This window comes from Pseudomonas carassii (genome assembly GCF_036324045.1).
Classification (GTDB): domain Bacteria; phylum Pseudomonadota; class Gammaproteobacteria; order Pseudomonadales; family Pseudomonadaceae; genus Aquipseudomonas; species Aquipseudomonas peradeniyensis.
Window position 1 is genome coordinate 1 of sequence record NZ_JAZDCT010000016.1, and the last position, 57,671, is coordinate 57,671.

Consider the following 57,671-nt stretch of genomic DNA (forward strand, 5'->3'; position numbering starts at 1 on the left):
TTGCGAAATCTGTAAAACACCGTTGCATCTAAGACTAAGGTCGTCTGGTTGGCGTCCAGCGGCAGCATAAAGTTGGAGTCGGGTTATCCCTACTCTGTGCTGCTAGGACAAAAACAATGAACGACAGCATTTACCAATCGATACAGAACAGTCCGCGCTTCAAGGAACTGGTCACCAAGCGCGAGCGCTTCGCCTGGATTCTCTCGGCGATCATGCTCGGCCTCTACTGCGCCTTCATCCTCCTCATCGCCTATGGCCCGCACGTGCTGGGCGCCAAGCTCAGCCCCGACTCGTCGATCACCTGGGGCATTCCCCTGGGCGTCGGGCTGATCGTCTCGGCCTTCGTGCTCACCGCGCTCTACGTGCGTCGCGCCAACGGCGAGTTCGATGAACTGAACAAGGCCATTCTCGAGGAGGCCAAGCAATGATCCGTCACGCCAAAACCCTGGCCGTCCTGGCCTGCGGTGCCTTTGCACCCGCCGTGTGGGCCGCCGATGCCCTGACCGGCGAGGTGCAGAAACAGCCGCTGAACGTCTCGGCGATCGCCATGTTCGTGGCCTTCGTCGCCTTCACCCTGGGCATTACCTACTGGGCCTCCAAACGCAATAAGTCGGCGGCCGACTACTACGCCGCCGGCGGCAAGATCACCGGCTTCCAGAACGGCCTGGCGATCGCCGGTGACTACATGTCGGCGGCCTCGTTCCTGGGTATTTCCGCGCTGGTGTTCACCTCGGGCTACGACGGCCTGATCTACTCCATCGGCTTCCTGGTCGGCTGGCCGATCATCCTGTTCCTGATCGCCGAGCGCCTGCGCAACCTGGGCAAGTACACCTTCGCCGACGTGGCCTCGTATCGCCTCGGGCAGAAGGAAATCCGCACCCTGTCGGCCTCGGGCTCGCTGGTGGTGGTGGCGTTCTACCTGATCGCGCAGATGGTCGGTGCCGGCAAACTCATCGAGCTGCTGTTCGGCCTGGACTACCACGTGGCGGTGATCCTGGTGGGCATCTTGATGTGCCTGTACGTGCTGTTCGGCGGCATGCTCGCCACCACCTGGGTGCAGATCATCAAGGCGGTGCTGCTGCTGTCCGGTGCCAGCTTCATGGCGCTGATGGTGATGAAGCACGTGGGCTTTGACTTCAACACCCTGTTCTCCGAGGCGATCAAGGTGCACGCCAAGGGCGAGGCGATCATGAGCCCGGGCGGCCTGGTCAAGGACCCGATCTCGGCGTTCTCGCTGGGCCTGGCGTTGATGTTCGGTACCGCCGGCCTGCCGCACATCCTGATGCGCTTCTTCACCGTCAGCGACGCCAAGGAAGCGCGCAAGAGCGTGCTCTACGCCACCGGTTTCATCGGCTACTTCTACATCCTGACCTTCATCATCGGCTTCGGCGCGATCCTGCTGGTCAGCACCAACCCCGACTTCAAGGACGCCGCCGGCGCCCTGATCGGCGGCAACAACATGGCGGCGGTGCACCTGGCCGATGCCGTGGGTGGCAGCGTGTTCCTCGGCTTCATCTCGGCGGTGGCCTTCGCCACCATCCTGGCGGTGGTCGCCGGCCTGACCCTGGCCGGTGCCTCGGCGGTGTCCCATGACCTGTATGCCAGCGTCTGGCGCAAGGGCAAGGCCAACGACAAGGACGAGATCCGCGTGTCGAAGATCACCACCATCGCCCTGGGCGTGCTGGCGATTGGTCTGGGCATCCTGTTCGAGAAGCAGAACATCGCCTTCATGGTCGGCCTGGCCTTCTCCATCGCCGCCAGCTGCAACTTCCCGGTGCTGCTGCTCTCGATGTACTGGAAGAAACTGACCACCCGCGGCGCCATGATCGGCGGCTGGATGGGCCTGGTCAGCGCGGTGGGCCTGATGATCCTGGGCCCGACCATCTGGGTGCAGATCCTCGGTCATGAGAAAGCCATCTATCCGTACGAGTACCCGGCGCTGTTCTCGATGATCATCGCCTTCGCCGGCATCTGGTTCTTCTCGGTCACCGACAAGTCCAAGGCCGCCGAGGACGAGCGCGCGCTGTTCTTCCCGCAGTTCGTCCGTTCGCAGACCGGCCTTGGAGCCAGCGGGGCGGTTTCCCACTGATCCAGGCTGCTGTCTGAACGACGCCCCGGCTTGCCGGGGCGTTTTCGTTCAACGGGGAGCCAGCTGCAATGGCAGGCTCATATCCGACCGAGCAGCAACAGGATCAACAACACCACCAGCACCACGCCGATGATGCCGGAAGGACCGTAGCCCCAGCTGCGCGAGTGGGGGAAGACCGGCAAGCCACCGATCAGCAGCAGGATCAGGATGATGATGAGGATCGTGGTCATGGTGGAGTCCTTGCGTGGTTGAGGGTCAAGGGCCTCGGAATGCTGGGCGCTTACTGTTCCGACTGTTGGCGGTGGGCAAAGATTCCATCGGTTGTGCCGGCCCCGGGTGGATGGATCCTCATTCAGCATTCTGATGCTGCACCGCTGTGGCCTGCGTTCTGGCTAGACTCCAGGCCAATCCCACTGTTCAAGGCAGCTGACCATGCACAACCGAATGATGATCACTGGCGCAGGCTCTGGCCTTGGCCGCGAGATCGCCCTGCGCTGGGCCCGTGATGGCTGGCGCCTGGCCTTGGCCGATGTCAATGAAGCGGGCCTGCGCGAGACCCTGGAACTGGTGCGCGGTGCTGGCGGTGAAGGCTTCATCCAGCGCTGCGACGTGCGCGACTACAGCCAGCTCACCGCCCTGGCCCAGGCCTGCGAGGAGAAGTTCGGCGGCATCGATGTGATCGTCAACAATGCCGGGGTGGCCTCGGGCGGGTTCTTCGCCGATTTGTCCCTGGAGGACTGGGACTGGCAGATCGCGGTCAACCTGATGGGCGTAGTCAAGGGCTGCAAGGCCTTCCTGCCGCTGCTCGAGCGCAGCCGCGGGCGGATCATCAACATCGCCTCCATGGCCGCCCTGATGCAGGGGCCGGGCATGAGCAACTACAACGTGGCCAAGGCCGGTGTACTGGCATTGTCCGAGAGCCTGCTGGTGGAGCTGCGCCAGGTCGAAGTGGCGGTGCACGTGGTGTGTCCTTCGTTCTTCCAGACCAACCTGCTCGACTCGTTCCGCGGGCCGGATCCGGCGATGAAGGCACAGGTGGGCAAGCTGCTGGAAGGCTCGCCGATCAATGCCGCCGATATTGCTGAGCATATCCACCAGCGGGTCGCCGCTGGCGAGTTCCTGATCCTGCCCCATGAAGCCGGGCGCCAGGCCTGGCAGCTCAAATGCCAGGCGCCTCAGCGGCTGTACGATGAAATGGCGGACATGGCGGTGAAAATGCGGGCGAAGGCACGCAAAATCGCGCATTGAGGGAAGTTTCTGTAGGTTTTTTTACCCTCGCCAGTAGGTCGCGTCTATTTATCCTGAGAAGGATTGAGTAGGCCAAAGCTGGCGGGGCAGTCTCCGATTTTCCCTTGAGCTGGAGGATCGGAACATGCTGGTAATTGGACGAGAAGTGGGCGAGGTCATCGTCATTTCCGAAAACATCAGAATCCAGGTGATGTCCGTGGAGAACGGCCAGGTCCGTTTCGGTATTTGCGCGCCGCGCGAGGTGGAGGTGCACCGGGTCGAGGTGTACAAGCGCATCAAGGCACTGGAGCTGGAGAAGCAACAAGCTTGAAGGCCTGCTACTCGAACAGCTCCTGCGGAACCTCATGCTTAGCCAGCAACTGGCACTGCTGGCTGTCCATGTCGAACAGGATGAAGGCCTGCCCCTTGGCCAGGGCCTGGCGCACCCGCAGCACGCGGGTTTCCAGCGGCGTGTCATCGCCGTTGTCGGTGCCGTCGCGGGTGACGAAGTCCTCGATCAGACGGGTCAGGGTTTCGGCTTCGAGTTGGTCGTAGGGAATCAGCATGGTCTGGGCGGTGGTTGTGGGAATGGGGGCATGCTACGTGAATTTACTATTCCCTTGTAGGAGCGGCCTTGTGCCGCGAACGGGCCGCAAAGCGGCCCCGGCGATCTTTGATCCAGGGGTCGCTACGCGACCCGTTCGCGACACAAGGCCGCTCCTACAGGGGTAGGCGTATGAGCTTAGCTTTTGTTGCCCACCAGGCTGTCCACCGCCGGCACCCGGGTGTCGCTTTCCATCTGCGCGTCGTGTTCCAGCTGGTGGCTGAAGCGCTCCAGTGAGGCATTGGCCGGCTGCGAGTCGCTGGCGAACACCGGCGGGCTGAGCAGGTAGGCGCCGAGCAGCCGGCTGAGCGCCGCCAGGCTGTCGATATGGGTGCGCTCGTAGCCATGGGTGGCATCGCAGCCGAAGGCCACCAGGGCGGTGCGGATATCGTGCCCGGCGGTCACCGCCGAATGGGCGTCGCTGAAGTAGTAGCGGAACAGGTCGCGGCGTACCGGCAAATCAGCATCGCCGGCCAGCTTCAGCAGGTGGCGCGACAGGTGATAGTCATAAGGCCCGGAGGAATCCTGCATGGCCACGCTCACCGCGTGCTCGCTGGAGGCCTGCCCCGGTGCCACCGGGGCGATGTCGATGCCGACGAATTCGCTGACGTCCCAGGGCAGGGCGGCCGCGGCGCCTGAGCCGGTTTCCTCGGTGATGGTAAACAAGGGGTGGCAGTCGATCAGTGGCTGGCGGCCGCTTTCCACCACGGCCTTGAGCGCCGCCAGCAAGGCCGCCACGCCGGCCTTGTCGTCCAGGTGGCGGGCGCTGATATGGCCGCTTTCGGTGAACTCCGGCAGCGGGTCGAAGGCGACGCAATCACCGATGGCGATCCCCAGCGCCTCGCAATCGGCGCGGGTGGCGCAGTAGGCGTCCAGGCGTACTTCCACATGTTCCCAGCTGATCGGCATCTGGTCGATGGCGGTGTTGAAGGCGTGCCCGCTGGCCATCAGCGGCAGCACGCTGCCGCGGTACACGCCGGTGTCGGTGAACACGCTGACCCGGCTGCCCTCGGCGAAGCGGCTTGACCAGCAACCCACCGGCGCCAGGGCCAGGCGACCGTTGTCCTGCAACTGGCGCACGCTGGCGCCGATGGTGTCCAGGTGCGCCGAGACGGCGCGGTCGGGTGAGCTCTGGCGGCCCTTGAGGGTGGCGCGGATGGTGCCGCGACGGGTCAGCTCGAAGGGGATGCCCAGTTCGTCCAGGCGTTCGGCGACATAGCGCACGATGGTGTCGGTGAAGCCGGTGGGGCTGGGGATGGCGAGCATTTCCAGCAGAACGCGTTTGAGGTAGTCGAGATCGGGTTCGGGGAGTCGTTCGGACATGTCCAGGTCTCCGGTCGGGGTGAAATTTCCAAACTGTGGGCAAGGCTTTTGTAGGAGCGGCCTCGTGCCGCGAAAGGCCCGCAAAGCGGGCCCGGCGATAGATGCAGCGAAGCTGAAATCCTGGGGGCGCTTCGCACCCCTTTCGCGGCACAAGGCCGCTCCTACAAAAATCGAGGGGCTGTCAGGCCAAGGGACGGCTATGCGGGAACAGCAGGTCGACGAAGCGCTCAGCCGTGGGCTGCGGTTCATGATTGGCCAGCCCCGCACGCTCGTTGGCCTCGATGATCACGTAGTCCGGATGTTCGGCATCGCGGACCATCAGATCCAGGCCCACCACCGGGATTTCCAGGGCGCGGGCGGCACGCACGGCGGCATCGGCCAGCACCGGGTGCAGGCGCGCGGTGACATCCTCCAGGGTGCCGCCGGTGTGCAGGTTGGCGGTACGGCGCACGGCCAGCCGCTGGCCGGCGGGCAGGATGTCGTCGTAGCCCAGCCCCGAGTCCTTGAGCGTGCGCTCGGTTTCTTCGTCAAGCGGGATACGGCTCTCGCCGCCCGTGGCCAGCTGGCGGCGCCGGCTCTGGGCCTCGATCAGTGCGCGCAGGCTGTGCCTGCCGTCGCCGATCACCTGGGCCGGATGGCGGATCGCCGCGGCCACCACCTCGTAGCCGATCACCACGATGCGCAGGTCGACGCCTGCATGGAAGCTCTCCAGCAGCACGCGGCTGTCGAAGGCGCGGGCTTGCTCCACGGCATGGCTCAGCGCTTCGAGGGTGGTGATATTGACCGCCACCCCCTGACCCTGCTCGCCATCCACCGGCTTGACCACTACCGCGCCATGCTCGTCGAGGAACGCCTGGTTGTCATCGACGCTCCCCGCCAGTTGCTGCGCCGGTACCTGCAGGCCAGCGTTGTGCAAGGCCTGGCGGGTCAGGCGCTTGTCCTGGCAGAGGGTCATGGTCACGGCGCTGGTCAGGTCGCTCAACGATTCGCGACAGCGGATGCGCCGTCCGCCCAGGCTCAGGGTGAACAGCCCGGCATCGGCGTCATCCACCTGGACCTCGATGCCTCGGCGCAGCGCTTCGTCGACGATGATCCGCGCATAGGGGTTGAGCCCCGCCTCGGGGCCGGGGCCGAGGAACAACGGCTGGTTGATGCCGTTCTTGCGCTTGATGGCGAAGGTCGGCAGGGTGCGGAACCCAAGCTTCTTGTACAGCCGCTTGGCCTGGCGGTTGTCGTGTAGCACCGACAGGTCGAGGCAGGCCAGGCCACGGCTCATGAAGTGCTCGATCAAGTGACGCACCAGCACTTCGCCGACGCCCGGGCGGGTGCAGTGCGGGTCCACCGCCAGGCACCACAGGCTGCAACCGTGCTCGGGGTCGTCGAAGGCCTTGCCGTGGTCCAGGCCCATGACGCTGCCGATCACCGCGTGGCTGTCTTCGTCCTCGGCCAGCCAGTACACCGGCCCGCCGAGGTGGCGTGGGGTGAGCAGCTCGGGATCGACCGGCAGCATGCCACGGGCCTGGTACAGTGCATTGATCGCCTGCCAGTCCGCCGGACCTTGCGCCCGCCGAATGCGAAAACCGCGGAACACACGCTGCGCCGGTCGGTAGTCGGTGAACCACAGGCGCAGGGTGTCCGACGGATCGAGGAACAGTTGTTGCGGCGCCTGGGCCAGTACCTGCTGCGGAGCGGCGACGTACAGGGCGATGTCGCGCTCGCCGGCCTGTTCTTGCAGCAGCGCTTCGGCCAGGCTGAGCGGGTCGGGGTAGGTATGCCCGATCAGTAGCCGCCCCCAGCCGCAATGCACGGCCCGCGGTTGGTCATGGGGTTCGCTGCCGTCGCCGGCCAGGCGTGCCTGCAGACGCTCATAGGACGGCGCCTGGCCGCGCAACAGGCGCTGCCCGTAGGCGATCTCGTGGGCTTTCATCGGTCAGATTCCTTGTTCGCTGAGCCACAGGTTCAGGGCTGCCAGCTGCCACAGCTTGGAGCCGCGCAGCGGGGTGAGCTGGCCGTGGGGATTGCTCAGCAGGCGGTCGAGCATGGCCGGTTCGAACAGCCCGCGATCCTGGCTGGGGTCGGTCAGCAGCTCGCGCACCCAGTCAAGGGTGGCGCCTTGCAGGTGCTTGAGGCCGGGCACCGGGAAGTAGCCTTTCTTGCGGTCGATCACTTCGTGGGGAATGACCCGGCGCGCCGCCTGCTTGAGCACCTGCTTGCCGCCGTCGGGCAGCTTGAAGCGCGCCGGAATGCGTGCCGACAGCTCCACCAGGCGGTAGTCGAGGAACGGCGTGCGCGCCTCCAGGCCCCAGGCCATGGTCATGTTGTCCACACGCTTGACCGGGTCGTCCACCAGCATCACCGTGCTGTCCAGGCGCAAGGCCTTGTCCACCGCGTCCGGCGCGCCGGGGCGGGCGAAGTGCTCGCGGACGAAGTCGCCGGCCGCATCGCTGTCCAGACGCCACGGCGCCTGCACGGTGTCGCGGTATTCGGCGTGGCTGCGGTCGAAGAACGCCTCGCGATAGGCCACGAAGGCATCCTCGGCGCCGTTCACCTGCGGGTACCAGTGGTAGCCGGCGAACAGCTCGTCGGCGCCCTGGCCGCTCTGCACGCCCTTGCAGTGCTTGGCCACCTCCCACGAGAGCAGGTAGAAGGCGATGCAGTCATGGCTGACCATCGGCTCGCTCATGGCGCGGAAGGCCGCCGGCAACTGCTCGATGATCTCGTGCTCGGCAATGCGCAGCTTGTGGTGGCGGGTGTGGTAGTGCTTGGCGATCAGGTCGGAATACTGGAACTCGTCACCGCGCTCGCCGCCAGCGTCCTCGAAGCCGATGGAGAAGGTCGACAGGTCGTCCACCCCGGCCTCGCGCAGCAGGCCGACCAGCAGGCTGGAGTCGACGCCGCCGGAGAGCAGCACGCCGACATCCACTGCGGCGCGCTGGCGGATCGCCACGGCGTCGCGGGTGGCGTCGAGCACGCGGCTGGTCCAGCCTTCCAGGTCGAGCTCGCGCTCGTCCGGGTTCGGGCCGTAGTGCAGTTGCCACCAGGCCTGGCGCTCGACCTCGCCATGGCGGTCGATGCGCATCCAGGTGCCGGGCTCGAGCTTTTGCACATTGGCCAGCAGGGTGCGCGGCGCCGGCACCACGGCGTGGAAATTCAGGTAGTGGTTCAGTGCCACCGGGTCGATCATCGGGTCGATATCACCGCCCTTGAGCAGCGCCGGCAAGGTCGAGGCAAAGCGCAGGCGCTCGCCGTTGCGCGACAGGTACAGGGGCTTGACGCCCAGGCGGTCGCGGGCCAGGAACAGGCGTTGGTTGTCGCGCTCCCAGATGGCCAGGGCGAACATGCCATTGAGCTTGGGCAGCAACGCCGCGCCCCAGGCGTGGTAGCCCTTGAGCAGGACCTCGGTGTCGCCGTCGGACCAGAATCTGTAGCCCAGGGCCTGCAGCTCCTCGCGCAGCTCGGGGAAGTTGTAGATGGCGCCGTTGAAGGCCAGCGCCAGGCCCAGGGTGCTGTCGACCATGGGCTGGGCCGAGCCGTCGGACAGGTCCATGATCTTCAGGCGCCGGTGGCCGAGGGCGATCGGGCCCTGGCTATGGAAGCCCCAGGCGTCGGGGCCGCGGGGCGCCAGGTGGTGGGTGATGCGCTCCACCGCGGCGAGGTCCGCCGGGCGTGGGGCTTGGTCGATGGGGGTGAAACGTAACTCTCCTGCTAATCCGCACATAAGTCCTTACCGGTTTTGCCGTTGGGGAAGGTGCCCGAAAGGGGGGCACTTAGGTAGGGACCGAGGTAGGTTGTGAGAGTTTTAGATCAATCTGTTATATATGAATGTCGGGGACTGGGACCGCTGCGCGGTCCTTTCGCGGCACAAGGCCGCTCCTACAGGGGATCGCGGTCGCCTATGTAGGAGCGGCCTTGTGCCGCGATAGGGGCGCAAAGCGCCCCCGGCGATCTGGCTATTTACCTCGAATCAACCGGCGCAGCGCGAAACGGTTGGGATGGCAGGCCTCGGCCACGGCTCTGGCCACCGGCAACGGCTCACCACTGACCCACGCCGCAATCAGCTCCCCGGACAGCGGTGCAGTAATCAAACCGCGCGAGCCATGCCCGCTGTTCACATACAGCCCCTCCAGCCACGGGCAGGTCACTTCGGGTACTTGCCGCGCATCCTTGGCCAACATGGCGTAGGCCTGGTTGAACGCCTCGGCATCGGCCAGCGGCCCGACGATGGGCAGGTAGTCGGGGCTGGTGCAACGGAACGCCGCGCGACCTTCCAGTTGCTCGACATCGAGCTTGCCGACGGCCAATCGCTCGGCCAGGTCCGTGGATATCTCGTCCAGCATTGCCAGGTTGCCCTGGTGCTCGGCTATGGTCGGTGTGGTGTCCTGGCTATGGAAGTCGAAGCTGGCGCCCAAGGTGTGCTCATCGCCACGTGGCGGCGCCACATAGCCTTCGGCGCAGACCACTGTGCACAGCTCCCGGCTGGCCACGGTGGCCGGCAAACGGGTGATCTGCCCGCGAATGCGCTTGAGCGGCAGCCCGGCGCAGGCCGGGAAGTCACGGACATCGGCAGCCCCGGCCAACACCACCAGCGGCGCGCTGGCCAGCAGGCGCTCGCCGTCCCAGGCCTGCCACAGTCCTTCGGCCTTGCGCAGTTCGATGACGTTGGCATGGCCAAGCAAGCGGATGCGCGGATGCTCCAGTTGGGCCTGGCACAACGCCGGCGGGTGCACCCAGCCACCCTCGGGGTAGAACAGGCCGCCGCTGGCCAGCGCCACGCCTGCCACGGCTTCGGCCTGCACGCGGTCGAGCTGGCGCAGCAGGCTGTTGTCGAAGGCGCTCGCCAGCTTGGCCTGGCGTTCGCCTTCCTTGTCGTCGAAGGCCAGTTGCAGCACGCCGCAGGCATCCCAGTCCTGACCGCGCTGCAGGTGTTCGAGCCAGCGACGGGTGTAGCCGAAGCCGGAAAGGATCATCTGCGACAGGGCGGTGCCGTGGGCGGACAGCTTGAGGTACAGCACGCCCTGTGGGTTGCCCGAGGCCTCCTGGGCCGGCCCGTGGTGGCGCTCCAGCACGCTGACCTGCCAACCCCGGGCCGCCAGGCTGCGCGCCGTGGCGCTGCCCGCCAGGCCGGCACCGATCACCAGCGCCTCGCGTGGCCCCGGCAAGGGCGCCGGGCGGGCGTACCAGGGCGCCGCGGGGGCGGCTGGCGCGCCGCTGTAGACGCCGTGCATCACTTCCCATTTCTTGCCGATCCCGGGCACCTTCTTCATGGTGAAGCCGGCCTCGATCAGCGAGCGGCGCACCCAGCCGGTAGTGGTGAAAGTGCCGAGGGTGGTCCCGGGGGGCGACAGGCGCGCCAGCTGGGCGAACAGTTCCGGTGTCCACATGTCAGGGTTCTTCGCCGGGGCGAAGCCGTCGAGGAACCAGGCGTCGATGCGCGCGTCCAGTTGCGGCAGTTGTTCCAGCGCATCACCGATCATCAGCGTAAGGGTGACGCGGCCGTCATCGAGGCTCAGTTGCTGGAAACCCGGATGGATCGCCACGTACTGATCGAGCAGGGGCCGGGTGAAGGCCGCCAGCGCCGGCCACAGCCGCATGGCGCGCTCCAGGTCGTCGCGGCTCAGGGGGTACTTTTCGACGCTGACGAAGTGCAGGCGCGCCTCGGCGTGGGCCAGTTCGGCGAACAGCTGCCAGGCGCAGAAGAAGTTCATGCCGGTGCCGAAGCCGGTTTCCCCGATCACCAGGCAGTCCTGCGGCGCCAGCTCGGCGAAGCGCTGGCGCAGGTGGTTCTGCTCGATGAACACGTGCAGGGTCTCGTCGATGCCTTCGTTGACGGCGAAATAGACATCGTCGTATTGCCGGGAGTGGGGGCGGCCCTGGTCGTCCCAGTCGATCTGGGCGTGCTGGGGGAGGGTGGTGTCGGACATGGTCGGCTCGGTTGCAGCGGATCACGGATTTTAAGCGATCCGCGCGGCAAGTGTCGGCCTTATCGCAAGGCGCGACAGGATCGATACGGATGGCGCAAATCCGCTAATCTTGCTTATCCATTGAAGGAGCCCTCCATGTTCGAATCCGCCGAAATCGGTCACAGCATCGACAAGGATACCTACGAAGCGGAAGTTCCCGCCCTGCGCGAGGCGCTGCTCGAAGCCCAGTACGAACTCAAGCAGCAGGCGCGCTTCCCGGTGATCGTGCTGATCAACGGCATCGAGGGCGCCGGCAAGGGCGAGACGGTCAAGCTGCTCAACGAGTGGATGGACCCGCGGCTGATCGAGGTGCGCACCTTCGACCAGCAGACCGACGAGGAACTGGCCCGGCCACCGGCCTGGCGCTACTGGCGGGCGCTGCCGCCGAAGGGGCGCATGGGCGTGTTCTTCGGCAACTGGTACAGCCAGATGCTCGAAGGCCGCGTGCATGGCCAGTTCAAGGACGCCGTGCTCGACCAGGCCATCGCCGGCGCCGAGCGCCTGGAGCAGATGCTCTGCGACGAAGGCGCGCTGATCATCAAGTTCTGGTTCCACCTGTCCAAGAAGCAGATGAAGGCGCGGCTCAAGGCGCTCAAGGAAGACCCGCTGCACAACTGGCGCATCAGCCCGCTGGACTGGCAGCAATCGGAAACCTACGACCGCTTCGTGCGTTTCGGCGAGCGGGTGCTGCGCCGTACCAGCCGTGACTACGCACCGTGGCATGTGATCGAGGGCGTCGATCCGCATTACCGCAGCCTGGCGGTGGGGCGCATCCTGCTGGAGAGCCTGCAGGCGGCCCTGGCCAACAACCCCAAGGGCAAGCATCAGGGCAACGTCGCGCCGCTGGGGCGCAGCATCGACCAGAAGAGCCTGCTCGGCGCCCTGGACATGACCCTGCGCCTGGACAAGCACGACTACCAGGAGCAACTGGTCACCGAACAGGCGCGCCTGGCCGGCCTGCTGCGCGACAAGCGCATGCGTCGTCACGCCCTGGTGGCGGTGTTCGAAGGCAACGACGCTGCCGGCAAGGGCGGGGCGATCCGTCGCGTGGCGGCGGCGCTGGACCCGCGTCAGTACCGCATCGTGCCGATTGCCGCGCCCACCGAGGAAGAGCGTGCCCAGCCTTACCTGTGGCGGTTCTGGCGGCACATTCCGGCGCGGGGCAAGTTCACCATCTTCGACCGCTCCTGGTATGGCCGGGTGCTGGTGGAGCGGGTCGAGGGCTTCTGCAGCCCGGCGGACTGGATGCGCGCCTATGGCGAGATCAACGACTTCGAGGAGCAGTTGAGCAACGCCGGGGTGGTGGTGGTCAAGTTCTGGCTGGCCATCGACCAGCAGACCCAGCTGGAGCGTTTCGAGGAGCGCGAGCAGATTCCGTTCAAGCGCTACAAGATCACCGAGGAAGACTGGCGCAACCGCGACAAGTGGGATGTCTATTCCGAAGCGGTGGGCGACATGGTCGACCGCACCAGCACCGAGATTGCGCCGTGGACCCTGGTGGAGGCCAACGACAAGCGCTGGACGCGGGTGAAGGTGTTGCGCACGATCAACCAGGCGTTGGAGGCAGCGTTCGCCAAGAGGTAGGAGCCTTGTGCCGCGAAAGGGCCGCAAGGCGGCCCCAGGATCGGCGTTTACCCATGGATTGCCGGGGCCGCTACGCGCCCCATTCGCGGCACAAGGCCGCTCCTACAGTGACGGTGTCAGCCCGGCTGGGGTAATCAGACATGCATCCAGGGAATGACCTGATGAAATCTTTTCCCGCCACATCCTCCCCGGCAAGCCTTTAGACTGCACCTTCCCCCACCAAGGCCCGACTCGAGGACACCATGCACATTTCTTCCGGACGCTGGGTCCAGGGCCTTCTGCTGGCGCTGTTGACCGCGTTGCTCTGGGGCATCCTGCCGATCAAGCTCAAGCAGGTGCTGCAGGTGATGGATCCGGTGACCGTCACCTGGTACCGCCTGAGCGTTTCCGGCAGCCTGTTGTTCGCCTGGCTCGCGGCCAATCGGCGGCTGCCGTCGTTCAGCCGTCTCGGGATGAAGGGCAAGGGCCTGGTGGCCGTCGCGGTGGCCGGCCTGGTCGGCAACTATGTGCTGTACCTGGTCGGCCTCAACTTGCTCAGCCCCGGCACCGCGCAACTGGTGGTGCAGCTGGGGCCGGTGCTGTTGCTGGTGGCCAGCGTGTTCGTGTTCAAGGAGCGTTTCAGCCTGGGGCAGGGCCTGGGCCTGCTGGTGCTGCTGATGGGCTTCGGGCTGTTCTTCAACCAGCGCCTGGAAGAGCTGCTCACTTCGCTCGGCACCTACACCACCGGCGTGTTGACCATCATCCTGGCAACCAGCATCTGGGTGTTCTATGCCCTGAGCCAGAAGCAACTGTTGACGGTGTGGAACTCGCAGCAGGTGATGATGGTGATCTACCTGTGCTGCGCGCTGCTGCTCACGCCCTGGGTACATCCGCTTGAGGCGTTGCAGCTCAGCCCGTTGCAGGGCTGGTTGCTGCTGGCCTGCTGCCTGAACACGCTGGTGGCCTATGGCGCGTTCGCCGAGGCGCTGGCGCATTGGGAGGCCTCGCGGGTCAGTGCGACCCTGGCGCTGACGCCGCTGGTGACATTCGTCGCGGTGGCGCTGGCGGCCTGGCTGTGGCCGGATTACGTGCATGCCGAGCAGATCAATGGCTTGGGGTATGTCGGGGCGGTGACGGTGGTGCTGGGGTCGGCGTTGGTGGCGTTGGGGCCGTCGCTGATCGCTGGGTGGAGGGCGAAGAGCCAGGCTCAATAGCCCGCGCGGTACCTGTAGGCGCGGCACAAGGCCGCTCCTACAAGAGCGAGGCCTAACCTTTCCCGCCAGGCGCCAGCATGTTCTCCGGCCTTACCCACTGGTCGAACTGCTCGTTGGTCAGGTACTTCAGCTCCAGCGCCGCCTCGCGCAGGGTCTTGCCTTCGCTGTAAGCCTTCTTGGCGATTTCCGCCGCCTTGTCGTAGCCGATGTGCGGGTTCAGCGCCGTCACCAGCATCAGCCCGCGCTCCAGGTGCGCGGCCATCTGCCCGGCATCCGGCTCGATGCCGGCCACGCAGTGCTGCTGGAAGTTGCGACAGCCATCGGCCAGCAGCTCGATCGACTGCAGCAGGTTGTGGATGATCACCGGCTTGAACACGTTCAACTGCAGGTGGCCCTGGCTTGCGGCAAAGCCGATCGCCGTGTCGTTGCCCAGCACCTGGCAGGCCAGCATCGACAGCGCCTCGCACTGGGTCGGGTTGACCTTGCCGGGCATGATCGAGCTGCCTGGCTCGTTGGCCGGCAGGCGTACCTCGGCAAGCCCCGCGCGCGGGCCGGAGCCCAGCAGGCGCAAGTCGTTGGCGATCTTCATCAGGGCCACGGCCAGGGTCTTCAGCGCGCCGGCCAGGCTGGTCAGCGGCTCGTGGCCGGCGAGGGCGGCGAACTTGTTCGGTGCGGTGACGAACGGCAGGCCGGACAGCGCCGCCAGCTCCGCGGCGATGGCTTCGGCGAAACCGTGCGGGGCGTTGAGGCCGGTGCCCACGGCGGTGCCGCCCTGGGCCAGCTCGCAGACCGCCGGCAGCGTCGCGCGGATGGCGCGCTGAGCGTAGTCGAGCTGGGCGACGAAGGCCGAGACCTCCTGGCCGAAGGTGATCGGCGTTGCGTCCATCATGTGCGTGCGCCCGGTCTTGACCAGGTGCGTGTGGCGCGCCGACAGCTCGGCCAGCCCCGCCGACAGCTCGGCGATCGCTGGCAGCAGCTTGTCGTGCACGGCCTGGGCCGCGGCGATGTGCATGGCGGTGGGGAAGCAGTCGTTGGAGCTCTGCGAGCGGTTGACGTGATCGTTCGGGTGCACCGGCAGCTTGCCGCCGCGGCCCTTGCCGGCCAGCTCGTTGGCGCGCCCGGCGATCACCTCGTTGACGTTCATGTTGCTCTGGGTGCCGCTGCCGGTCTGCCACACCACCAGCGGGAACTGGTCGTCGTGGTCGCCGGCGAGCACTTCGTCGGCGGCCTGCTCGATCAGCCGGGCGATGTCGGCGGGCAGGTCGCCGTTGCGGTCGTTGACCCGGGCAGCGGCTTTCTTGACCAGCGCCAGGGCGTGCAGCACCGCCAGCGGCATGCGCTCCTTGCCGATGGCGAAGTTGATCAGCGAACGCTGGGTCTGCGCACCCCAGTAGGCGTCCTCTGGAACTTCGACCGGGCCCAGGCTGTCTGTCTCGATACGGCTCATGCTGCGCTCACTCCTTTGTAGTCCGAAATCGCAGTTTAGGCCCTGATTCGACACAGCGGTTCAGTCGCTCGTCGTGCCACTTGAGCACTTCGCCATCACGGCGCAGAATGCTCTACCCTGAGGTACTCGCCTCCCTTTCTTGAAGGAAATGCAATGACCCGTCTTCGTGTCCTCTGTGCCGCCGTTGCCCTGGCCTGCGCCAGCGGCCAGGTACTCGCCGCCACCGCGAGCCACAATGCCGCCGCCGAGAAATTCCTGACCCTGGCCAATGCCGACAAGCTGGGCACCCCGGTGTACATGCAGGTCCAGCAGATGTTCGCCCAGCGTTTCGAACAGACCAAGGCGCCGGCTGCCAAGAAAACCGTGCTCGACAGCTACCAGGCCAAGGCCAACGCTGCCCTGGACAACGCCATCGGCTGGAAGAAGCTCAAGCCGAAGATGGTCGACCTGTACACCGCGACCTTCACCGAGGCCGAGCTGAACGACCTGGTCAAGTTCTACGAGTCGCCGCTGGGCAAGAAAGTCCTGCGCGAGATGCCCAAGGTCACCCAGCAGTCGGCCCAGCTGACCCAGCAGAGCCTGGAACCGGCGGTGCCGGTGGTCAACAAGCTGCTTGACGACATGACCAAGGAACTCGACCCGAGCGCCGGCAAGGCAGCCGCTCCGGCGAAGAAGTGAGCCTGACGCGATGAACATGCAGCAACGCATCGAACAGCAGCTGGCGCCGCTGGGCACCGACCACCTCGAAGTGCACAACGAAAGCCACATGCACAGCCGTGGCCAGGAAACGCACTACAAGGCGGTGCTGGTCAGCGAGCAGTTCGCCGGGCTGAACAGCGTCAAGCGCCACCAGAAGGTCTACGCCACCATGGGTGATCTGATGGGCGAGATCCACGCCCTGGCGATCCACACCTACACGCCCGAGGAATGGGCGGCGGTCGGCGCGGCGCCTGCCTCGCCGGTGTGCGCCGGCGGCGGGCACTGAATCCTTTCCGTCGTTCTGGTACAATCTCGCAAAATCCGGGGGCTGCTTTGCAGCCCTTTCGCGACACAAGGCCGCTCCTACAGGCATTCGCATTCCCCTGTAGGAGCGGCCTTGTGCCGCGAAAGGGGCGCAAGGCGCCCCCATGCTTTTTCATGTCAAACCCGGTCCGCCCCTTACGAGGGCAACCACCAGGAGTTTCAGATTCATGACCCAACCGATCGTCGTGGCGGCGCTGTACAAGTTCGTCACCCTGGAAGACTACGTCGAACTGCGCGAGCCGCTGCTCAAGGCCATGGCCGACAACGGCGTCAAAGGCACCCTGCTGCTGGCCAACGAAGGCATCAACGGCACCGTCTCGGCCACCCGTGAAGGCATCGACGCGCTGCTGGCCTGGCTGCGCAGCGATCCACGCCTGGTGGATGTCGACCATAAAGAATCGTACTGCGACGAGCAGCCGTTCTACCGCACCAAGGTCAAGCTCAAGAAAGAGATCGTCACCCTCGGCGTGCCGGGCGTGGACCCGAACAAGGCGGTCGGCACCTACGTCGATCCGAAAGACTGGAACGCGCTGATCAGCGACCCGGAAGTGCTGCTGATCGACACCCGCAACGACTACGAAGTGGCCATCGGCACCTTCAAGGGCGCCATCGACCCGAAGACCGAGACCTTCCGCGAGTTCCCCGACTACATCAAGGCCAACTTCGACCCGAGCAAGCACAAGAAGGTCGCCATGTTCTGCACCGGTGGCATCCGCTGCGAGAAGGCCTCCAGCTACATGCTCGGTGAGGGCTTCGAAGCCGTCTATCATCTTAAGGGCGGCATCCTGAAATACTTCGAGGAAGTAGCCCAGGAAGAAAGCCTCTGGGACGGCGACTGCTTCGTCTTCGACAACCGGGTCACCGTGCGTCATGACCTGAGCGAGGGCGAGTACGACCAGTGCCATGCCTGCCGCCACCCGATCGACGTGAAGGACCGGGAGTCGGAGCACTATTCGCCAGGCGTGAGCTGCCCGCATTGCTGGGACAGCCTGAGCGAGAAGACCCGGCGCAGCGCCATCGACCGCCAGAAGCAGATCGAGCTGGCCAAGGCGCGCAACCAGCCACACCCGATCGGCTACAACTACAAAGCCGAGGCCTGATGCATGTCCGCACGCCTGCTCTATGTGATGGACCCGATGTGCTCCTGGTGCTGGGGCTTCGCCCCGGTGGCCGAGGCGCTGATCGCCCAGGCCCGTGAGGCGGGTGTCGTCACCCGCCTGGTGCCCGGTGGCCTGCGCAGCGGCGGCAGCGCCCTGGATGCCTCGACCCGCAAGTACATCCTCGAGCACTGGCAGGCGGTGCATGACGTCACCGGGCAGCCGTTCCGTTTCGACGGCGCGATGCCCGACGGCTTCGTCTACGACACCGAGCCTGCGTGTCGCGCGCTGGTCGCGGCGCGCGAGCTGGACGATGAGCGGGCCTGGACGCTGCTCAAGCTGATCCAGCGCTCGTTCTACGAGCAGGGGCTGGATGTCACCCGTGCCCCGCAACTGGTGGAGCTGGCCGAACAGGCCGGTTTCGACCGCGAGTCGTTCTCGCAGCGCTTCACCAGTGCCGATACCCGCGCCGCCACCAGTGCCGACCTCGGCTGGGTGCAGGACCTGGGCATCGCCGGTTTTCCCACGCTGCTGGCCGAGCGCAATGGCCAGCTGGCGTTGCTGACCAACGGCTACCAGTCGCTGGACAGCCTGCAGCCGCTGCTCGGCCGTTGGCTGCAGCAGGCCGCCTGTGCTTGACCTGCCAGGGTCGCCAGACCCTGTGCCAGGGAAGTCCCCCGCTGTGCCCGATCGCCTGAGCTGGGCGGAAATCCGCCGCCTGGCCCTGCACCACAAGAAGGCTTTGTGGACCGCCAACCTGGTGGCCGTGCTCGCTGCCCTGTGCAGCGTGCCCATCCCCTTGCTGCTGCCGCTGCTGGTGGACGAAGTGCTGCTGGGCCATGGCGACGCCGCGCTGAAGTGGATGAACAACTTCCTGCCCGCGGGCTGGCAGGTGGCCGCGGGCTATATCGGCCTGATGCTCTGCGCGACCTTGGGCCTGCGCCTGGCGGCGCTGGCGTTCAACGTGGTCCAGGCCAAGCTGTTCGCCGGCCTGGCCAAGGACATCGTCTACCGCCTGCGCATCCGCCTGATCGAGCGGCTCAAGCGTATTTCGCTCAAGGAATACGAAAGCCTGGGCAGCGGCACGGTGACCACCCACCTGGTCACTGACCTGGACACCCTCGACAAGTTCGTCGGCGAAACCCTGAGCCGTTTCCTGGTGGCGGTGCTGACGCTGACCGGCACCGCCGCCATCCTGATCTGGATGCACTGGCAGCTGGCGCTGCTGATCCTGCTGTTCAACCCGCTGGTGATCTTCTTTACCGTGCAGTTGGGCAAGCGCGTCAAGCACCTGAAGAAACTCGAGAACGACAGCACCGCGCGCTTCACCCAGGCGCTGACCGAGACCCTCGATGCGATCCAGGAGATCCGTGCCGGCAACCGCCAGGGCTACTTCCTCGGTCGTCTGGGGCTGCGTGCCCGCGAGGTGCGCGACTACGCGGTGGCCTCGCAGTGGAAGAGCGACGCTAGTGGCCGGGCCAGCGGCCTGTTGTTCCAGTTCGGCATCGACATCTTCCGTGCCGCGGCGATGCTCACCGTGCTGTTCTCCGACCTGTCGATCGGCCAGATGCTGGCGGTGTTCAGCTACCTGTGGTTCATGATCGGCCCGGTGGAGCAGTTGCTGAACTTGCAATACGCCTACTACGCCGCGGGCGGCGCGTTGAGCCGCTTGAACGAGTTGCTGGCACGGGCCGACGAGCCGCAGTACCCGGCGGCCAGTGATCCGTTCGCTGGGCGTGACACGGTCGGCATCGAGGTGCGCGACCTGCGCTTCGCCTACGCCGACGAGCCAGTGCTCGATCAGCTGAACCTGGCCATCGCCCCGGGCGAGAAGGTGGCCATCGTCGGCGCCAGCGGCGGTGGCAAGAGCACCCTGGTGCAGTTGCTGCTGGGGCTGTACAGCGCCCAGGCCGGGACCATCCGCTTCGGCGGAGCCAGCCTGCAGGAGATCGGCCTGGAGACCCTGCGCGAGAATGTCGCGGTGGTGCTGCAGCACCCGTCGCTGTTCAACGACAGCGTGCGCGCCAACCTGACCATGGGTCGCGATTGCAGCGACGATGCCTGCTGGCAGGCGCTGCGCATCGCCCAGCTGGACGCCACCATCGCCGCGCTGCCCCAGGGCCTGGACAGCATTGTCGGGCGCTCCGGCGTGCGCCTGTCCGGCGGCCAGCGCCAGCGCCTGGCGATCGCCCGCATGGTGCTGGCCGAGCCAAAGGTGGTCATCCTCGACGAGGCCACCTCGGCGCTGGACGCCGCCACCGAGTACAACCTGCACCAGGCCCTGGCGCGGTTCCTCAGTGGCCGCACCACGCTGATCATCGCCCACCGCCTGTCGGCAGTGAAGCAGGCTGACCGCGTGCTGGTGTTCGACGGCGGCCATGTGGCCGAGGATGGCGGCCACCAGCAACTGATCGCCGAGGGCGGCCTGTACGCCAAGCTCTACGGTCACCTGCAGCAGACCTGAGCCACATACGTCCGTGTAGGAGCGGCCTTGAGCCGCGAAAGGGCCGCAGAGCGGCCCCCGGCGATCTTGTGGGGCTGCTGCGCAGCCCTTTCGCGGCACAAGGTCGCTCCTACAGGGCTTCACCACCTATTCCCTGTCATCAAAAACCACGCCACAGGCATGGCAAATGGCCTACGCTGTGCTTGTCTAGGTCGATTCGTGCCTTATCTGCCGCCATGACAGGGACTACATGAAGGGAAATCGGACTCTCGAAGCGCCAAGGCTGCTGGGTATCATCTGGCCCTTCGTCGCCGTTGTGGTTTTCCAGGTACTGCTGGGCAGTCTGAGCCTTTATGCATTGTCCGCCGTGCGCGCCTATGTGGCGGGCGAGAGCCTGTGGTCCAAGGCGCAGAAGGACGCCATCTATTACCTCAATCTCTACGCCGACGACCGCGATCCGCTGACCTATGCCCGCTACCGTCGGGCGATCCTGGTGCCCCAGGGCGATCACAACCTGCGCCTGGCCCTGGACCGACCTGAACCGGACCTGGAAGCAGCGCGCCAGGGGGTGCTGCAGGGTGGCAACCATCCCGAGGACGTCGCCCGGATCATCTGGTTCTACCGCAATTTCCGTCATATCAGCTATATGGAAACCGCCATCGATTACTGGGACATCGGAGACGATTACCTGCGCCAGCTCGACGTGCTGGCCCAGCAGATGCGCGAAGGATTCGCCAGCGGCGTGATCGACCCGCACCAGGTGGCCAACTGGAAGGCGCGCATCGTCGCCATCAATGACGGTGTGACCCCGGCCGCCAAGGCGTTCAGCGATGCCCTGGGTGAAGGCTCGCGGATGCTGCTCAAGGTGCTGATGCTCACCAACCTGGCCACCGCGCTGTTCCTGATCGCCATGGCCTGGCGGCGTTCGAGCAAGCTGCTGGCCCAGCGCCAGGCGTTCGCCAGCGCGTTGCAGGAGGAGAAGGAGCGGGCGCAGATCACCCTGGAATCGATCGGCGACGCGGTGATCACCGCCGATGTCGACGGTTGCATCAGCTACATGAACCCGGCCGCCGAGCAGTTGACCCACTGGCAGGCGGTGCAGGCCCAGGGGCTGCCGCTGGCGGCACTGTTCAGCCTGCTCGACGAGAACGCCGAGGGCGATAGCCTGACGCTGGTCGAGCAGGTGCTCAGCGGCAGCCTCAAGGGCGGCGCCGAGCATGCCCGGCTGATCCAGCGCCTGGACGGCAGCACGGTGTCGGTCAACCTGGTGGGCTCGCCCATCCTCACCGAAGGGCAGGTCAGTGGCATCGTCGTGGTGCTGCACGACATGACCCAGGAGCGCCAGTACATCGCCAACCTGTCCTGGCAGGCCACCCATGACGCCCTGACCGGGCTGGCCAACCGTCGGGAGTTCGAGTATCGCCTGGAGCAGGCGCTCAACGGCCTGGCCCGCCAGGCCGGGCGCCATTCGCTGATGTTCCTCGACCTCGACCAGTTCAAGCTGGTCAACGATACCTGCGGCCATGCCGCCGGCGACGAGTTGCTGCGGCATATCTGCGCGGTGCTGCAGTCGGGCCTGCGCGAGGGCGACACCCTGGCGCGCCTGGGTGGCGACGAGTTCGGCGTGCTTCTGGAGAACTGCCCGCCGGAGCAGGCCGAGCGGATTGCCGAGCAGTTGCGCCAGGCCGTGCAGAGCCTGCATTTCGTGTGGAAGGGGCGCCCCTTCGTGACCACGGTCAGCCTCGGCCTGGTACACATCGCCCAGGTGCCCAGCACCCTGGAGGCATCGTTGCGCGCGGCGGACATGGCCTGCTACATGGCCAAGGAGAAGGGCCGCAACCGGGTCCAGGTGTATCACGCCGACGACAGCGAGCTGTCCATGCGCTTTGGCGAAATGGCCTGGATCCAGCGACTGCACGTGGCGCTGGAGGAAAACCGCTTCTGCCTCTACGCCCAGGAGATCGCGCCCCTGCACCCCCACGAGGGTCCTGGGCATATCGAGATCCTCCTGCGCCTGCACGACGAGAGCGGGCGCACCATCCTGCCCGACAGTTTCATCCCCGCGGCGGAGCGCTATGGCCTGATGACCGCGCTCGACCGCTGGGTAGTGCGCAGCGTGTTCCAGGTGATCCGCCAGTGCCTGGATGAAGGTCGCGAGGGCCCCCTGGCGATGTGTGCCATCAATTTATCGGGCTCGAGCATCGGCGATGACAAGTTCCTCGAGTACCTGCAGCGGTTGTTCGGCGAGTTCGACATCCCGCCACGGCTGATCTGTTTTGAAATTACCGAAACCAGCGCGATCGCCAATCTGGGCAGCGCGATCCGTTTCATCAATGAATTGAAAGGATTGGGCTGCAGATTCTCCCTCGACGACTTCTGCGCCGGAATGTCGTCATTCGCCTATTTGAAGCATTTGCCTGTAGACTTCCTGAAGATCGACGGAAGTTTCGTCAAGGACATGCTCGATGACCCGATCAACCGGGCGATGGTCGAAGTGATCAATCACATCGGTCACGTCATGGGCAAGCGGACCATTGCCGAGTTCGTCGAGACGCCGCTGATCGAGCAGGCTTTGCAGGAGATCGGCGTGGACTACGCCCAGGGATACCTCATCGAACGCCCGCAGGTCTTCACCTGCGACAGCCTGCAGCGCCAACGGATTGCCGCGAGGCCCCTTCTGCACCGGGCGCCGGGGACCTTTCGCTGAACAACGCCCGGAAATCACAGGGAATCAAGGAGCTGACAGTGATCGACGCGTTCGTAAGGATCGGACCATTGATGGATCCGGCCAGTTATCCGCAGTGGGCCCAACAACTGATAGAGGATTGCCGCGAAAGCAAGCGCCGGGTGGTGGAGCATGAGTTCTACCAGCGACTGCGCGATGGCCAGCTCAAGCAGTCGACCATCCGTCAGTACCTGATCGGCGGCTGGCCGGTGGTCGAGCAGTTCTCCCTCTACATGGCCCACAACCTCACCAAGACCCGTTACGCCCGGCACCCCGGCGAAGACATGGCGCGCCGCTGGCTGATGCGCAACATCCGGGTCGAACTCAACCATGCCGACTACTGGGTGCACTGGTGCCAGGCGCACGGTATCCATTTGCATGAACTGCAGTCCCAGGAGGTGCCGCCGGAGCTCAACGGCCTCAATGACTGGTGCTGGCGGGTATGCGCCACCGAGTCGCTGGCCATCGCCATGGCGGCCACCAACTATGCCATCGAGGGTGCTACCGGTGAGTGGTCGGCGGTGGTCTGCGCCGAGGACACCTACGCCCAGGGCTTCCCCGAGGATACCCGCAAGCGCGCCATGAAGTGGCTGAAGATGCATGCGCAGTACGATGATGCGCACCCGTGGGAGGCGCTGGAGATCATCTGCACCCTGGCCGGCGAGAGCCCGACACTGGGGCTGCGCACCGAGCTGCGTCGGGCGATCTGCAAGAGCTACGACTGCATGTTCCTGTTCCTGGAGCGTTGCATGCAGCTCGAAGGGCGTCAGCAGGGGCGTATGCGTCCGGCGTTGGCGGCGGGTTGAGGATAGTTGTTGGATTTGCAGGCCTATTTGCCGGCAAACCGCACACTCAATGAACTTGCACGTCCGCTGTAGGAGCGGCCTTGTGCCGCGATAGGGCTGCACAGCAGCCCCAGCCATTACTGCTCAACGCTGAAATCCTGGGGCTGCTGCGCAGCCCTATCGCGGCACAAGGCCGCTCCTACAGTTGTCGTGCAGTATATGTGGGAGCGGCGGTTCGCCGATGCGACTTGCCTCGCGATGGTTTTTACTGCGCGTTCAGCGCCTGCCCGTTAACATCCTTGCTGTCCGGCCCCATCAGGTACAGGTACACCGGCATGATGTCCTCGGGCAGCGGGTTGTTCTGCGGGTTCTCGCTCGGGTAGGCCTGGGCGCGCATCGCCGTGCGCGTGGCACCCGGGTTGATGCTGTTCGAGCGCACCGGCGCCACGCCTTCCAGCTCGTCGGCGAGGGTCTGCATCAGTCCCTCGGTGGCGAACTTCGACACCCCGTAGGCGCCCCAGTAGGCCCGGCCCTTGCGCCCGACGCTGCTGGAGGTGAACACCACCGAGGCGTCCTCGGACAGTTTCAGCAGCGGCAGCAGGGTGCTGGTCAGCATGAAGGTGGCGTCGACGTTGATGTGCATCACGCGCATGAAGTTGTCGCCCGACAGCTGCTCCAGCGGCGTGCGCGGGCCGATGATCGAAGCGTTGTTGAGCAGGCCGTCGAGACGGCCGAACTGCTCCTCGATCATCACCGCCAGTTCGTCGTACTGGTGCGGCAGGGCGGTTTCCAGGTTGAACGGGATCACCACTGGCTGCGGGTGGCCGGCCGCTTCGATCTGGTCGTAGACCTCGTTGAGGTTGGCCTCGGTCTTGCCCAGCAGCAGCACGGTGGCGCCCAGGGCGGCGTAGGCCTTGGCGGCGGCGGCGCCGATGCCGCGGCCGGCGCCGGTGACCAGGATGATCCGGCCCTGAAGCAGGTTGGGGCGGGCGGTGTAGTCGAACATTTCCAGTTCCCTGTAGTTGTGGGCGATATGCTCGTGGGAGCGGCGCACCGCCGCTCCCACGGTGCCCGATTACTGTTGGTCCATCAGCAGCCGCACAGCGCGCTGTCGATCACCTTGCGCAGTTCCAGCGGGTGGTCCACCACCACGTCGGCGCCCCAGTTGTTGGGGTTGTCCTCTGGATGAATATAGCCATAGCGCACCGCTGCGGTGCGGGTGCCAGCGTCGCGGCCGGATTCGATATCGCGCAGGTCGTCGCCGACGAACAGCACGCTGGCCGGGTCCAGGTCCAGGGTCTTGCACGCCAGGATCAGCGGCTCGGGGTCGGGCTTGCTGTTTTTCACGTGGTCAGGGCAGATCAGCAGGGCCGAGCGCTCGGCCAGGCCCAGGCGTTGCATGATCGGCTCGGCGAAGCGCACCGGTTTGTTGGTGACCACGCCCCACAGCAGGTTGCCTTTCTCGATGTCGGCCAGCAGCTCCGGCATGCCGTCGAACAGCTTGCTGTGCACCGCGCAGTCGCGCTGGTAGCGCTCGAGGAATTCCAGGCGCAGGGCCTCGAAGCCGTCGGCTTCTGGGTCCATGGCGAAGGTCGCGGCGACCATGGCGCGGGCGCCGCCGGAGATCACATCGCGGATGCGCGCGTCGTCGATGGCCGGCAGGCCGCGGTCAGCGAGCATCGCCTGGCAGATGGCGATGAAATCCGGCGCCGTGTCCAGCAGGGTGCCGTCCATGTCGAAGAGTACTGCTCGCAGGCGCATGCTCATTCCTCGCGCAGGGTCTGGATCATGTAGTTGACGTCGACGTCGTTGTTCAGCTTGTAGTGCTTGGTCAGCGGGTTGTAGGTCAGGCCGATGATGTCCTTGACCTCGAGGCCTGCGGCGCGGCTCCAGGCACCCAGTTCGGAGGGACGGATGAATTTCTTGAAGTCATGGGTGCCGCGCGGCAGCATTTTGAGGATGTACTCGGCGCCGATGATCGCCAGCAGGTAAGCCTTGGGGTTGCGGTTGATGGTCGAGAAGAACACCTGGCCGCCCGGCTTCACCATGCGGTAGCAAGCGCGGATCACCGACGAAGGATCGGGTACGTGCTCGAGCATCTCCAGGCAGGTGACCACGTCGAACTGCTCGGGCATCTCCTCGGCCAGGGCCTCGGCGGTGATCTGCCGGTATTCCACTGCCACGCCGGACTCCAGTTGGTGCAGCTGGGCCACCGCCAGCGGTGCCTCGCCCATGTCGATACCGGTTACGGTGGCGCCGCGCTGGGCCATCGCCTCGCTGAGGATGCCGCCGCCGCAGCCGACGTCCAGCACCTTCTTGCCGGCAAGGGCGACGCGCTCGTCGATCCAGTTGACCCGCAGCGGGTTGATGTCGTGCAGTGGCTTGAATTCGCTCTCGCGGTCCCACCAGCGATGGGCCAGGGCTTCGAACTTGGCGATTTCGGCGTGGTCGACGTTGCTCATCTGAACAGTCCTCTGAAGCTTCTATGAAAGTGTCACGGGGCGCCAGCCGTGGCTGGCACCCGGTTATTCGTTGCGCCCGCCGATGCGGGCTCCCCAGGCGCGAGCATTGGCGGCCAGGGCCTGCTCGTCCATCCGCGTCAGGCGGCGGTCCAGCACCAGGGCGTGGCCGGCGACCCAGACGTCCTTCACGCAATCGCGGCCGGTGGCGTAGATCAGTTGCGAGACCGGGTCGTGCACCGGCTGCTGCGCCAGCCCCGACAGGTCGAAGGCAACCAGGTCGGCGGCCTTGCCCACCTCGAGCGAGCCGGTCGTCGCCTCCAGGCCGAGTGCCCGGGCGCCGTTGAGCGTGGCCATGCGCAGCGCCCGGTGGGCGTCCAGGGCGGTGGCCGAGCCGGCGACGGCCTTGGCTAGCAGCGCGGCGGTACGGGTTTCGCCGAGCAGGTCGAGGTCGTTGTTGCTGGCGGCGCCGTCGGTGCCTACTGCCACGTTCACCCCGGCCTGCCACAGGCGCTCCACCGGGCAGAAGCCGCTGGCCAGCTTGAGGTTGGATTCGGGGCAGTGGACCACGCTGGTGTTGCTTTCTACCAGCAGGGCCAGATCCTCGTCGCTGACCTGGGTCATGTGCACCGCCTGCAGGTTCGGCCCCAGCAGGCCCAGGCGGGCGAGGCGGGCAAGCGGGCGCTCGCCGTTGTCCTTGAGCGCCTGCTCGACTTCGCCGGCGGTCTCGTGGATATGCATGTGCAGCGGCGCGTCGAGCTGGTCGGCGATCACCCGGATCTTCTCCAGGTTCGCATCGCTGACCGTGTACGGCGCGTGCGGGCCGAGGGCGACGGTAATGCGTGGGTGGTGGCGCAGCTCGCCAAACAGCTCGATGGCCAGGTGCAGGGCCTCGTCCGGGCTGCGCGCGCCGGGGATCGGGAAGTCCAGCAGCGGCACGGCGATCTGCGCGCGGATGCCGCTGTGGTGCACGCGGTCGCAGGCCTCGCGGGGGAAGAAGTACATGTCGGCGAAGCAGGTGATGCCGCCCTTGAGCTGCTCGGCGATGGCAAGGTCGGTGCCGTCGCGCACGAAGGCCTCGTCCACCCAGCGGCCCTCGGCCGGCCAGATGTGCTCCTGCAGCCAGGTCATCAGCGGCAGGTCGTCGGCCAGGCCGCGGAACAGGGCCATGGCGGCGTGGCCGTGGGCGTTGACCAGCCCGGGTGTCAGCACGCAGTCGGGCAGTTCGCGCACCTCCCGGGCCCTGGGCGCCCGCTCGCGGGGGCCGAGCCAGGCGATCCGACCGTCCAGCACGCCCAGCGCATGGCCTTCGAGCACCACGCCGGCCGGCTCCACGGGGACCAGCCAGTCCGGCACAAGCAGCAGGTCGAGGAGGGGAGTGGCGGTGGGCATGCGCGGCATATACCTGGGTCGGTTCGACTAAACGCGCAGTATACCCGAGCGTCCGCGGCTGAGGGTCGCTATAATCGCCGGCTTTTGATGCCAGGGCGACGGGGAGAGGCGATGCGCGAGCAACTGATGGCGGCGGAGACGGTGACGGGCATCGAATGGCGCGACGGCGTGCTGTATCTGCTCGACCAGCGCCTGCTGCCGCTGGAGCAGTGCTGGCTGGCTTGCACCGAGGCGGCCGAGGTGGCCGAGGCGATCAGTGACATGGCCGTGCGCGGCGCCCCGGCGATCGGCATTTGCGCGGCCTATGGCCTGGTGCTGGCGTTGCGCCAACGTCTGGCTGAGGGCGACGGCTGGGAGGAATCCCTCGAGGAGGACTTCATGCTGCTGGGCGAGGCGCGTCCGACCCCGGCCAACCTGTTCTGGGCGCTCAACCGCATGCGCGAACGCCTGCAGCGCCTGCGTCCCGGCGAGGACGTGCTGGCGGTGATGGAGGCCGAGGCGGTGGCGATCCACGAAAGCGATCGCGAGGCCAACCTGACCATGGCCCAGTTCGGCGTCGAGCAGATCCGCCGCCACCAGGGCAGCGAGCAGGCTCTGCTCACCCATGGCAATGCCGGCGCCCTGGCCACCGGCGGCTTCGGCACCGCTCTGGGGGTGATCCGCGCCGCCACCCTGGAGGGCATGGTCGAGCAGGTCTACGCCTGTGAGTCGCGGCCCTGGCTGCAGGGCTCGCGCCTGACTGCCTGGGAGCTGGCCGCCGACGGCGTGCCGGTGACCGTGGTCGCCGACGCGGCCATGGGTCATCTGATGAAGACCAAGGGCATCACCTGGGTGGTGGTCGGCGCTGACTGTATCGCCGCCAATGGCGACGTGGCGGCGAAGATCGGCACCTATCAGATGGCGGTGACCGCCATGCACCACGGCCTGCGCTTCATGGTGGTGGCGCCGAGCACCAGCATCGACCTGAACCTGGCCACCGGCGAGGACATCCCGCTGGAAACCCGTGGCGAAGAAGAGTTGTTGGAAGTGGCGGGCATCCAGGTGACGGCCGACGTCGAGGCCTACAACCCGGTGGTCGATGTCACCCCGGCGGACCTGATCGACGTGATCGTTACCGAGAAGGGCGTGGTCGAGCGCCCGGACACGGCGAAAATCGCCCAGTTGATGTGCCGCAAACGCCTCCATTGAGGCGTTTTTTCACCCGTTTGGATGGCGCTGCAAGGCAACCTGCCACATCTCCCATGCGTCCCGTGTTTGTGATACCATCCGGCAGTTTCCAAGGCCGCTCTTTGCGGCGGCCTTCATTGCGCAGATCCATGGCACAACTCATTGATTTGTCGTAAGTCGTCGCACCCCTATGCGCTGCGGCGGCGAGCTTCGTTCGTCCTTCGAGGGATCAGGCGAAGTTTCACCAGAAAAAGGAATCAGGCTTCTCATGGGCGAACTGGCCAAAGAAATCCTCCCGGTCAATATCGAAGACGAACTGAGACAGTCTTACCTCGACTACGCGATGAGCGTTATTGTCGGGCGAGCGCTGCCCGATGCGCGTGACGGCTTGAAGCCCGTGCATCGCCGCGTTCTGTATGCGATGAGCGAACTGGGCAACGACTGGAACAAGCCGTACAAGAAATCCGCCCGTGTGGTCGGTGACGTGATCGGTAAGTACCACCCGCACGGCGACACTGCCGTGTACGACACCATCGTGCGCATGGCCCAGCCTTTCTCGCTGCGCTACCTGCTGGTCGATGGCCAGGGCAACTTCGGTTCGGTGGACGGCGACAACGCCGCGGCCATGCGATACACCGAAGTGCGCATGGCCAAGCTGGCCCACGAGCTGCTGGCCGACCTGCACAAGGAAACCGTCGACTGGGTGCCCAACTACGACGGCACCGAGCAGATCCCGGCGGTCATGCCGACCAAGATCCCCAACCTGCTGGTCAACGGCTCCAGCGGTATCGCCGTGGGCATGGCCACCAACATCCCGCCGCACAACCTCGGCGAAGTGATCGATGGCTGCCTGGCGCTGATCGACAACTCCGACATCACGGTCGATGAGCTGATGCAGTTCATCCCGGGTCCGGACTTCCCTACCGCCGGCCTGATCAACGGTCGCCAGGGCATCATCGAGGCCTATCGCACCGGCCGTGGCCGCATCTATATGCGCGCCCGCTCCGAGATCGAGGACATCGACAAGGTCGGTGGCCGCCAGCAGATCGTCGTCACCGAGCTGCCGTACCAGCTGAACAAGGCGCGGCTGATCGAGAAGATCGCCGAGCTGGTCAAAGAGAAGAAGATCGAAGGCATCACCGAGCTGCGCGACGAGTCCGACAAGGACGGCATGCGCATCGTCATCGAGCTGCGTCGCGGCGAGGTGCCGGAGGTGGTGCTCAACAACCTCTACCAGCAGACCCAGCTGCAGAGCGTGTTCGGTATCAACATCGTTGCGCTGATCGACGGTCGCCCGCGCCTGCTGAACCTCAAGGACCTGCTCGAGGCGTTCGTTCGCCACCGTCGCGAAGTGGTTACCCGCCGCACCGTGTTCGAGCTGCGCAAGGCCCGCGAGCGTGGTCACATCCTTGAAGGCCAGGCGGTCGCGCTGTCCAACATCGACCCGGTCATCGCCCTGATCAAGGCCTCGCCGACTCCGTCCGAGGCCAAGGAAGCGCTGATCAGCACCGCTTGGGAATCCAGCGCGGTGCAAGTCATGGTCGAGCGCGCCGGTGCCGAGTCCTGCCGTCCGGAAGACCTGCCGGAGCAGTACGGCCTGCGTGAAGGCAAGTACTACCTGTCGCCGGAGCAGGCCCAGGCCATCCTCGAGCTGCGCCTGCACCGCCTGACCGGCCTGGAACACGAGAAGCTGCTGGCCGAGTACCAGGAGATCCTCGAGCAGATCGGCGAGCTGATCCGCATCCTCAGCAGCGCCGAGCGCCTGATGGAAGTGATCCGCGAAGAACTTGAAGCGATCCGTGCCGAGTACGGCGATGCCCGCCGCACCGAGATCCTCAACGCCAGCCACGACCTCAACTACGGCGACATGATCCCGGAAGAAGAGCGCGTGGTGACCATCTCCCACGGTGGTTACGCCAAGACCCAGCCATTGTCCGCCTACCAGGCCCAGCGCCGCGGCGGCAAGGGCAAGTCGGCCACCGGCGTCAAGGACGAGGACTACATCGAGCACCTGCTGGTCGCCAACAGCCACGCCACCCTGCTGCTGTTCTCCAGCAAGGGCAAGGTGTACTGGAAGAAAACCTACGAAATCCCCGAGGCCTCCCGCGCCGCCCGCGGTCGTCCGCTGGTCAACCTGCTGCCGCTGGAGGAGGGTGAGCGCATCACCGCCATGCTGCAGGTCGACCTGGAAGCGTTGCAACAGCACGCAGATCCCGACGAGGAGCTGGAAGACAGCGACGACAGCGTGATCGAAGGCGAGCTGGTGGAAGTCGAAGAGATCGACGAGGAAGATGGCGACACCCCGGAATGGGTCGCCGAACCGACTGGCGCCTACATCTTCATGGCCACCGCCTCCGGCACCGTGAAGAAGACCCCGCTGGTGCAATTCGCCCGTCCGCGCTCCAACGGCCTGATCGCCCTGAAGCTCAAGGAAGGTGACACCTTGATCGCCGCGGCCATCACCGACGGCGCCAAGGAAGTCATGATGTTCTCCGACGCCGGCAAGGTGATCCGCTTCGCCGAGAGCGTGGTGCGCGAAATGGGTCGTACCGCCCGTGGCGTGCGCGGCATGAAGCTTGGCAAGGGCCAGCAGATCATCTCCATGCTGATTCCCGAGTCCGGCGCGCAGATCCTCACCGCCTCCGAGCGTGGCTTCGGCAAGCGCACCCCGCTGTCCAAGTTCCCGCGTCGCGGCCGTGGCGGCCAGGGCGTGATTGCCATGGGCACCAAGGGGCGCAACGGCTTGCTGATCGGCGCCATCCAGGTGCAGGAAGGCGAGGAGATCATGCTGATTTCCGACCAGGGCACCCTGGTGCGTACACGGGTCGGCGAAGTGTCCAGCCTGAGCCGTAACACCCAGGGTGTGACGCTGATCAAGCTGGCCACCGACGAAACGCTGGTAGGCCTGGAGCGTGTCCAGGAGCCATCCGAGGAAGAGCTCGACGACCTGGTCGAGACGGACGAGGAGGGCGCCCCGCTCGATGCGGTGGACGAGGACAACGCAGGCGCCGAAGAGGCACCTCAGGAATAACCGAAGCAACAACCCGAACGGGGCGACCAAGGTCGCCCCGTTTGACTGATTGGAACAGGCAACGCCCGCTTCCTGTAGGAGCGGCCTTGTGTCGCGAAAGGGGCGCGAAGCGGCCCCGAGGTTTCAGCGGCGCTGCAATATGTCGGGGGCTGCTGCGCAGCCCTATCGCGACACGAGGCCGCACCTGCACGGGGCTGGCGGGGTCTGTGAGTTACGATTTGTTCTATTTGGCAGAGCGAGAGTGGATGTGAGCAAACGAGCCTTTAACTTCTGCGCCGGCCCCGCCGCGCTTCCCGATGCTGTCCTGCAGCGTGCCCAGGCCGAAATGCTGGACTGGCGCGGCAAGGGCCTGTCGGTGATGGAAATGAGCCATCGCAGCGACGACTACGTGGCCATTGCCGAAAAGGCCGAGCAGGACCTGCGCGACCTGCTGTCCGTCCCCTCCAACTACAAGGTGCTGTTCCTGCAGGGCGGCGCCAGCCAGCAGTTCGCCGAGATCCCGCTGAACCTGCTGCCGGAGAACGGCACCGCCGACTACATCGAGACCGGCATCTGGTCGAAGAAGGCCATCGAGGAAGCGCGTCGCTTCGGCAGCGTCAATGTCGCCGCCAGCGCCAAGCCCTACGACTACCTGGCCATCCCGGGCCAGAACGAGTGGAAGCTGACCAAGAACGCGGCCTACGTCCACTATGCGTCCAACGAGACCATCGGTGGCCTGCAGTTCGACTGGGTGCCCGAGACCGGCGATGTACCGCTGGTGGTCGACATGTCCTCCGACATCCTCTCGCGTCCGATCGACGTGTCGCAGTTCGGCATGATCTACGCCGGCGCGCAGAAGAACATCGGCCCCAGCGGCCTGGTGGTGGTGATCGTGCGTGAAGACCTGCTGGGTCACGCCCGCAGCAGTTGCCCGACCATGCTCGACTACAAGATCGCGGCCGACAACGGTTCGATGTACAACACTCCGGCCACCTATTCCTGGTACCTCTCGGGCCTGGTGTTCGAATGGCTCAAGGAGCAGGGTGGCGTCGAGGCCATGGAGCAGCGCAACCGCGCCAAGAAGGACCGCCTGTACGGCTTCATTGACGGCAGCGAGTTCTACACCAACCCGATCAGCCACAACGCCCGTTCGTGGATGAACGTGCCGTTCCGCCTGGCCGACGAGCGTCTGGACAAGGCCTTCCTGGCCGGCGCCGACGCCCGTGGCCTGCTCAACCTCAAGGGGCACCGTTCGGTCGGCGGCATGCGCGCCTCGATCTACAACGCCCTGGGCCTGGAGGCCGTCGAGGCGTTGGTGCAGTACATGGCTGAATTCGAGAAGGAGCACGGCTGATGTCCGACCAGGAACTCAAGGCCCTGCGCGTGCGCATCGACAGCCTCGACGAGAAGATCCTCGAGCTGATCAGCGAGCGCGCCCGTTGTGCCCAGGAAGTGGCCAAGGTCAAGACTGCGTCGCTGGCCGAAGGCGAGGCGCCGGTGTTCTATCGCCCCGAGCGTGAAGCCGCAGTGCTCAAGCGCGTCATGGAGCGCAACAAGGGGCCGCTGGACAACGAAGAGATGGCGCGGCTGTTCCGCGAGATCATGTCCTCCTGCCTGGCCCTGGAAGAGCCGCTGAAAGTCGCCTACCTCGGTCCGGAAGGCACCTTCACCCAGGCGGCGGCCATGAAGCACTTCGGTCACGCCGTGGTCAGCCGCCCGATGGCGGCCATCGACGAGGTGTTCCGCGAAGTGGCGGCCGGTGCCGTCAACTTCGGCGTGGTGCCGGTGGAAAACTCCACCGAGGGCGCGGTCAGCCACACGCTGGACAGCTTCCTCGAGCACGACATGGTCATCTGCGGCGAGGTCGAGCTGCGTATCCACCACCACCTGCTGGTGGGCGAGAACACCAAGACCGACAGCATCACCCGCATCTACTCCCATGCCCAGTCGCTGGCCCAGTGCCGCAAGTGGCTGGACGCCCATTACCCGAACGTCGAGCGTGTGGCTGTCTCCAGCAACGCCGAGGCGGCCAAGCGGGTCAAGGGTGAGTGGAATTCGGCGGCGATCGCCGGCGACATGGCGGCCAACCTGTATGGCTTGACCCGCCTGGCCGAGAAGATCGAGGATCGCCCGGACAACTCCACGCGCTTCCTCATGATCGGCAGCCAGGAAGTGCCGCCGACCGGCGACGACAAGACCTCGATCATCGTCTCCATGAGCAACAAGCCGGGCGCGCTGCATGAACTGCTGGTACCGTTCCACGAGAACGGCATCGACCTCACGCGCATCGAGACCCGTCCTTCGCGCAGCGGCAAGTGGACCTACGTGTTCTTCATCGACTTCGTCGGCCATCACCGCGATCCGCTGATCAAGGCGGTGCTGGAGCAGATCAGCCAGGAGGCTGTGGCGCTGAAGGTGCTGGGTTCGTATCCGAAGGCGGTGCTCTGACGTATGTTTCAAGGTTCATCGCGGGCCTCGTGGGAGCGGGCTTGTCCCGCGATGGGCTTACAGGCTGTCTTGATTTCTGAACAGGGTTCGCACTCGTGGTTGATGCTGTAACAAACAAATCCGCACCGATTGTCGGCCGCCTTGTCGTGGTCGGCCTCGGCCTGATCGGCGGCTCCTTCGCCAAGGGCCTGCGTGAAAGCGGCCTGTGCCGCGAAGTGGTCGGCGTCGACCTGGATGCCGAGTCGCGCAAGCAGGCCGTGGCGTTGGGCGTGGTCGATCGTTGCGAGGCAGATCTCGCCGCCGCCTGTGTCGGCGCCGATGTCATCCAGCTGGCGGTGCCGATCCTGGCCATGGAGAAAGTCCTGGCCCGCCTCGCCCAGCTCGACCTGGGTGACGCGGTGATTACCGACGTGGGCAGTGCCAAGGGCAACGTGGTGCGCGCAGCGCGCGAAGCGTTCGCCGAGCGCCTGCCGCGCTTCGTGCCCGGGCACCCGATCGCCGGCTCCGAGCAAAGCGGCGTTGAGGCATCCAATGCCGCGTTGTTCCGTCGCCACAAGGTGATCCTCACGCCGCTGGCGGAAACCGACCCGCAGGCGCTGGCCTTGGTCGACCGCCTCTGGCGCGCGCTGGACGCCGATGTCGAGCACATGTCGGTGGAGCGCCATGACGAAGTCCTGGCCGCCACCAGCCACCTGCCGCACCTGCTGGCCTTCGGCCTGGTCGATTCGCTGGCCAAGCGCAATGAAAACCTGGAGATCTTCCGGTACGCTGCGGGGGGCTTTCGCGATTTCACGAGAATCGCCGGCAGCGACCCGATCATGTGGCACGACATCTTCCTCGCCAACCGCGAGGCGGTCCTGCGCACTCTCGATACATTTCGCAGCGACCTCGACGCCTTGCGCGACGCGGTCGATGCTGGGGACGGGCACCAACTGCTGGGTGTGTTCACCCGCGCCCGGGTTGCCCGCGAGCATTTCAGTAAAATCCTGGCCCGCCGGGCCTATGTGGACGCTATGAACGCCAACGATCTGATTTTCCTGGCCCAACCGGGTGGCCGCGTGTCCGGACGGATCCGCGTACCTGGCGACAAATCGATTTCCCACCGCTCGATCATGCTTGGCTCGCTGGCCGAAGGCACCACCGAGGTGGAAGGTTTCCTCGAGGGCGAGGACGCCCTGGCCACCTTGCAGGCCTTCCGTGACATGGGTGTGGTCATCGAAGGCCCGCACCACGGCCGCGTGACCATCCATGGCGTCGGCCTGCATGGCCTCAAGCCGCCACCCGGGCCGCTATACGTCGGTAACTCCGGCACTTCGATGCGCCTGTTGTCCGGCCTGCTGGCGGCGCAGCCGTTCGACACCACCATGACCGGCGACGCCTCGCTGTCCAAGCGCCCGATGAACCGCGTGGCCAATCCGCTGCGCGAAATGGGCGCTGTGGTCGAGACCGGCCCTGAAGGCCGTCCGCCGCTGACCATTCGTGGCGGGCACAAGCTCAAGGCGCTGAACTACACGCTGCCGATGGCCAGTGCTCAGGTCAAATCCTGCCTGCTGCTGGCTGGCCTGTACGCCGAAGGCACCACCACCGTCACCGAACCTGCGCCGACCCGTGATCACACCGAGCGCATGTTGCGTGGCTTCGGCTACGCGGTCGAGTCGAACGGTCCGGTGGCCTCCCTGCAGTCCGGTGGCAAGCTCACCGCTACCCGCATCGAAGTGCCGGCGGACATTTCCTCCTCGGCGTTCTTCCTGGTGGCAGCGTCCATCGCCGAGGGTTCCGAGCTGGTCCTGGAGCACGTCGGTATCAACCCGACCCGCACCGGCGTGATCGACATCCTGCGCCTGATGGGCGGCGACATCACCCTGGAGAACCAGCGTGAAGTCGGCGGCGAGCCAGTGGCCGACCTGCGCGTGCGCGGCGCCAAGCTCAAGGGTATCGACATCCCCGAGCACCTGGTGCCGCTGGCCATCGACGAGTTCCCGGTACTGTTCGTCGCCGCCGCCTGCGCCGAAGGGCGCACCGTGCTGCGTGGCGCCGAAGAGCTGCGGGTCAAGGAGTCGGACCGCATCCAGGTGATGGCCGACGGCCTGATCGCCCTGGGCGTGAAGTGCGAGCCGACCCCGGACGGCATCATCATCGACGGCGGCCAGATCGGCGGCGGCGAAGTGCACGGCCACGGCGACCACCGCATCGCCATGGCCTTCAGCATCGCCTCGCTGCGTGCCAGTGCGCCGATCGTGATCCATGACTGCGCCAACGTCGCCACGTCGTTCCCCAACTTCCTCGCGCTGTGCAAGGAAGTCGGCATCCGCGTCGCCGAAGAGGGCAAGTCGTGAATTCGCAAGCACCGGTCATCACCATCGACGGGCCGAGCGGCTCGGGCAAGGGCACCGTGGCGGGCCTGCTGGCCCGCGAGCTGGGCTGGCGCCTGCTCGATTCCGGCGCCCTGTACCGCCTGCTGGCGTTCAACGCCAGCAATCATGGTGTCGACCTGACCAACGAAGAGCTGCTCAAGGCCCTGGCCGCCCATCTGGACGTGCAGTTCATCGCCGCCGAGCCGGGCAAGCTGCAACAGATCATTCTTGAGGGCGAGGATGTCAGTCATGTCATCCGTACCGAGACCGTCGGTGCCGGCGCCTCGATGGTCGCCTCGCTGCCGGCGGTGCGCGAGGCGCTGCTGCAGCGCCAGCGTGCCTTCCGTGAAGCCCCAGGGTTGATTGCCGACGGTCGCGACATGGGTACCGTGGTGTTCCCCGACGCGCCGCTCAAGGTCTTCCTTACCGCCAGTGCCGAGGAGCGCGCCCGTCGCCGTTACCTGCAGTTGAAGGGCAAGGGTGAAGATGTTAGTCTGTCAAGTCTGCTAGATGAGATCCGTGCGCGCGATGAGCGTGACACCCAGCGCGCAGTGGCCCCGCTCAAGCCGGCGGCCGATGCCATTCAGCTGGATTCCACGGAGTTGTCCATCGAGCAGGTGCTGCAACGCATCAGAAGCGAGCTCGCCCTGCGCGACCTGGCCTGATGGAGAGGAGAGCGGGCAGGGGCACCAGTCAACGTCCTGTCAGCGCTTCTTAACTTAACGAAACCCACATTGTCTGGAATGTGGCTATGGGCGTCTTTTTCGCCCGAATCTACAGGAATTAAAATGAGCGAAAGCTTTGCAGAACTCTTTGAAGAAAGCCTGAAAACCCTCAATCTTCAGCCGGGTGCAATCATCACCGGTATCGTTGTCGACATCGACGGCGACTGGGTTACCGTACACGCTGGCCTGAAGTCCGAGGGTGTCATCCCGCTCGAGCAGTTCTACAACGAAACTGGCGAACTGACCATCAAGGTCGGTGACGAAGTACACGTTGCGCTGGACGCGGTCGAAGACGGCTTCGGCGAAACCAAGCTGTCCCGTGAGAAAGCCAAGCGCGCCGAGTGCTGGATTGTTCTGGAAGCTGCTTTCGCTGCTGAAGAAGTGGTCAAGGGCGTTATCAACGGTAAGGTTAAAGGCGGCTTCACTGTCGACGTTAACGGCATCCGTGCGTTCCTGCCGGGCTCCCTGGTTGATGTCCGCCCAGTGCGCGACACCACCCACCTCGAAGGCAAAGAGCTGGAATTCAAGGTCATCAAGCTGGACCAGAAGCGCAACAACGTTGTCGTTTCCCGTCGCAGCGTCCTGGAAGCCGAAAACAGCGCCGAGCGCGAAGCTCTGCTGGAATCGCTGCAGGAAGGCCAGCAGGTCAAAGGTATCGTCAAGAACCTCACCGACTACGGTGCGTTCGTTGACCTGGGCGGCGTCGATGGTCTGCTGCACATCACCGACATGGCCTGGAAGCGTATCAAGCACCCGTCGGAAATCGTCAACGTTGGTGACGAGATCGACGTCAAGGTCCTGAAGTACGATCGCGAGCGCAACCGCGTTTCGCTGGGTCTGAAGCAACTGGGCGAAGACCCATGGGTTGCTATCAAAGCCCGTTACCCAGAGAGCACTCGCGTGACTGCTCGCGTCACCAACCTGACCGACTACGGCTGCTTCGCTGAGCTGGAAGAAGGCGTTGAAGGTCTGGTGCACGTTTCCGAAATGGACTGGACCAACAAGAACATCCACCCGTCGAAAGTCGTTCAGGTTGGCGACGAAGTGGAAGTCATGGTTCTGGACATCGACGAAGAGCGTCGTCGTATCTCCCTGGGTATCAAGCAGTGCAAATCGAACCCATGGGAAGACTTCTCCGGCCAGTTCAACAAGGGTGACAAGATCACCGGTACCATCAAGTCGATCACCGACTTCGGTATCTTCATCGGCCTGGACGGCGGCATCGACGGTCTGGTTCACCTGTCCGACATCTCCTGGAACGAAGCCGGCGAAGAAGCCGTGCGTCGCTTCAAGAAGGGCGACGAGCTGGAAACCGTCATCCTGTCGGTTGACCCAGAGCGCGAGCGCATCTCCCTGGGCATCAAGCAGCTGGAAGACGATCCGTTCTCCAACTTCGTTGCTGTCAACGACAAGGGCGCTATCGTCAAGGGTATCGTCAAGGAAGTTGACGCCAAGGGCGCTATCGTGACCCTGGCCGACGACATCGAAGCTACTCTGAAAGCTTCCGAAATCAGCCGTGACCGCGTTGAAGACGCCCGTAACGTGCTGAAGGAAGGCGAAGAGATCGAAGCCAAGATCATCAGCGTCGACCGCAAGTCCCGCGTTATCAGCCTGTCCATCAAATCGAAGGACGACGCTGAAGAGCGCGAAGCCATCCAGAGCCTGAAAAACGCTCCGGAAGCGGCTGCCGACACCACCATGGCTGCGCTGCTGCGCGAAGCAATGGCCAAGCAGAACTGAGTTCTGTTTGATCGGTAAAAAGGGCGACCCTCGGGTCGCCCTTTTTTGTGTCTGCGATTTACTTGGTTGGACCAAAAACAGCTCGATCCTACAGCGTTTGTAGCTATTTCTGAGGTCGTGAGCGGTGTGCGGGCAGTAGGCTTTCCCGCTCGTCTGCAAAGTCGCGCCGCAGTGCGGTCGCGCTAGCGTAAGGCGGGGATTGCCGGCGCTATGGCCTATCTTGAATTTTTTTGTTTAGTCAAGAACCACCCTGTTCAAATCCGCCGGGGCGTGCTACAAACTGATTAAGCAATGATCTAGCTGCTTGATAACGAAGGGAAAAATATGACGAAGTCGGAGCTGATCGAACGTATTGTCACCCATCAGGGGCTGCTCTCGTCCAAGGACGTCGAGTTGGCCATCAAGACTATGCTTGAGCAGATGTCGCAGTGCCTGGCGACCGGGGATCGTATCGAGATCCGTGGCTTTGGCAGCTTTTCCCTGCACTACCGCGCGCCGCGGGTAGGGCGCAATCCCAAGACCGGCCAGTCGGTCAGCCTCGAAGGCAAGTACGTGCCGCACTTCAAGCCCGGCAAGGAGCTGCGTGATCGGGTCAATGAAGACGAGCACGTGCCCCATTGAGTGAAGGAGCAGTCTGATGCGTAACCTAAAACGCGCCCTGGCGGCGCTGTTCGTGCTGCTGCTGGCGGCTGTGGTGTTGTTCTTCGTGCTGGAGAATCAGCAGGCTGTGTCGTTGGTGATGTTCGGTTGGTCCGCCCCTGCCGTGCCGGTGGCGGTGCTGGTGCTGGCGGCTCTGGTGGTCGGGCTGGCAGTGGGGCCGTTGTTGGGGGCTTATGGTTTGATGCTGGGTAAGCGCAGGATCCGGGCTTCTGCTCGTCGGGCGGCGCTGTCTGGCGACTAGGATTTTCCCGTATCGTTTTTCTGAGTCGTCGCCTTGGCTGGCTGGGCGATGGTGCATCTTTTGCGTCAAACCGTTCTGTGTGCATTTGTGACTACTTGGTGTGCGGAATGGGTATTTTCACCTTGATGCCGGTGTGATGTGTTCCTCTTCACGCGTCGATGCCCATGTGTCGAGCGTATCTTTGCGCCCTTCGTGGTCGCTGCCATCTGGTTTGCTTTCTGTCGCGAATCTTCGCCCTGGTCTAGGCTGTCCGAGATTGTCCAGTTCTCTGTGGTCTTAGTGCTTTCCAGGGGGGCTGGGCTGTTCGGTGTAGTGCCAAGCCGCTGATTTTGAGCCTGTTGTGGAAATCGCGTACCATGGTGGATTGCCTGTCAGCCTGTTGAAGATCACCGGATGCCGGATGTTCCCTGGCCGATTTTTTGAAGGTCTATAGATGAAAATCATTGCAGTGATCCCGGCGCGGGCAGGCTCGAAACGATTGCCTGGCAAGAATGTGAAGATGTTGGGTGAGCATCCGTTGATTGCATGGACAATCAGGGCGGCGCTCCAGAGTTCGGGAGTCAGCGATGTGGTCGTGACCACCGATGACCTGCAGGCTGCCGAGATTGCGCGGCGTTATGGTGCCACGGTGCCTGGCATGCGACCGGCACATCTCGCGACTGATACCGCCAGCAGTGTTGATGTGGTCAGGCACGTAGTGGATGAGTATGAAGCGCGTAATGGCCCGGTTCAGGGTGTCTTGCTGCTGCAGCCCACATCGCCGTTTCGCCGGACCGAGTCGATAGACAAGGCCATCGAACTGTTTGGCAGCAGTCCGGCCCGCTCGGTTGTCAGTGTCAGTCCGGCCAGCACTCATCCTGCCTGGTGTTTCAAGCTCCAGGCCGACTCGATGCAGCCGTTCATGGGGTGGGAGCAGGTGTCCAGGCGTTCCCAGGATCTTGAACCGGCCTATACGCTCAATGGGTCCATCTATCTGATTGCGCCAGATGTGCTTCGCAAAAAGAACGGCTTTATTTTCGAGGGGACGGTGCCGATGGTAATGGCCGATGGCGCGGAGTCGCTCGACATCGACACGATCGATGACTGGAATGAGGCGCAGCGGCTGCTCACATCCTTGATGCGCTAGGTGGCGCGCTCCGCAGGAAGTGGCACAATAACCTGGTTTTTGCACGGCAGGCGGGCGGTGCGATGCTCGGCTGACAAGGCCAGCAGTTACCATTCATTTTTGTATCGCCGCACCCCCTCTGGTAGGGGTGGGTAAGTTAAGGATCAAGCGATGACGACAGTTTTAGTGACAGGTGCCGATGGTTTCATTGGCTCGCATTTGACCGAGCTGCTGGTGCGCGAAGGCTATAAGGTCAAGGCGCTTTCTCAATACAACTCCTTTAATTACTGGGGTTGGCTTGAGGATGTTGATTGCCTGTCGCAAATTGAAGTGCTGAATGGCGATGTCCGCGATCCTCATTATTGCAAGCACATTACCAAAGGGGTCGACATCGTCTTTCACCTGGCGGCGCTGATTGCAATTCCCTACTCCTATGTCGCCCCTGATAGTTATGTCGACACCAATGTCAAAGGCACGCTGAACATCTGTCAAGCGGCGCTGGAGAATGGCGTCAAGCGGGTCATTCATACCTCGACCAGTGAGGTCTATGGCACGGCGCTTTATGTGCCGATCGATGAGAAGCACCCGTTGCAGGCGCAGTCGCCCTACAGTGCTTCGAAAATCGGCGCGGATGCCATGGCGCTGAGCTTCTTCAATGCCTTCGACCTGCCCCTGACCATCGCCCGTCCGTTCAATACCTATGGTCCTCGGCAGTCGGCGCGTGCGGTTATCCCAACCATCATTTCGCAGATTGCCAGCGGGCAAAAGCAGATCAAGCTCGGTGATGTCACCCCCACCCGTGACTTCAACTATGTGGCCGATACCTGCCGTGGCTTCCTGGAACTGGCGCGTTGTGATCAGGCCATCGGCGAAACCGTGAACATTGGCTCCAACTTCGAAATCTCGGTGGGCGACACGCTCGAACTGATCCGTAAGCTGATGGGCAGTGACGTTGAGTTTCTCGTGGATGACCAGCGGATGCGTCCTGGGAAATCCGAGGTCTTCCGCCTGTGGTGCGACAACTCGAAGATCAACGCACTGACCGGTTTCAAGCCTGCCTACGACATTGAGCAAGGCTTGCAGCAGACCATCGACTGGTTCACGCGTCCAGAAAATCTGGCGAAGTATAAAGCCGACATCTACAACGTCTGAGGTGACTAATGTTCGAGTCTCTGGTTGCATTCGTTCGCGAGCAGTACGGTACTGACGACTTTATCCCGCTGCACGCGCCCGTTTTCGAAGGCAACGAGCAGGCTTATGTCGCACAGACGGTCGAGTCCACGTTCGTATCCAGTGTCGGCAAGTTCGTTGATCGCTTCGAGCAGGACATGCAGGCCTACACGGGCAGTCCCAGGGCAGTGGCGACCGTCAACGGCACGGCTGCATTGCACGTGGCACTGCTGTTGGCGGGGGTGAAACCGGGTGAGCGCGTCATTACTCAATCGCTCACCTTCGTTGCGACCTGCAATGCCATTGCCTATTGCGGTGCCGAGCCCGTGTTCGTCGATGTTGATCGGGATACGCTGGGGATGTCCGCCAGCAAGCTTGAGGCGTGGCTCGATGAGGCCGCGTACCGTGATGACGATGGCGTGTGTCGCCTGAAAAACGGTGACCAGGTGCTGCGGGCCTGTCTACCCATGCATACGTTCGGACATCCGGTGGACCTGGATGGCCTGGTCGACGTCTGCGCGCGTTGGGGGCTGGTGCTCGTGGAGGATGCCGCAGAGTCTCTGGGCAGTTTGTACAAGGGGCGCCATACCGGTACTTTCGGGACCCTGGGTACCTTGAGCTTCAATGGCAACAAAATCATCACCACCGGTGGTGGCGGCATGGTCCTGGCGGGCGAGGCCCTGGGTGTTCGAGCCAAGCACCTGACCACGACGGCAAAGCAGCCTCATCCCTACGAGTATGTGCACGACGAGGTTGGCTACAACTATCGTCTGCCCAACCTCAATGCGGCGTTGGGGTGCGCGCAGTTGGAGAAGCTGGAGGACTTCATTGCCTCCAAGCGTGAGCTGGCCTCGCGCTACGCTGCCATGCTCGAGGGCAGCGAGCTTGCGTTCGTCGGCGAGCCTGCGGGCTGTCGCTCGAATTTCTGGCTGAACGCCGTAATTTGCGACAGTCGTGAGCGCCGTGATGCACTGCTGGAGTTCACCAACAAGCGTGAGGTGATGACGCGGCCAATCTGGCGCTTGATGAATCATCTCCCGGCTTATGCCCATTGCCTGTGTGGTGACCTGAGTAATGCCGAGTGGCTGGAATCTCGGGTCGTCAATCTGCCTAGCAGTGTGTTGCCGCGGACTGCTCTGTGAAAAAGCGTATTGCAGTGTTTACCGGTACCCGGGCCGAATACGGCCTGTTGTACTGGCTTATGAAGGATATCCAGTCCAGCGAAGCGCTCGCCCTGCAGGTCATCGTGAGTGGTATGCACTTGTCACCGGAGTTTGGTGAAACGTGGCGCCAGATCGAGGCGGACGGGTTCGCTATCGACGCCAAGGTTGAAATGCTGCTCTCCTCCGACAGCGATGTCGGGGTGGTCAAGTCGATGGGCCTGGGAACGCTCGGATTTGCCGATGCGCTTGACCGGCTTCGACCGGATTGCCTGGTCGTGCTCGGTGATCGCTTCGAGGCGTTGGCGATCGTGCAGGCCGCGCTGGTCATGAGGATTCCCGTGGCTCACCTTCACGGCGGCGAGATCACCGAAGGGGCATATGACGACGCCATACGCCATGCGATCACCAAGATGGCTGACCTGCATTTCGTGGCCGCTGAACCCTACCGTGCGCGGGTTATCCAAATGGGTGAGTCGCCGCAGCGGGTTTTCAACGTCGGTGCCGTAGGGCTCGACCATATCCAGCGCACCCCACGGATGAGCCTCGAAGCACTGCGCGAGAGCCTGTCTTTCGAGCTGAATCGCCCGTTCATGCTGGTCACCTATCACCCCGTGACCCTGGCCGATGAGGCGCCGGTGGAGAGCTTCACGGCTTTGCTCGAGGCTCTGGACGACTATCCCGACCACCAAATCATCTTGACGTACCCTAATGCCGACAACGGCGGGCGGGCGATCATTCCATTGCTCGAGGCATATGCCCAGCGCCAGCCAGAGCGCGTGCTGGCCATTGCGTCGCTGGGGTTCCGGCGTTATCTGAGCGTCGTGGCCCAGGCTTGCGTCGTGGTCGGCAACTCTTCCAGCGGCATCATTGAAGTGCCTGCGTTTGGTGTGCCGACCGTGGACATCGGTGCGCGGCAAAAGGGGCGCCTGGCGGCGGACTCGGTCGTGCATTGCGAAGCGAGCCGTAGCGGGATCGAGGCGGCTTTGCGCCAGGCCCTTGATCCGGTGTTTGCCCAGCGTTGCAAGGGGGTTCACAACCCTTATGGGCAAGGCGATGCGGCACGGCAGATCGTCAAGGTCCTGAGCGCCGTCGATGGCTACCAACAGACACCTTTTCACGACATAACCTGGTCATCATGAATCAGTCCAAGAAAAACTCGGTCTATATCATTGCCGAAGCTGGCGTGAACCATAACGGGGAACAGGATCTGGCGTTCGCGCTGATCGACGCGGCGGCTGCCGCGGGAGCGGATGCGGTCAAGTTCCAGACGTTCGATGCTGCGTTGCTCGCGGCAGGCTCCGCGCCCAAGGCGGCCTACCAGAAGAAGAGCACTGCCGCAGAAGAAAGCCAGTTGGCCATGCTGAAAAAGCTTGAGCTGCCCCGGGAGTGGCACGCGGCGTTGCAGACCTATGCCCGCGACAAGGGGCTCGAGTTCCTCTCCACGGCCTTCGACGCCGGTAGCCTGGACTTCCTTTGCGAACTGGGCATGCCGTTCTTCAAGGTTCCCTCTGGAGAACTGACCAACGCTCCGTTGCTGTGGCGATTTGCCCGTACGGGCAAGCGACTGGTCCTGTCCACCGGAATGGCGACCTTGAGCGAAGTGGAGCAGGCGCTGGCTGTTGTCGCCCATGGGCTGGCGCACGAAGTGGAGCCGCGGGACATGGATGACGTGTGGCAGCATTGGGGGCATGCGCAGAGCCGGGAGCGGTTGCTGGGGCATGTTGCTCTCCTGCATTGCACGTCCCAGTATCCGACGCCTTGGCATGAGGTGAACCTGCGAGCCATGGACACCCTGGCCGATGCCTTTGGCCTGGAAGTGGGGTATTCCGACCATACCGAAGGCTGCCTGATTCCTGTGGCGGCCGTGGCACGCGGTGCGACGATCATCGAGAAGCACTTCACGCTGGATCGTTCGATGCCAGGGCCCGATCACAAGGCTTCGCTGGAGCCGGACGAGTTGAAGCGCATGGTCAGTGAAATTCGTGCTCTGGAAGTGGCGTTGGGCGGGCGTAGCAAGGCGCCGCAACCGAGTGAATGGGATACCCGTCGCGCCGCGCGTCAGCAGGTGGTTGCGGCCCGCGCTCTGACGCCAGGACAGATCATCGAGCGAGCGGACCTGACAACTGCGCGCAGTGGTGCAGGGCTGCCTGCGGCACAGCTGTGGGGGCTGGTCGGGCGGGCGGCCGTGCGTGGTTATGCGCCAGGCGACGCAATCGATGAGTGAGGCTGCGCGCCCATTGCCGTTGGTGATACTCGGCGCTGGCGGCCACGCCAAGGTGCTGCTGTCCCTGGCTCGTGCGCTGTGCCTGGAGATCCAGGGCGTCTGTGACCCGCAGTTGCATCACTCGGGGCTGCGCCAATGGCGTGGGCTGCCCGTGCTGGGGGACGATGCGGCGCTGAACCAGATCCCTCCAGGCAGCGTCCTGCTGGTCAACGGCATTGGCCAGACCGTGGGCGGTGCCGCCAGGCGCAAGCTGTACGAGCAGTTCAGTGGCCAGGGGTATCGATTTGCGACCTTGGTCCATCCGTCGGCCTGGGTGGATCCCGACGCGGTTCTGGGCGAGGGTGTCCAGGTCATGGCAGGCGCCGTCGTACAGGCAGATAGCCACATAGGGCTCAATACAATCATCAACACTCGAGCTGCGGTCGATCATGATTGCAGGGTCGGGCGGCACGTGCACATCGCTCCGGGAGCGACCTTGTGCGGCGCAGTGACAGTCGCGGATCGCAGCTTTGTCGCCAGTGGCGCCACGATCATTCAAGGCATCGACATTGGTGAGGATGCGGTGGTTGGCGCGGGTGCGGTGGTGGTGCGGCACCTGCCGGCCAATCATCGGGTGCTGGGTTCGAAGGGGCTGATCGCAAGCGTGCCCGACAATGAGCAGGAAGGTAGTAAATGAAACAATGGGAAATGACGTGCGTCGCGCCTGATTGCTCGATGGAAGAGGCGATCGCCACGCTGGACCGGGTTGCGGTACGCATCGTCCTGGTGGTTGATGCCAAGCGGCAGTTGCTGGGCACCGTGACCGATGGCGACGTCCGCCGGGCACTGCTCAAGCGTCGTCCGTTGGAGACGGCGGTCAAGGAGATCATGTGCAGTTCGCCGAAGACGGCGGGCAGGGACTGGACGCGCGAGCGCATTCTGTCGGTCATGGAAACCTATCAGTTGCTGCAGATGCCGGTGGTCGACGAGGCAGGCATCGTAATCGGTCTGGAAACCCTGCACGGTCTGTTGAACAGGCCCCAGCGCGATAACCCGGTATTCCTCATGGCCGGCGGGTTTGGCACTCGTCTGCGACCGCTGACCCACAACTGCCCCAAGCCACTGCTCAAGGTCGGTGACAAGCCGATCCTGGAGCTGATTCTTGAGCGTTTCATCGCGGCGGGTTTTCATCGCTTCTTCATCTCCACCCACTACATGCCGGAGATGATTCGCCAGCACTTTGGTGATGGGAGCCGCTGGGGTGTATCGATCGTCTACGTTCATGAAGATGAGCCGTTGGGGACGGGAGGGGCATTGGGGTTGCTGCCGCACGAGCAGATTGATCGCCCGCTGTTCCTGATGAACGGAGATCTGCTCACCACCCTGAATTTCCTGAACGTGCTGGAGTTCCACGAGAGCCATGGTGGCGCGGCGACCATGTGTGTGCGCGAGTATGAGTATTGCGTGCCTTACGGCGTGATCCAGAGCGAAGGGCATCGGATCCGCTCGATGGTGGAGAAACCTGTGCAGAAGTTCTTCATCAATGCGGGGATCTATCTGTTGTCGCCCGAGTTGGTCAGGAGTGTTCAGCCGGGTACCCGGATCGATATGCCCACGTTGCTGGAGCGAGAGATCGCGGCGGGGCGTGACGTTAATATGTTCCCGGTGCACGAGTACTGGTTGGACATTGGCCGCATGGAGGATTTCCAGCGTGCGCAGCACGAGTTTGCCAGCTTGTAATCAGCTGCGTGGCCAGTCTGCGAGGGCTTGGCCATGCAGTGCATGGCGATTCCTGAGGGCGAATCACATGCTGTAGTTCAGTGGGGGCCGGAAGCCGGTTGTTCAGTGAGTGGATTGACGGAGTTCCGGAATGAAGGTGTCGAATATCATGTTTTCCAGTAAGGTCGTGCGCCTTTTCAACATTGCGCTGCGTGGCCTGACGCTGTTGAGCAAGTTTGCCCTCATTTTTTTCCTGGCGAGATTTCTCGACGTTTCCGAGGTGGGTGTCTACGGCCTGTTCGCGGCGGCGATCGGCTACTCGCTGTACGTGGTGGGCTTTGAGTTTTACAACTATTCGACGCGTGAAATCATTGGCCAGCCACCTGCTCGTTGGCTGGCAATGGTACGTGATCAATTTGCGTTGTATGGCCTCCTCTATGTTGCTTTCCTGCCCATCGCCTTTTACCTGTTCCACGCTGGAATATTGCCCTGGCATTACCTTGTCTGGTTCTTCCTGCTGACGGTGCTGGAGCATGTCGCGCAGGAAATGAACCGGTTGCTGGTCGCGATTTCCGAACCCGTCCTGGCGAGTGTCGTGCTGTTCGTTCGAAGCGGTGCCTGGTGCCTGCTGGTGGTCGGCTGGATGTGGTGGTCGCCAGGCTCGCGTACCTTGGAGCTGGTGTTTTCGGCGTGGTCGGCAGGGTGTTTCCTGGCCTGTGTCCTGGCGGGTATCAGGCTGATGAAACTCGATCGCCGGGCGTTGGCGTCGGCTGTCGACTGGTCCTGGGTGCGCAAGGGCATTCGCGTGGCGATTCCGTTGTTGGTGGCCACCCTGGCCGTCCGTGGCATTTTCACATTGGACAGGTATTTTGTGGAGGCGCTGGCGAACCTGGCGACGGTGGGGGCCTACGTGCTCTACGTGAGCATGGCGACCGCGGTGATGTCTTTCCTCGATGCCGGGGTCATCGTGTTTCTGTTCCCGCGGCTGGTTGCGCTGGCCAAGCAGGGTGATCAGCCCGGTTTTGCCAAGGCGATGCGGGAACTGACGCTCAATGTGATCGTTGTGACGGGCGTTCTGGTCGTTGCGTGTTCGTTGTTGGCGCGGCCGGTGGTTGGCTACCTGGGCAGTCCGGCCTATGCGGATCATCTGGCGATGCTCGACTGGTTGCTGCTTGCCATGGCGTTCTATTGCCTGAGCATGATTCCGCACCTGGGGCTTTATGCTCATGGTCGCGACCGGCATCTGCTGCTGAGCCAGGTCGCGGGTTTTGTGCTGTTCATCCTGCTTGCCTGGCTATGGGGGGCGCAGGCAGGTGCTCGTGCGATACCGTGGGCAATGTGTGTTGCGTTTGGTGTTGTCTGGGTATGGAAAATGGTTGCCTACCATCGGCTCTGCGGCGGCGCTGCGGCGGGGAAAGGTCCTGGCGTGGAGCAAGTGGGATGAGCGGGCGGCCTGTGCTGAATGGCGATGCGCGCTGTTCGCTGACAGTCATTTCATGTTCCGAGAGCCCTATGTGCTTTGTATTGGCAGGTGCCTGTTCAGTGGCAAGAAGAAATCGTGGTTCGGGAGTGGCAGGATGAAGAGGCGTGACCTTGAGTGCATGGTCGTCTACATGAAGTCTGTCGAGAATGAGATCTGCCTCGATCAGGGCATCTATGCATTGTGCGGCCTGTCAGCCAAGGATCTCGGCTATCTGCCGCGCCCGGCCAAACTGCTTAATCGATTGGCCGGGCGACAGGGGCTCGTTCGGATGGTGGCCGGTGTTGTCCGCATGCTCTGGCGAAATGGCGCGGCCATGCTGTTCTTCGCACGTGAGTGGTTGATGCTCAGTGCGCATGTGCGTCGGTTGGCGACAGTGGAAGTTGCTGAGGCGCGTGAGGCGGCCTTCTGCTCCGGCAATCGTTCCGTGGAAGTCATTCGTGCCGCGTTGCCTGGGCGTGGCCTGGCCTGGCTGACCCTCCCTTGGGCACCCGTCGAGGCGGGCAAGGTGCAGGGGCCGGTCGTCGATGTATTCGCGCTGTTGGACAGCAACGACTTGCGGCGTGCCTTCTGCTTGTCGGTGCGTGCCGTGGCTGTGCTGGCGCGCCGCCCGCGTACGCGTGACTGGGTGTTGCAAAGTTATACGGCCATGCGGTGGTTCTGTGTCTACTTGGCGCTGGAGAAGGCCGGGTTCGATCATCTGCTGACCGCGGATCACTTCGACCGCTGGGCGTTGCTGGTAGATGGCCTGGTGTCGCGCCAGCGTGTGCGTGGGCGAGGTGCTAAGGCACTGGAAGTGCAGTTGACGCTGGTTCAGCATGGTGATGTGCGATCTCTGGATCAGCCCGCCTCGTCGCAAAGCAGGCTGCCTTTCGTTCTGCGTTACAAGTTGAACGCGGTCACCCAGCTATACGTGTTCGATGACCATTCACGCCAGGTTTTTGAAAATGATATTCTGTCTCGTCGTTGTCTGGCGAGAGGCGTGGAGATTCAGCGATATTCGCCGTCGATAGATCTTATTTCTTTGCCTGCGGAACATAAGGTCAAAGTGCTGTTTGTCGGTCATCCAATTTGTGAGTCGATACAAATTGAACTGTTCAAGTGTCTGATGGAAGCGTTTGAAGTTACTGTTTATTACAAGCCGCATCCAACTGCCGGTATGAGCGCGTTGGCGAGGAGTCAAGGCTGGACTGTCATTGATGACAAAAGGATATTTCCTGCAGTGGACTTGATAGTTTCCTACCCTTCTACCCTGGTCCAGGAGTATGCCGGGCAGGGGGTCGGTGCGGTGATGCATCCGCTGCAAAGTCAAGAGGAGGGCGGTGCTGGCATTTTTGCCGACCTCCAGTCAAAATTGACCCTTTTGGGTTGCGAAAGAATTCAGCCTTGAGCTATCGGCTACCGGAATCGGGAGAGTGTATGAGGGGTAGCGCCTATAAAATCTGCTCGCGTTGCATCATGGATACGAGTGATCCGCTCATCCAGTTCGATGCCGAGGGCGTGTGCGAGCACTGCCGGAATTTTGACCAGCAGATCAGCCCCAACTGGCACACGGATCAACGTGGCGAAGCGGAGCTGATGCGGCTTGCCGACAAGATCAGGAAGGACGGCCAGGGCCGTGACTTCGATTGCATCATCGGTTTGAGTGGTGGCCTCGACAGCTCCTATGTCAGCTACATCGCCAAGGAGAAGATGGGCCTGCGTCCGCTTCTGTTCCATGTCGATGCGGGTTGGAACACCGATCAGGCGGTCGGCAATATCGAGAAGCTCGTCGATGGCCTGGGCCTGGACTTGTACACGGAAGTTATCAACTGGGAAGAAATGAAAGATCTGCAGGTGGCCTTCCTCAAGGCGCAGATCTCTGACCAGGACTTGCCGCAGGACATCGCCTTCTTTTCGGGGTTGTACAAGTTCGCCCGGGCAAACAAGATCAAATACGTGCTGACCGGCGGTAACTTCTCGACGGAGTGCTGCCGTGAGCCCGAAGCCTGGGGGGGATACCCGGGGATCGACAAACGCTTGATGATGGATATTCACAAGCAGTTCGGTAAGCGCCCGCTGAAGTCATTCCCGGTGGTCGATATCCTGATGTATAAACTCTACTATCGTTACATTCTGGGAATGGAAGTCGTCAAGCCGTTGAACCTGATTCCTTATGTAAAAAAGGACGCAGAAGAGACGTTGCAGCGGCTGTTTGGCTGGAAGGCATTCCAGCACAAGCATCATGAATCGCGCTTCACCCGCTTCTATGAAGATTACTGGATGCCGCGAAAGTTTGGTTACGAGAAGCGCCGGGCGCATTTCTCGAGCCTGATCATGACCGGGCAGATGACCCGCGAGGCGGCACTGGAGCGTATCGCCCAACCTGAACTGGAAGAAAAGTTCCTGATCTCCGAGTTCGAGTTTGTCGCCAACAAGCTGGACCTGACGGTCGATGAGTTGCGTGCCATTTTCGAAGGGCAGAACAAGACCTGTGCCGACTACAAGAACAAGCGCTTCCTTATCGGTATCGGCGCGCGCGTGATGAGCGCGTTGGGGCTGGAGAGAAGGCTGTTCAGATGATTACGATTATCGATTATGGCCTGGGCAATATTCAGGCCTTCGTGAATGTCTACAAGCGGCTGCACATTCCCGTTCAGGTGGCGCGCTGCGCCGAGGAACTGGCGGGTGCCCAGAAGCTGATCCTGCCGGGCGTCGGCGCGTTCGATCATGCCATGGAGCGTCTCGAGGCTTCGGGGATGCGTGCCACCCTCGACCGGCTGGTGCGTCAGGACAATGTGCCGGTGCTGGGGATCTGCGTGGGTATGCAGATGCTCGCCGACTCCAGCGACGAAGGGCGCTTGCCGGGCCTGGGCTGGGTGCCGGGGCGGGTGGTTTCGTTCCGCTCGAACCCTGGCCTGGAAGCCATCGCCCTGCCGCACATGGGCTGGAACGACGTCCAGGCGGTCAATGGCAATCCGCTGCTCAAGGGCTTCGAGGACGAAGCGCGGTTCTATTTCCTGCATTCCTTCTACTTCGAGTGCGCGCAGGCCGAACATGTTGGTGCTCGTTCCAGCTATGGCCTGGATTTCAGTTGCGCCGTGGCGTCCGATAACGTCTACGGCGTTCAGTTCCACCCAGAGAAAAGCCACCACTTTGGTGTCGGGCTCCTGAAAAATTTCGCGGAACTCTGAAATGCTTAGACCTCGAATCATTCCCTGCCTGTTGATTCACGACGGTGGCTTGGTCAAGACCGTTGGCTTCAAGGATGCCAAATATGTTGGCGATCCGATCAATGCGGTGAAGATCTTCAATGAGAAGGAAGCCGATGAACTGATCGTTGTCGACATCGACGCCACGGTCAACGGGCGCGAGCCTGATTACAAGCGTATCGCCAACCTGGCCGCCGAGTGTCGGATGCCGCTGTGCTATGGCGGCGGCGTGCGCACTCCCGAGCAGGCGAGGGCAATCATCGCGCTTGGCGTGGAGAAGGTCGCGATCAGTGCCGCGGCATTGGAAGATCCGACGCTGGTCACCCGCATTGCCGAGGAAATCGGTCGGCAGAGCGTGGTGGTGGTGCTCGACCACAAGCCGCGTACGCTCAGCCTCAGCAAGCAACAGGATGTCTGGACTCACAACGGCACCCGCAACACCAAGCGCAACGTCATCGACGTGGCCAAGGAAATGGAAGCGGCGGGCGCCGGTGAAATCGTCATCAACTCGATTGCCAACGACGGTCGGATGAAAGGCTACGACATAGCGCTGGCGAGCAAGGTGCGCGAGGCAGTCAACATTCCGGTCACCATCCTGGGAGGAGGCGGTTCCCTGGAGGATATGCATCAAGTGGTCGCGGCTTGCGGGGTGGTAGGGGTTGCCGCTGGCAGCTTCTTCGTCTTCAAAGGTACATACCGCGCTGTTTTGATCAGCTATCCGAGTGCGCAGCAAAAGGACGAAAAGGTCTTTTCTGCGTTGCAGGCCCGCTAGCCGCCTATTCAGGAATCATTATGTTCAGTGGAAAAAAACTTCTCATTTCGGGCGGTACGGGCTCCTTCGGCAACGCCGTACTGAAGCGTTTCCTCGATACGAATATCGCGGAGATCCGCATCTTCAGTCGTGATGAGAAGAAGCAGGACGACATGCGCAAGCGCTACGGCAGCAGCAAGCTCAAGTTCTACATCGGGGATGTCAGGGACTACCAGAGCGTGCTCAATGCGACCCGCGGTGTCGATTACATTTTTCACGCCGCCGCGCTGAAACAGGTGCCGTCCTGTGAGTTTCACCCGATGGAAGCGGTCAAGACCAATGTCCTGGGCACGGAAAATCTGCTCGAGGCGGCGATCCAGAACGAAGTGCGTCGCGTCGTCTGCCTGAGCACCGACAAAGCGGTCTACCCGATCAACGCCATGGGTATTTCCAAGGCGATGATGGAAAAGGTCATGGTTGCCAAGTCGCGCAATGTCGATGACAAGAAGACCGTCATCTGCGGTACGCGCTACGGCAACGTCATGGCGTCGCGGGGGTCGGTGATCCCGTTGTTCGTCGATCAGATTCGTGCGGGCAAGGCACTGACGCTGACCGACCCGAACATGACCCGTTTCATGATGACCCTGGCCGATGCCGTCGATCTCGTGCTCTATGCGTTCAAGCATGGCAACAACGGCGACCTGTTCGTACAGAAGGCGCCAGCCGCGACGGTGGAGACCTTGGCCAAGGCCCTGACTGCCCTGGTGGGCAAGCCCGAGCATCCGATTCAGGTGATCGGCACGCGCCATGGTGAAAAACTCTACGAAGCACTGCTGAGTCGTGAAGAGATGGCCTGTGCCGAAGACATGGGGGAGTACTTCCGTATTCCGCCTGATCTGCGTGATCTCAATTACGCCAAGTTCGTCGAGCAGGGTGAAACCAAGATCTCCCGTACCGAAGACTACAACTCGCACAACACCGAGCGTCTGGATGTCGAGGGTATGCAGCGCCTGTTGCTGAAACTGGACTTCATGCGCGCGATCCAGCGTGGCGAAAATGCAACGCCCGAGGAGTGAGTCATGAACGTCCTGATTACGGGTGCCAATGGATTCGTCGGCCAGAATCTCATTGCCCATCTGAATGAACAACATGATGTGCAGGTGTTGCGCTTCACCCGCGATGATGGGCTCGATAGCCTGCCATCGCTGGTGAAGCAGGCGGACTTCGTGTTTCACCTGGCGGGTGTCAATCGTCCCCAGGACCCACTGGAGTTCCAGAGCGGCAATGCCGACCTGACCCGTGCCCTGTGTGATGCCATTGTGGCTGCTGGCCGTCCGGTTCCCGTGCTGTATACCTCGTCTATCCAGGCCGGTCTGGACAATCCCTACGGCCTGAGCAAGCGTGCCGCCGAGGACGTGCTGATCCAGCTCGCGGCCAGCCAAGGCGTGCCGGTTCATCTGTTCCGTCTGCCCAATGTGTTCGGCAAGTGGGCCAGGCCGAACTACAACTCGGCGGTGGCGACGTTCTGCCACAACATTGCCCGTGACCTGGCGATCACCCTCAATGATCCCGATGCCCAGATCAACCTGGTATATGTCGACGATGTCATTGCGCAGTTCATTGCGGTCATGCGAGGTACTGTGGCTGGCTCGCCCTTCGTCAGTGTCGAGCCCCAGTATCGGATCACGGTCGGTGAGTTGGCGGAGCAGCTGCGGGCATTTCGCGACAGCCGCCAGTCGATGGTGACCGAAGCTGTCGGCACGGGGCTGGTGCGAGCGCTGTACTCGACCTACCTGAGCTATGTGCCACCGGAGCGTTTCACCTATGACGTGCCCCGTCATGGCGACCCGCGCGGGGTGTTCGTGGAGATGCTCAAGACCCGTGACAGCGGTCAGTTCTCCTACTTCACCGCGCACCCGGGAATCACCCGGGGCGGGCATTATCATCACTCGAAAACCGAGAAGTTCCTGGTCATCAAGGGCAAAGCATGCTTCCGCTTCCGTCATATCGTCACTGGAGAGTTTCATGAACTTTTCACTGACGGTGAGCAAGCTCGCGTTGTCGAAACCGTTCCGGGGTGGACCCACGACATCACCAATGTCGGAGAGGACGAGATGATCGTCATGCTCTGGGCCAATGAAATCTTCGACCGTGAGCACCCAGACACCTACGCCCGCCCCGTCGGTACCCAAGCCTGAGCCGTCGTACACAGGACCATTGACATGAAGAAGCTCAAAGTTGTGACCGTGGTGGGTACCCGCCCGGAAATCATTCGTCTGTCGCGGGTCATGGCGGCTCTCGACCAGCACTGCGATCACGTGTTGGTCCATACCGGCCAGAACTACGACTATGAACTGAACGAGATCTTTTTCCAGGATCTGGGGATTCGCAAGCCGGACCATTTCCTCAACGCGGCCGGCGCCACGGGTGCCGAGACCATTGGCAATGTGATCATCGCGGTCGACCGTGTGTTGGCCGAGATCAAGCCAGAGGCTTTGCTGGTGCTTGGCGATACCAACAGCTGCATGGCCGTTCTGCCGGCCAAGCGTCGCAAGATCCCGACGTTCCACATGGAGGCAGGCAACCGCTGCTTCGACATGCGCGTGCCCGAAGAGATCAATCGACGCATCGTCGACCACACGGCTGACATCAACCTCACCTACAGCACCATCGCGCGGGATTACCTGCTGCGTGAAGGGTTGCCGGCGGACCGTGTGATCAAGACCGGCAGCCCGATGTTCGAAGTGCTGAACTACTATCGGAGCGGCATCGACGGTTCCGACGTGCTATCGCGTCTTGGCCTGGAGGCCGGGAAGTTTTTCGTGGTCAGTGCTCACCGTGAAGAAAACATCGACTCGGATGGCCACTTCCTCAAGCTGGTGGACATGCTCAATACCGTGGCGGAGCAATTCGGCCTGCCGGTCATTGTCTCCACCCACCCGCGGACACAGAAACGCGTCACCGCGATGGGCGTGACCTTTCATGAAAAGGTGCGCCTGCTCAAGCCGCTGGGTTTCAAGGATTACAACAAGCTTCAGCTCGAGGCCAAGGCGGTCCTGTCCGACAGCGGCACCATCAGCGAAGAGGCGTCGATCCTGAATTTCCCGGCGTTGAACATCCGCGAGGCCCACGAACGTCCGGAAGGGATGGAAGAGACCGCCGCGATGATGGTTGGCCTGGAGGTCGAGCGCGTCCTGCAGGGCTTGAGCATTCTCGATAGCCAGGGCCGGGGCGACTCGCGCAGCATGCGACTGGTCGAGGACTACAGCATGCCGAATGTCGCGGACAAGGTCGTGCGGATCCTGCACAGCTATACCGACTACGTGAACCGTGTCGTCTGGAAGCGGTACTGAGATGGGGTCGGATACCAAACATGGCTGACGCCCCGCTGAAGGTTCTGGTCGTTACCCAGTATTTCTGGCCAGAGAACATGCGCATCAATGACCTCGTCCGTGACCTGACGGCCAAGGGGCATCAGGTCACCGTGCTGACCGGGCTGCCGAACTACCCGGAGGGTCGTGTGTTCGAGCGCTACCGGGAAACCCCTGAGGCATTCCGATGCTATGAGGGGGCCGAGGTGGTGCGGGTGCCGTTGATTGCGCGAGGCAAGCGCAGCCTTACGCTGGTATTGAACTACCTGTCGTTCTTCGTGAGCGCTTCCGTACTGGGGGCGTTCAAACTGCGCAAGCGGCGTTTCGATGCCGTATTCGTCTATGCGGTCTCACCCATCATGGCGGCAATTCCTGCCGTGGTCATCGGGCGGCTCAAGCGTGCGCCGGTGTTCGTATGGGTACTGGACCTGTGGCCGGAAACCTTGCGCGCGGTGGGGGTGGTCAAGCATCCGCGATTGTTGGCGCTGGTCGGCAAGGTGGTCTCGTGGATCTATGACCGTACCGACTATCTGCTGCTGCAATCCCATGGTTTTCTCGACAATGTGCGCCAGTATTGCCGCCGACCGATCTCGGCGGAGCGCCTGGTGTATTTCCCGAGCTGGGCCGAGGACGATTTTTCCTCACCGGCGGCTACGGGCCCAGGGCTGATCGCCCGGGAGCCGGGCACCTTCACCGTGGTGTTTGCCGGCAACCTGGGCGAGGCGCAGGATTTCCCGGCGGTGCTCGATGCTGCCGAAGCGCTGCGCGACACGGTTGCCGTGCGCTGGGTGATCGTGGGGGATGGACGCATGAGCGAATGGCTTGCCGGGCAGGTGGCTGCCCGCAAGCTGGATAACGTCCAGTTGTTGGGGCGTCATCCGCTGGAGGCCATGCCGGGCTTGTTCGCCCAGGCTGATGCACTGCTGGTATCGCTCAAGACCAATGACGTGTTCGAGAAGACCATCCCGGGCAAGGTCCAGGCTTACCTGGCCTCCGGCCGGCCGTTGCTGGGCATGATCAATGGCGAGGCGGCGCGTGTGATCGTCGAGTCTGGCGCGGGCCTGGCCTGCCCCTCGGGCGATGCCCAGGGCCTGGCCGGGATCACGCGGGCGCTGGCCGAGACCGATGAGACCGCGCGCATGGGCATGGGCCGGGCAGGGCGGTTGTACTACGAACAGCATTACGCCAAGGACAAATTGATGGCGCGCCTGGAAGAGCTGTTCCGGGCCGCCACGTTGCGCAGGATGAACAGCTGATGACTTCAACAGTGCTATTGACCGGGGCTACCGGTTTTGTTGGCAGGGCCGTGCTGTCGAGCCTTGTCGCCCGCGCTGACCGGGTGCGCGCGGCGGTGCGCTGCGCTTCGGCTCTCGATGCCCGGGTAGCGACATTCCAGATCGATGCGCTGGATGGCGATACCCAATGGCAAGCGGGGCTCGAGGGCGTTGAGGTGGTGATCCACTCGGCCGCCCGCGTGCATGTGATGAATGACAAGGAGGCCGACCCGCTCTCGGCATTTCGCCGGGTCAATGTCGAGGGGACCTTGAACCTGGCGCGCCAGGCGGTCGCGGCGGGCGTCCGGCGTTTCATCTTCATCAGCTCGATCAAGGTCAATGGCGAAGGTACCCCTGTTGGCCGGCCTTATCGCGCCGATGATGTCCCGGCGCCGGCCGATCCCTACGGGGTCTCGAAGATGGAAGCCGAGCAAGGGTTGCGCGTTCTGGCCGAGCAGACGGGGTTGGAGGTGGTGATCATCCGTCCGGTGCTTGTGTATGGCCCGGGCGTCAAGGCGAACTTCCTGGCCATGATGCGCTGGCTGCGC

Annotated in this window: 50 protein-coding genes (1 of these 50 running past the window's edge); 39 read left to right on the forward strand and 11 right to left on the reverse strand. The window is 63.5% G+C overall.

Going from position 1 to position 57,671, the window contains the following annotated elements; all coding sequences use genetic code 11:
* Positions 1-116: 116 nt before the first annotated feature.
* The gene (locus tag V0R62_RS13555; protein ID WP_028690856.1) at positions 117-428 is read left to right on the forward strand and encodes a DUF485 domain-containing protein; all 312 of its coding nucleotides are present in this window, start codon (positions 117-119) and stop codon (positions 426-428) included.
* Complete coding sequence (locus tag V0R62_RS13560; protein WP_280081727.1) at positions 425-2,089, forward strand: cation acetate symporter; 1,665 nt, start codon at positions 425-427, stop codon at positions 2,087-2,089. Before V0R62_RS13555 ends, V0R62_RS13560 begins: the two co-directional genes overlap by 4 nt.
* Positions 2,090-2,166: 77 nt before the next feature.
* Here the strand turns inward: V0R62_RS13560 and V0R62_RS13565 are convergent, their stop codons facing one another.
* Positions 2,167-2,319 carry a DUF3309 family protein gene (locus V0R62_RS13565; RefSeq protein ID WP_046854586.1) on the reverse strand — a complete coding sequence of 51 codons (153 nt, stop codon included), beginning with the start codon at positions 2,317-2,319 and terminating at the stop codon, positions 2,167-2,169.
* A gap of 202 nt (positions 2,320-2,521) precedes the next feature.
* On the opposite strand from V0R62_RS13565, the gene V0R62_RS13570 reads away from it, so the two are divergent.
* Together V0R62_RS13570 and V0R62_RS13575 are read left to right on the forward strand one after the other, a co-directional pair.
* Positions 2,522-3,337 (forward strand): SDR family oxidoreductase, encoded by an 816-nt coding sequence (locus tag V0R62_RS13570; protein WP_330104083.1) that lies wholly within the window; start codon positions 2,522-2,524, stop codon positions 3,335-3,337.
* A 124-nt stretch (positions 3,338-3,461) separates the two neighbouring features.
* Entirely contained in the window at positions 3,462-3,647 is a 186-nt protein-coding gene (locus V0R62_RS13575; RefSeq protein ID WP_330104084.1) for a carbon storage regulator, read from the forward strand.
* Between the two features lie 7 nt (positions 3,648-3,654).
* Here the strand turns inward: V0R62_RS13575 and V0R62_RS13580 are convergent, their stop codons facing one another.
* The 5 genes from V0R62_RS13580 to mnmC all read right to left on the reverse strand — a co-directional run bounded on the left by V0R62_RS13580 (position 3,655) and on the right by mnmC (position 11,164).
* Positions 3,655-3,882, reverse strand: coding sequence for a YheU family protein (locus V0R62_RS13580; protein ID WP_050704590.1), 228 nt, complete (start codon positions 3,880-3,882; stop codon positions 3,655-3,657).
* A gap of 176 nt (positions 3,883-4,058) precedes the next feature.
* Positions 4,059-5,243 (reverse strand): osmoprotectant NAGGN system M42 family peptidase, encoded by a 1,185-nt coding sequence (locus V0R62_RS13585; RefSeq protein ID WP_330104085.1) that lies wholly within the window; start codon positions 5,241-5,243, stop codon positions 4,059-4,061.
* A gap of 181 nt (positions 5,244-5,424) precedes the next feature.
* On the reverse strand, positions 5,425-7,170 hold the full coding sequence (gene ngg / locus V0R62_RS13590; RefSeq protein WP_330104086.1) for an N-acetylglutaminylglutamine synthetase: 1,746 nt from the start codon (positions 7,168-7,170) through the stop codon (positions 5,425-5,427).
* Between the two features lie 3 nt (positions 7,171-7,173).
* Positions 7,174-8,961, reverse strand: a complete 1,788-nt coding sequence (locus V0R62_RS13595; protein ID WP_330104087.1) for an N-acetylglutaminylglutamine amidotransferase — start codon at positions 8,959-8,961, stop codon at positions 7,174-7,176.
* A gap of 232 nt (positions 8,962-9,193) precedes the next feature.
* A complete protein-coding gene (gene mnmC, locus V0R62_RS13600) occupies positions 9,194-11,164 on the reverse strand; it encodes a bifunctional tRNA (5-methylaminomethyl-2-thiouridine)(34)-methyltransferase MnmD/FAD-dependent 5-carboxymethylaminomethyl-2-thiouridine(34) oxidoreductase MnmC (RefSeq protein WP_330104088.1) in 1,971 nt (656 codons plus the stop codon).
* Between the two features lie 135 nt (positions 11,165-11,299).
* On the opposite strand from mnmC, the gene pap reads away from it, so the two are divergent.
* Both pap and V0R62_RS13610 read left to right on the forward strand, forming a co-directional pair.
* Positions 11,300-12,787 carry a polyphosphate:AMP phosphotransferase gene (gene pap, locus V0R62_RS13605; RefSeq protein WP_330104089.1) on the forward strand — a complete coding sequence of 496 codons (1,488 nt, stop codon included), beginning with the start codon at positions 11,300-11,302 and terminating at the stop codon, positions 12,785-12,787.
* 242 nt (positions 12,788-13,029) lie between these two features.
* On the forward strand, positions 13,030-13,980 hold the full coding sequence (locus tag V0R62_RS13610) for a DMT family transporter (RefSeq protein WP_330104090.1): 951 nt from the start codon (positions 13,030-13,032) through the stop codon (positions 13,978-13,980).
* Positions 13,981-14,032: 52 nt separating this feature from the next.
* On the opposite strand, the gene V0R62_RS13615 is transcribed toward V0R62_RS13610, so the two are convergent.
* The gene (locus V0R62_RS13615; protein ID WP_330104091.1) at positions 14,033-15,427 is read right to left on the reverse strand and encodes a class II fumarate hydratase; all 1,395 of its coding nucleotides are present in this window, start codon (positions 15,425-15,427) and stop codon (positions 14,033-14,035) included.
* Positions 15,428-15,580: 153 nt separating this feature from the next.
* On the opposite strand from V0R62_RS13615, the gene V0R62_RS13620 reads away from it, so the two are divergent.
* From V0R62_RS13620 to V0R62_RS13650, 7 genes are all read left to right on the forward strand, one after another.
* Positions 15,581-16,105: a DUF2059 domain-containing protein gene (locus V0R62_RS13620; protein WP_028690839.1), complete on the forward strand. Its 525-nt coding sequence runs from the start codon at positions 15,581-15,583 to the stop codon at positions 16,103-16,105.
* Positions 16,106-16,115: 10 nt separating this feature from the next.
* On the forward strand, positions 16,116-16,412 hold the full coding sequence (locus V0R62_RS13625) for a BolA family protein (protein WP_330104092.1): 297 nt from the start codon (positions 16,116-16,118) through the stop codon (positions 16,410-16,412).
* 205 nt (positions 16,413-16,617) lie between these two features.
* Positions 16,618-17,550: an oxygen-dependent tRNA uridine(34) hydroxylase TrhO gene (gene trhO, locus V0R62_RS13630; protein ID WP_186712788.1), complete on the forward strand. Its 933-nt coding sequence runs from the start codon at positions 16,618-16,620 to the stop codon at positions 17,548-17,550.
* A gap of 3 nt (positions 17,551-17,553) precedes the next feature.
* Positions 17,554-18,186 (forward strand): DsbA family protein, encoded by a 633-nt coding sequence (locus tag V0R62_RS13635; RefSeq protein WP_330104093.1) that lies wholly within the window; start codon positions 17,554-17,556, stop codon positions 18,184-18,186.
* Entirely contained in the window at positions 18,179-20,011 is a 1,833-nt protein-coding gene (locus V0R62_RS13640; protein ID WP_198744964.1) for an ABC transporter ATP-binding protein, read from the forward strand. Before V0R62_RS13635 ends, V0R62_RS13640 begins: the two co-directional genes overlap by 8 nt.
* Positions 20,012-20,240: 229 nt before the next feature.
* The gene (locus tag V0R62_RS13645; protein ID WP_330104094.1) at positions 20,241-22,697 is read left to right on the forward strand and encodes an EAL domain-containing protein; all 2,457 of its coding nucleotides are present in this window, start codon (positions 20,241-20,243) and stop codon (positions 22,695-22,697) included.
* 38 nt (positions 22,698-22,735) lie between these two features.
* Positions 22,736-23,521, forward strand: a complete 786-nt coding sequence (locus tag V0R62_RS13650; protein ID WP_330104095.1) for a TenA family transcriptional regulator — start codon at positions 22,736-22,738, stop codon at positions 23,519-23,521.
* 244 nt (positions 23,522-23,765) lie between these two features.
* On the opposite strand, the gene V0R62_RS13655 is transcribed toward V0R62_RS13650, so the two are convergent.
* The 4 genes from V0R62_RS13655 to V0R62_RS13670 all read right to left on the reverse strand — a co-directional run bounded on the left by V0R62_RS13655 (position 23,766) and on the right by V0R62_RS13670 (position 27,351).
* On the reverse strand, positions 23,766-24,506 hold the full coding sequence (locus V0R62_RS13655; protein WP_186712793.1) for a YciK family oxidoreductase: 741 nt from the start codon (positions 24,504-24,506) through the stop codon (positions 23,766-23,768).
* Positions 24,507-24,589: 83 nt separating this feature from the next.
* Positions 24,590-25,261, reverse strand: a complete 672-nt coding sequence (gene mupP, locus V0R62_RS13660) for an N-acetylmuramic acid 6-phosphate phosphatase MupP (protein ID WP_330104096.1) — start codon at positions 25,259-25,261, stop codon at positions 24,590-24,592.
* A gap of 2 nt (positions 25,262-25,263) precedes the next feature.
* Complete coding sequence (gene ubiG, locus V0R62_RS13665; RefSeq protein WP_050704607.1) at positions 25,264-25,962, reverse strand: bifunctional 2-polyprenyl-6-hydroxyphenol methylase/3-demethylubiquinol 3-O-methyltransferase UbiG; 699 nt, start codon at positions 25,960-25,962, stop codon at positions 25,264-25,266.
* Positions 25,963-26,025: 63 nt separating this feature from the next.
* Complete coding sequence (locus tag V0R62_RS13670; RefSeq protein ID WP_330104097.1) at positions 26,026-27,351, reverse strand: TRZ/ATZ family hydrolase; 1,326 nt, start codon at positions 27,349-27,351, stop codon at positions 26,026-26,028.
* A gap of 111 nt (positions 27,352-27,462) precedes the next feature.
* On the opposite strand from V0R62_RS13670, the gene mtnA reads away from it, so the two are divergent.
* From mtnA to V0R62_RS13800, 26 genes are all read left to right on the forward strand, one after another.
* Entirely contained in the window at positions 27,463-28,539 is a 1,077-nt protein-coding gene (mtnA, locus tag V0R62_RS13675; RefSeq protein WP_330104098.1) for an S-methyl-5-thioribose-1-phosphate isomerase, read from the forward strand.
* A 247-nt stretch (positions 28,540-28,786) separates the two neighbouring features.
* Complete coding sequence (gene gyrA / locus V0R62_RS13680; RefSeq protein ID WP_262951012.1) at positions 28,787-31,549, forward strand: DNA gyrase subunit A; 2,763 nt, start codon at positions 28,787-28,789, stop codon at positions 31,547-31,549.
* Positions 31,550-31,796: 247 nt separating this feature from the next.
* Positions 31,797-32,882, forward strand: coding sequence for a 3-phosphoserine/phosphohydroxythreonine transaminase (gene serC / locus V0R62_RS13685; protein ID WP_330104099.1), 1,086 nt, complete (start codon positions 31,797-31,799; stop codon positions 32,880-32,882).
* Positions 32,882-33,976: a prephenate dehydratase gene (gene pheA / locus V0R62_RS13690; RefSeq protein WP_028690825.1), complete on the forward strand. Its 1,095-nt coding sequence runs from the start codon at positions 32,882-32,884 to the stop codon at positions 33,974-33,976. The genes serC and pheA overlap by 1 nt, the downstream gene beginning before the upstream one ends.
* A gap of 128 nt (positions 33,977-34,104) precedes the next feature.
* Positions 34,105-36,312 carry a bifunctional prephenate dehydrogenase/3-phosphoshikimate 1-carboxyvinyltransferase gene (locus V0R62_RS13695; RefSeq protein ID WP_330104162.1) on the forward strand — a complete coding sequence of 736 codons (2,208 nt, stop codon included), beginning with the start codon at positions 34,105-34,107 and terminating at the stop codon, positions 36,310-36,312.
* On the forward strand, positions 36,309-36,995 hold the full coding sequence (gene cmk, locus V0R62_RS13700; protein WP_028690823.1) for a (d)CMP kinase: 687 nt from the start codon (positions 36,309-36,311) through the stop codon (positions 36,993-36,995). Before V0R62_RS13695 ends, cmk begins: the two co-directional genes overlap by 4 nt.
* Before the next feature lie 123 nt (positions 36,996-37,118).
* Positions 37,119-38,795, forward strand: a complete 1,677-nt coding sequence (gene rpsA, locus V0R62_RS13705) for a 30S ribosomal protein S1 (RefSeq protein WP_046856619.1) — start codon at positions 37,119-37,121, stop codon at positions 38,793-38,795.
* Positions 38,796-39,119: 324 nt separating this feature from the next.
* Positions 39,120-39,416 carry an integration host factor subunit beta gene (gene ihfB, locus V0R62_RS13710; RefSeq protein WP_110736524.1) on the forward strand — a complete coding sequence of 99 codons (297 nt, stop codon included), beginning with the start codon at positions 39,120-39,122 and terminating at the stop codon, positions 39,414-39,416.
* 16 nt (positions 39,417-39,432) lie between these two features.
* Positions 39,433-39,696, forward strand: coding sequence for a lipopolysaccharide assembly protein LapA domain-containing protein (locus V0R62_RS13715; protein WP_330104100.1), 264 nt, complete (start codon positions 39,433-39,435; stop codon positions 39,694-39,696).
* A gap of 433 nt (positions 39,697-40,129) precedes the next feature.
* On the forward strand, positions 40,130-40,822 hold the full coding sequence (locus tag V0R62_RS13720; RefSeq protein WP_330104101.1) for an acylneuraminate cytidylyltransferase family protein: 693 nt from the start codon (positions 40,130-40,132) through the stop codon (positions 40,820-40,822).
* 150 nt (positions 40,823-40,972) lie between these two features.
* Complete coding sequence (locus V0R62_RS13725) at positions 40,973-41,953, forward strand: NAD-dependent 4,6-dehydratase LegB (protein ID WP_330104102.1); 981 nt, start codon at positions 40,973-40,975, stop codon at positions 41,951-41,953.
* An 8-nt stretch (positions 41,954-41,961) separates the two neighbouring features.
* A complete protein-coding gene (locus V0R62_RS13730; protein WP_330104103.1) occupies positions 41,962-43,113 on the forward strand; it encodes a LegC family aminotransferase in 1,152 nt (383 codons plus the stop codon).
* Positions 43,110-44,273 carry a UDP-N-acetylglucosamine 2-epimerase gene (gene neuC, locus V0R62_RS13735; protein WP_330104104.1) on the forward strand — a complete coding sequence of 388 codons (1,164 nt, stop codon included), beginning with the start codon at positions 43,110-43,112 and terminating at the stop codon, positions 44,271-44,273. The genes V0R62_RS13730 and neuC overlap by 4 nt, the downstream gene beginning before the upstream one ends.
* Positions 44,270-45,358 carry an N-acetylneuraminate synthase gene (gene neuB, locus V0R62_RS13740; RefSeq protein ID WP_330104105.1) on the forward strand — a complete coding sequence of 363 codons (1,089 nt, stop codon included), beginning with the start codon at positions 44,270-44,272 and terminating at the stop codon, positions 45,356-45,358. Before neuC ends, neuB begins: the two co-directional genes overlap by 4 nt.
* Positions 45,351-46,034 carry an acetyltransferase gene (locus V0R62_RS13745; protein ID WP_330104106.1) on the forward strand — a complete coding sequence of 228 codons (684 nt, stop codon included), beginning with the start codon at positions 45,351-45,353 and terminating at the stop codon, positions 46,032-46,034. The genes neuB and V0R62_RS13745 overlap by 8 nt, the downstream gene beginning before the upstream one ends.
* The gene (locus tag V0R62_RS13750; protein WP_330104107.1) at positions 46,031-47,077 is read left to right on the forward strand and encodes a nucleotidyltransferase family protein; all 1,047 of its coding nucleotides are present in this window, start codon (positions 46,031-46,033) and stop codon (positions 47,075-47,077) included. The genes V0R62_RS13745 and V0R62_RS13750 overlap by 4 nt, the downstream gene beginning before the upstream one ends.
* A gap of 130 nt (positions 47,078-47,207) precedes the next feature.
* The gene (locus tag V0R62_RS13755) at positions 47,208-48,500 is read left to right on the forward strand and encodes a lipopolysaccharide biosynthesis protein (RefSeq protein ID WP_330104108.1); all 1,293 of its coding nucleotides are present in this window, start codon (positions 47,208-47,210) and stop codon (positions 48,498-48,500) included.
* A complete protein-coding gene (locus V0R62_RS13760; RefSeq protein WP_330104109.1) occupies positions 48,433-49,926 on the forward strand; it encodes a hypothetical protein in 1,494 nt (497 codons plus the stop codon). The genes V0R62_RS13755 and V0R62_RS13760 overlap by 68 nt, the downstream gene beginning before the upstream one ends.
* Before the next feature lie 29 nt (positions 49,927-49,955).
* Positions 49,956-51,098, forward strand: a complete 1,143-nt coding sequence (locus V0R62_RS13765) for an N-acetyl sugar amidotransferase (protein ID WP_330104110.1) — start codon at positions 49,956-49,958, stop codon at positions 51,096-51,098.
* On the forward strand, positions 51,095-51,709 hold the full coding sequence (hisH, locus tag V0R62_RS13770) for an imidazole glycerol phosphate synthase subunit HisH (RefSeq protein WP_330104111.1): 615 nt from the start codon (positions 51,095-51,097) through the stop codon (positions 51,707-51,709). Before V0R62_RS13765 ends, hisH begins: the two co-directional genes overlap by 4 nt.
* Before the next feature lies 1 nt (position 51,710).
* Positions 51,711-52,499, forward strand: coding sequence for an AglZ/HisF2 family acetamidino modification protein (locus V0R62_RS13775; RefSeq protein WP_330104112.1), 789 nt, complete (start codon positions 51,711-51,713; stop codon positions 52,497-52,499).
* Between the two features lie 20 nt (positions 52,500-52,519).
* Positions 52,520-53,554, forward strand: a complete 1,035-nt coding sequence (locus V0R62_RS13780; protein WP_330104113.1) for a polysaccharide biosynthesis protein — start codon at positions 52,520-52,522, stop codon at positions 53,552-53,554.
* A gap of 3 nt (positions 53,555-53,557) precedes the next feature.
* Positions 53,558-54,676, forward strand: a complete 1,119-nt coding sequence (gene wbjC, locus V0R62_RS13785; RefSeq protein ID WP_330104114.1) for a UDP-2-acetamido-2,6-beta-L-arabino-hexul-4-ose reductase — start codon at positions 53,558-53,560, stop codon at positions 54,674-54,676.
* 24 nt (positions 54,677-54,700) lie between these two features.
* Positions 54,701-55,831 (forward strand): non-hydrolyzing UDP-N-acetylglucosamine 2-epimerase, encoded by a 1,131-nt coding sequence (wecB, locus tag V0R62_RS13790; protein WP_330104115.1) that lies wholly within the window; start codon positions 54,701-54,703, stop codon positions 55,829-55,831.
* A 20-nt stretch (positions 55,832-55,851) separates the two neighbouring features.
* On the forward strand, positions 55,852-57,105 hold the full coding sequence (locus V0R62_RS13795; protein ID WP_330104116.1) for a glycosyltransferase family 4 protein: 1,254 nt from the start codon (positions 55,852-55,854) through the stop codon (positions 57,103-57,105).
* On the forward strand, positions 57,105-57,671 hold the 5' portion of the coding sequence (locus V0R62_RS13800) for a UDP-glucose 4-epimerase family protein (RefSeq protein WP_330104117.1). The gene runs 396 nt beyond the window's last position; 567 of the gene's 963 nt are visible here — the first part of the coding sequence; it begins with the start codon at positions 57,105-57,107; its stop codon lies beyond the right edge, outside the window. The genes V0R62_RS13795 and V0R62_RS13800 overlap by 1 nt, the downstream gene beginning before the upstream one ends.

Coding starts and splice junctions, on each gene's coding strand:
- V0R62_RS13555 (WP_028690856.1), top strand. CDS start 117: ATGAACGACAGCATTTACCAATCGATACAGAACAGTCCGCGCTTCAAG.
- V0R62_RS13560 (WP_280081727.1), top strand. CDS start 425: ATGATCCGTCACGCCAAAACCCTGGCCGTCCTGGCCTGCGGTGCCTTT.
- V0R62_RS13565 (WP_046854586.1), bottom strand. CDS start 2,319: ATGACCACGATCCTCATCATCATCCTGATCCTGCTGCTGATCGGTGGC.
- V0R62_RS13570 (WP_330104083.1), top strand. CDS start 2,522: ATGCACAACCGAATGATGATCACTGGCGCAGGCTCTGGCCTTGGCCGC.
- V0R62_RS13575 (WP_330104084.1), top strand. CDS start 3,462: ATGCTGGTAATTGGACGAGAAGTGGGCGAGGTCATCGTCATTTCCGAA.
- V0R62_RS13580 (WP_050704590.1), bottom strand. CDS start 3,882: ATGCTGATTCCCTACGACCAACTCGAAGCCGAAACCCTGACCCGTCTG.
- V0R62_RS13585 (WP_330104085.1), bottom strand. CDS start 5,243: ATGTCCGAACGACTCCCCGAACCCGATCTCGACTACCTCAAACGCGTT.
- ngg (WP_330104086.1), bottom strand. CDS start 7,170: ATGAAAGCCCACGAGATCGCCTACGGGCAGCGCCTGTTGCGCGGCCAG.
- V0R62_RS13595 (WP_330104087.1), bottom strand. CDS start 8,961: ATGTGCGGATTAGCAGGAGAGTTACGTTTCACCCCCATCGACCAAGCC.
- mnmC (WP_330104088.1), bottom strand. CDS start 11,164: ATGTCCGACACCACCCTCCCCCAGCACGCCCAGATCGACTGGGACGAC.
- pap (WP_330104089.1), top strand. CDS start 11,300: ATGTTCGAATCCGCCGAAATCGGTCACAGCATCGACAAGGATACCTAC.
- V0R62_RS13610 (WP_330104090.1), top strand. CDS start 13,030: ATGCACATTTCTTCCGGACGCTGGGTCCAGGGCCTTCTGCTGGCGCTG.
- V0R62_RS13615 (WP_330104091.1), bottom strand. CDS start 15,427: ATGAGCCGTATCGAGACAGACAGCCTGGGCCCGGTCGAAGTTCCAGAG.
- V0R62_RS13620 (WP_028690839.1), top strand. CDS start 15,581: ATGACCCGTCTTCGTGTCCTCTGTGCCGCCGTTGCCCTGGCCTGCGCC.
- V0R62_RS13625 (WP_330104092.1), top strand. CDS start 16,116: ATGAACATGCAGCAACGCATCGAACAGCAGCTGGCGCCGCTGGGCACC.
- trhO (WP_186712788.1), top strand. CDS start 16,618: ATGACCCAACCGATCGTCGTGGCGGCGCTGTACAAGTTCGTCACCCTG.
- V0R62_RS13635 (WP_330104093.1), top strand. CDS start 17,554: ATGTCCGCACGCCTGCTCTATGTGATGGACCCGATGTGCTCCTGGTGC.
- V0R62_RS13645 (WP_330104094.1), top strand. CDS start 20,241: ATGAAGGGAAATCGGACTCTCGAAGCGCCAAGGCTGCTGGGTATCATC.
- V0R62_RS13655 (WP_186712793.1), bottom strand. CDS start 24,506: ATGTTCGACTACACCGCCCGCCCCAACCTGCTTCAGGGCCGGATCATC.
- mupP (WP_330104096.1), bottom strand. CDS start 25,261: ATGCGCCTGCGAGCAGTACTCTTCGACATGGACGGCACCCTGCTGGAC.
- ubiG (WP_050704607.1), bottom strand. CDS start 25,962: ATGAGCAACGTCGACCACGCCGAAATCGCCAAGTTCGAAGCCCTGGCC.
- V0R62_RS13670 (WP_330104097.1), bottom strand. CDS start 27,351: ATGCCCACCGCCACTCCCCTCCTCGACCTGCTGCTTGTGCCGGACTGG.
- mtnA (WP_330104098.1), top strand. CDS start 27,463: ATGCGCGAGCAACTGATGGCGGCGGAGACGGTGACGGGCATCGAATGG.
- gyrA (WP_262951012.1), top strand. CDS start 28,787: ATGGGCGAACTGGCCAAAGAAATCCTCCCGGTCAATATCGAAGACGAA.
- pheA (WP_028690825.1), top strand. CDS start 32,882: ATGTCCGACCAGGAACTCAAGGCCCTGCGCGTGCGCATCGACAGCCTC.
- rpsA (WP_046856619.1), top strand. CDS start 37,119: ATGAGCGAAAGCTTTGCAGAACTCTTTGAAGAAAGCCTGAAAACCCTC.
- ihfB (WP_110736524.1), top strand. CDS start 39,120: ATGACGAAGTCGGAGCTGATCGAACGTATTGTCACCCATCAGGGGCTG.
- V0R62_RS13715 (WP_330104100.1), top strand. CDS start 39,433: ATGCGTAACCTAAAACGCGCCCTGGCGGCGCTGTTCGTGCTGCTGCTG.
- V0R62_RS13720 (WP_330104101.1), top strand. CDS start 40,130: ATGAAAATCATTGCAGTGATCCCGGCGCGGGCAGGCTCGAAACGATTG.
- V0R62_RS13725 (WP_330104102.1), top strand. CDS start 40,973: ATGACGACAGTTTTAGTGACAGGTGCCGATGGTTTCATTGGCTCGCAT.
- V0R62_RS13730 (WP_330104103.1), top strand. CDS start 41,962: ATGTTCGAGTCTCTGGTTGCATTCGTTCGCGAGCAGTACGGTACTGAC.
- neuB (WP_330104105.1), top strand. CDS start 44,270: ATGAATCAGTCCAAGAAAAACTCGGTCTATATCATTGCCGAAGCTGGC.
- V0R62_RS13745 (WP_330104106.1), top strand. CDS start 45,351: ATGAGTGAGGCTGCGCGCCCATTGCCGTTGGTGATACTCGGCGCTGGC.
- V0R62_RS13750 (WP_330104107.1), top strand. CDS start 46,031: ATGAAACAATGGGAAATGACGTGCGTCGCGCCTGATTGCTCGATGGAA.
- V0R62_RS13755 (WP_330104108.1), top strand. CDS start 47,208: ATGAAGGTGTCGAATATCATGTTTTCCAGTAAGGTCGTGCGCCTTTTC.
- V0R62_RS13765 (WP_330104110.1), top strand. CDS start 49,956: ATGAGGGGTAGCGCCTATAAAATCTGCTCGCGTTGCATCATGGATACG.
- hisH (WP_330104111.1), top strand. CDS start 51,095: ATGATTACGATTATCGATTATGGCCTGGGCAATATTCAGGCCTTCGTG.
- V0R62_RS13775 (WP_330104112.1), top strand. CDS start 51,711: ATGCTTAGACCTCGAATCATTCCCTGCCTGTTGATTCACGACGGTGGC.
- V0R62_RS13780 (WP_330104113.1), top strand. CDS start 52,520: ATGTTCAGTGGAAAAAAACTTCTCATTTCGGGCGGTACGGGCTCCTTC.
- wbjC (WP_330104114.1), top strand. CDS start 53,558: ATGAACGTCCTGATTACGGGTGCCAATGGATTCGTCGGCCAGAATCTC.
- wecB (WP_330104115.1), top strand. CDS start 54,701: ATGAAGAAGCTCAAAGTTGTGACCGTGGTGGGTACCCGCCCGGAAATC.
- V0R62_RS13795 (WP_330104116.1), top strand. CDS start 55,852: ATGGCTGACGCCCCGCTGAAGGTTCTGGTCGTTACCCAGTATTTCTGG.